Consider the following 57,312-nt stretch of genomic DNA (forward strand, 5'->3'; position numbering starts at 1 on the left):
TGGCCCGGCACGTCGGCGACCTGGACGCCGCCGAGCGGTGGTTCGACCGCTGGAACACCGCGCCGCGCGACGACCTCTCCGACTGCGTCGGTTGCGACCCCACCGGCAAGGCGCTCTGGCTGGCGGCCAGCGGTCGCGACGAGGAGGCGATCGCGCTCGCCGAGCCGGTGCTCGCGGGCCGGCTCTCCTGCACGGAGCAGCCGCAGGCGATCTACACGACACTGCTGCTGCCGTACCTGCGCACCGGCCGGGCGGATGCGGCCCGCGACGCGCACCGCCGGTCGTACCGGCTGCACCGCACCCACCTGGCCGACCTCGGCGACATCGCGCAGCACGTCACGTTCTGCGCGCTGACCGGCAACGACGTGCTGGGCCTGGAGATCGTCGAGCGGCATCTCGACTGGCTCGACCGCTCGCCGACCCCGTTCGCGACGATGACCTTCGCCGCCTCGGCCGCCCTGGTGCTGGGCCGGCTCGCCGGCCGGCCGGGGTTGACCGTGGCCGGCCGCCCGGTCGGCGCGGTGGCGGAGGAGCTGACGGCCCGGGCGCTCGACCTGGCGGCCCGGTTCGACGCCCGCAACGGCACCGACCACCAGTCGCGGCTGGTCCGGGAAACGCTCACCGCGGCACCCATCGGCGACGGCGTCCGGCTGGCCGCCGCCGGATCCCGGTTCGCGCCGGCCCGCCCGGTCACCGAGCCGGTGGCCGGCCGTCCGGTGCCGGCGGACCCGGTGCCGGCCACCGACGGCCCCGACGAGCTGCTCGACCTCGCCGACGCCGCGTTCCGGGAGCGCCGCGAGGAGGCGGCGTTCGCGGCGTGGGCCGCGTTCGACGACCGCTACGGCGCCGCGGAGCTGACCGACCTGCAACGCGCCCGCCGGGCCGACGGCGCCGGCAGCCGGGCGGCGGACGACGAGGACCACGCCGGGGCCGAGGCGGCCTGGCAGCTCGCCGACCGGCTCTACGCGGCCGCGGGCGACGAGGTGCGCCGGCAGGTGGTGCGTGGCCGGCTCGGGATGGGCCTGCTCCGGCAGGGCCGGGTCGACGCGGGCCGCGCGCTGATCGAGGAGTCCACCGCACACCTGGTCGCGCACGCCGGCCCCGACCGGCTGGCCCGGGCCTACCTGCGGCTGGCGTACGCGGAGGCGGCCGGGGGCCTGCTGCCCGAGTCCGTGGCCACCGGCCGGACCGCGGAGCAGCATGCCGACGCGGCCGGCGACCCGTCGGTGCGCGGCCAGATCCTCGCGCTGCGGGCACAGACGCTCGGCCGGCTCGGCGAGGTCGCCGAGGCCGAAGCGGCGGCCGCCGCCAGCCGAGAGCAGTTCCGTCCCGCCGGCCCACCCGACGAGCTGGCACACGCCTGCCTGCTGCACGGCGTCACGCTCCGCCAGCTCGGGCGCTTCGACGAGGCGCTGGCCGCGTTCGACGAGGGCGTCGAGGTGCCCTGCGGCGCCGCCATGCGCCGGCTGGTCGGGCGGCAGCGGGCCGGCCTGCTGGCCAACTCGGCGCGCGCCGCGGAGGCCATCGCCCCGCTGGTCGAGGAGATCGCCGCGCTGACCGCCGGCGGCGACCGGGACGCCGTGCCGCAGACGCGGTACGAGCTCGCCATCGCCTACCTGAACGCCGGCCGCGCGCTGGACGCGGCCGAGGTGGCCGAGGAGGCGCTGGCGGCGTTCGAGGCGGCGGCCGACGAGCAGGCGCTGGCCGTCCGTGACCTGCTGGTGGCGGTCTACGAGGAGCTGGCCGAGCACGAGTCGGTGATCGCACAGCTGTCGGCGATGATCGACGCGATCGCCGGCCGCGACGAACCCGAGGCGCTGGCCCGGGCCACCGAGCGGCTGGCCGAGACGCTCGACCGGCTCGACCGGGACGCGACCGCGGCCACCCGGTTCGCCGAGGCGGCGGCCGCGTGGTCCGCCGCCGGCCGGCCCATCGACGGGCTGCGGGCCGCGCGCCGGCACGCCACCTCGTTGCTCTGGGCCGGGCAGCCGGAGGCGGCGCTGGCGGCGTTGGCCGAGGCCGACGCGGCCGCGGTGCTGCTGCCCGACGAGCCGCACGCGGTCTGGGAACGGTCGATGCTCGACTACGACGCGGCTCGGCTGCTCGACCGCACGCAGCGGTCCGACCGCGCCGACGAGGCGATCGCCCGGGCCGCCCGGGCCGGCGACGGCTTCCGGTCGCTCGGCGCCGGCGCCCAGGTCGGGTTCGCCGGCCTGCTGCACGGCGACCTGCTGCGCCGGGCGGGCCGGTCCGGCGAGGCCGCACAGGTGCTCGCCGCGGCGCTGGCGTCGGTGCCCGACGACGAGCCGGCGCTGCGCGGGCAGTTGGAGAGCGCGCTGGCCTCCGTACACGATGACCGGTTTTGATCTGCCTTGTTCGGGGAATCCCGATCGCATGCGAACCGCTGACGACACGCCCGCCATCGCCGAGGTCTCCCCGGGCATGGAAGTACGCGACGCGACCGGCGTGCCCATCGGGGCCGTCGGCGCCGTGCAACAGCCGGACACCGAGGTGCGGCCCGAGCTGCCCGCGGGGCCGGCCGAGCTCTACATGGCCACCGGCTACCTGCTCGTCGACGGCGGTGAGCAGTTCGAGAACGACGTGTACGTCAGCGGCGAGCAGATCGACCACGTCACCGGCACCGGCGACGGCGCCCTCGTGGTCCTCAATGTGAGCTGGACCGAGTTGGACCGCGCCGTCGACTGATTCCTTCCTCAGGAGCGGTACCGTGGCGCCATGATCGAGCCGCAGGCGGTGCTCGCGCCGCTCAGCCGGGCCGCGCTCGTCCTCGTGGTGACCATCCACGACGGCGACGACGCCGCCTCCCGCACCCGCGACCTGTGCGGCGACCTGTCGGGTCTCGTCCGCTCCGTCGGCTTCCGCGACCTCGACGCGCAGCTGTCCTGTGTGGTCGGTTTCGGCGCGGACGCCTGGGGCCGCATCTTCGACACGCCGCGACCGGCCCGGCTGCACCGCCTGCCGGCCATCAAGGGCGAGCGGCACGAGGCGCCGTCGACGCCGGGCGACGTGGTGTTCCACATCCGGGCCGGCCGGCCGGACCTGTGCTTCGAGCTGGCCACCCAGATCCTGACCCGGCTCGACGGAGCGGCCGTCGCCGTCGACGAGACCCAGGGCTTCCGGTTCTTCGACTTCCGCGACCTGCTCGGCTTCGTCGACGGCACCGAGAACCCGACCGGCGACGCGTCGGCCGAGGCGGCGCTGATCGGCGCCGACGACCCCGACTTCGCCGGCGGCAGCTATCTCGTGGTCCAGAAATATCTGCACGACCTCGACGCCTGGAACAAGCTGCCGGTCGAGGCGCAGAACCGGGTGATCGGCCGCGACAAGCTGTCCAACGTGGAGCTGCCCGACGAGGTCACGCCGTCGTCGGCGCACCGGATCCTCACCACGATCAAGGACGACGAGGGCAACGAAATCAAGATCATGCGGGACAACATGCCGTTCGGGAGCCCGGCGGCGGGGGAGTTCGGCACCTATTTCATCGGGTACGCGGCCAGCCCTACCGTGATCGAGCAGATGCTGCGCAACATGTTCATCGGCAACCCGACGGGCAACTACGACCGCATCCTCGACTTCTCCCGCGCCGTGACCGGCAGCCTCTTCTTCGTGCCGTCGCTGACGATGCTGGACACGCTGGGTGACTGAGCTGGCCGAGGCGCCTGGACCGACGGTCGGCGCAGAACCAGTGAGGCTTTGAGGCCTCACGTATTCGGGTGATGCGGGCTCAGGTCCCTCCTCGGCAGCGTTGATCCGTCGCTTCCGAGAGGACGGGGGTCCGCGATGCCGTACGTGACCGTGGGTCAGGAGAACACCGAGCCGATCCAGCTCTACTACGAGGACCATGGCGAGGGCACGCCGGTCGTGCTCATCCACGGCTACCCGCTGAGCGGGCAGTCCTGGGAGAAGATCTACTGGCCGCTGCGGGGCCGGCACCGCATCATCACCTACGACCGCCGCGGGTTCGGCAAGTCGTCGCAGCCGGGCGGCGGCTACGACTACGACACGTTCACCTCGGACTTCAACATTCTGATGGAGACGCTGGACCTGAAGGACGCGGTGCTGATCGGCCACTCCATGGGCACCGGCGAGATCACCCGCTACCTGGGCCAGTACGGCTCGGACCGGGTCCAGAAGGGTGTGCTGCTCAGCCCGCTGGCGCCGATGCTGCTCAAGACCGACGACAACCCCGAGGGTGTCGACGGGTCGGTCTTCGACGGCATCAAGGAGTTGTGCGCCAAGGACCGGCTGGTCTGGATCAAACAGTTCTTCGACCTGTTCTTCAACGTCAAGGACACCATGGGCAACCGGCTGTCCCAGGAGGCCTGGAACGCGCACTGGAACGTCGGGATCACCGCGTCGCCGATCGGCACGTACGAGTGCGTCGACTCGTGGTTGACCGACTTCCGCGAGGACGTCGGCAAGATCGACGTGCCGATGCTGGTCGTGCAGGGCACGGCCGACCAGGTGCTGCCCTTCGCGTCCACCGGCAAGCGGCTGCCGCCGCTGGTCAAGGACCTCAAGCTGGTGCCGATCGAGGGCGCCCCGCACAGCATCCCGTGGACACACGCGCAGGAGTGCAACGCGGCGATCAAGGAATTCATGAACGAATAGACACAAAAGAAACCTGTGCGTCGGATGTGAAGATCGGGCATACGGCGGTTGCGCACTGTTACGGTACGAATGCAGTCAGTCACCGGACGAAGGGCTGCGGCGCGCGCGCTACCCGGTAACACCATCGAACGAACGGGGTTTCGCAATGTCTCTGCTTGGCCTGATTGGTGGCGCACTCGGTGGCGTGGTCAACATCGTCGGCGGTCTCCTGACCGGCATCGGCGGCATCCTCTTCTGACGCGACAGGGGGTGCCTGGACCGCACGGGTCCAGGCACCCCTGCCGCGTGGTGCGTCACCTCACCAGGTCGAGTTGCTCCCGCCTAACGCGAGCAGCACCTGGTCGTACTGGTTCCCGTCGTTGTCGTCCGTGTAGCAGACCGCGATCTCGCCCCACGCTGAGACCGCGAGGCCGAGTTGGTCCTGCCGCCCGGTCGTGGTGCCGCTGTAGGTCTGCGCCGGCAGCCGGCCCGCGGTCGTCCCGTCCCGGTTGAAGCCGCGGGCCCAGACGTCGACACCCGCGGCGGTCCACCCGACCACCGCGTTCGCCTGGTCGTCGATGCCCACCGCCGGTGCCGCCGCGCCGGCGGCGTTGGTCACCTCGACGTCGCCGTGCCGCGGGTCGCCGGCCGCGGTGAACGACCGCTCCCAGATGCCGGGCGTAGCCGTGTGGTCGGACTGCCATGCCACCACGAAGTCGCCGGTGAAGTTGGCCGCGACCGCCGGCCGCACCTGCTGGCCGCCGCCGTTGAGGTTGGCCGCCCGCCGGGACAGCGTGACCGCGCCGTTCGCCTTGGCCAGCCGGACCAGGCCGATCTGGTAAAAGCCGTTGCCGTCGCTGTCCTCGTCCCACACGATCGTCGCGTCGCCGGACGCCGACACCGCGATGTCGGGCCGGTGGTGCGCCCCGGTCGACTGGCTGGCCACGACCTCGTACGCCTTGGTCGCGACGTTGGTGTAGCCGGCCGCCCTGATCGTCGTGAGGCTGCCCTGGACGTCCTCCCAGACCACCGAGAACGCGACCGCCGACGGGCTGCTCGGCGTGCCGTCCGGGTCGACCGCCACCTTCGGGGTGAGCTGCTGGCCGGCCGTGTCCGCGTTCACCCGACCCTGGCCGAGGATCGTGCCGGCCGGTGAGATCACCCGGTAGACGACGTTGAACACGCCGTTGCCGTCGGGCTCGTCGTTCCAGACGACCACCGCGTTGCCCTTGTCGTCGAGGCCGACGTCCGGGTTGACGTGCTTCCACGGCACGCCCGCGGTGCCACCGGCGGAAAGCTTCTTCTCGTACGCGGACGTGCCGTTGCGGAACAGCCGCACGTAGATCTCGGAGTTGGTGTTGTCACCGGGGTTCGACTCGGCGCGGTCGTCCTCCCAGACCACGGCGACGTCGCCGTTCCGGTTGGTGGCGACCGCGGCGGTGTCCTGGTCGCCGGTGGCGACGCTGTTGGCGGTGGAGACGGTGACGCCGGCGGGCACGGCGAGCAGCGCCGCCAGGATGGGCAGAAGCAACGTCAGCTCCTAGAGGGCCTGGAGGCCTGGGCGGCCGTCGAGGATGGCGAACGAGCGGGTGGTGGTGACGGGGGCGCCGTGCTCGGTGACGGTGGCGACGGCACGGAAGTCGGCCCGGATCTGCGTACGCGAGATCGTGGTCCGGGTGTAGCCCCGGCGGTCCTGGTGGAAGCGCAGGTGCGGGTTCGTGCCCACGTTCGGGACCGTGGTCGTGCCGCTGCCGTTGCCGCCCGAGGTGATCGACGTGCAGACCAGCTCGGTGCCGATCGTCGCCGAGTTGGGGTTGGCGTAGTCCGCCTTGAGGTCGTTGGCCCACGCGCGGTGCACGTCACCGGTGAGCACGACGGGGTTGCGGACGCCGCGCTGCTGCCAGCCGGCCTGGATCCGCGACCGGGACGCCCGGTAGCCGTCCCAGGCGTCCATGCTGGCCGCGCCGGTCGAGGTGAACTGGCGGGCGAAGAACACCTGCTGGCCGATCACGTCCCAGGTGCCCAGCTTCTGGCCGAGGCCGTCGAGCAGCCACGCCTCCTGCGCGGCGCCGGTGATGCTGCGGCTGGCCAGGTCGGCGTCGGCGCAGACCTTGCTGCCGTCGCCGCACGCCTGGTCGTCGCGGAACTGCCGGGTGTCGAGCATGTGGAACGTGGCGAGCTGACCCCAGCGGACGCGGCGGTAGAGCTGGATGCTGTTGCCGTTGTTCGCCGAGCTCGGGCGCAGCGGCATGTTCTCGTAGTAGGCCTTGTAGGCGGCGCTGCGCCGGGCGGTCCACTGTGCGGCGGTCAGCGCCGGCGTGTTGTTCTCCCGGACGGTGCCGGCGTAGTTGTTCTCCACCTCGTGGTCGTCGGGCACGACCAGCCACGGCGCGGCCTGGTGGGCGGCCTGCAGGTCCGGGTCCGACTTGTAGAGCGCGTAGCGGCGCCGGTAGTCGGCGAGGCTGACGATCTCGGCGCCGACGTGCTGGCGGACACCGCTGCCCGCGCCGCCCTCGTAGATGTAGTCGCCGAGGTGCAGCACGAGGTCGGGCCGGTCCTCGGCCATCCGCCGGTACGCGGTGTAGTAGCCGCTCTCGTAGTGCGCGCAGGACGCGAACGCCATCGTGAAGTCGCGGCCGAACGTGCTGGTCGCGGGCGCGGTGCGGGTGCGGCCGACCGGGGAGAGGTGGCCCTGCGCGCGGAACCGGTAGTAGTAGTCGGCGTCCGGCGCGAGGCCGCCGGCGACCACGTGCACGGAGTGGGCGTCGGCGTAACGGGCGGTGACCGTACCCTGTGCGACCAGCGTGGCGAAGGTGTCCGTCGTGGACACTTGCCAGTCGACGGTCACGTCGGCGTTGGCCATGCCGCCCTGGCCGTCGGCGTTGAGCGGGGTGGGCGCCAGGCGGGTCCACAGGACCACGCTGTCGGCGGCGGGTTCGCCGCTGGCGACGCCGAGCTTGAAGGGGTACGGGAGCGCCGCGAGGGCGCCGGACAGGGGGACGATCGTCGTGCCCACAGTGGCCAGTCCACCGAGGACGAAGATGCGTCGGCTGAGCCTCGTCATGGCCAGCACATTGACGGCGTTAGATGAATGGAAGATGATCTCCGAGGGTCCTGCCGGCTGGCCATGAGGTGACCGCCACCTGTGCAATCGGTGCCGCGCGGGCGCACGGCGTACGCTGTCGGGATGCGCACGGCCGACGCACCGGCCGCCCGGCCTACCGCGACCGGGCGCCACCTGTGCTGGGCCTACGCCGATCGGGACGAGTTCCTCGGGCAGGCCCGCGACTTCCTCGCCGAGGGTCGCGCCTCCGGGGCGGCGGTCCGGTTGGTCGGCGACGGCCTGCCCGACGTCGAAGGGGTGCCGGCCGAGCCGGTGTCCGACGTCTACGGGGTGGTCGACCCGGCCGCGACCGTTTCCTACTGGGCCGCGGCGCTCGCGGACGCGCTGGCAGCCGGTCACACCGGGCTGCGGGTGGTGGGCGAGGTGACCCCGTTGGTCCGGTCCGCGGCGCAGATCGCGGCCTTCGCGGCTTACGAGCACCAGGTCGACCGGTTGATGGCCCGGCATCCGCTGTCGGGGATGTGCGCCTACGACCGGCGCCGGGTCGACCCGGCCGCGCTGAGCGACCTGGCCAGCCTGCACGCCGTGCACAACCTGCCGGGGGTGTCGTTCCGGCTGCATGCCGTGGCCGGCTCGGGTGACCTGGCGATCTCCGGAGAGCTCGACGTCACCGGCATGGCGGCGCTGGCCCGGTTGCTCGACCGGGTGGCGCCGACGGTGGTCGACGGCGAGCTGGTCGTCGACGCCCGCGGCCTCGACTTCGTCGACCATCGGTCGCTGATGCAGCTCGCCTCGTACGCGCGGGGGCGGGGCGCCACGGCGGTCCTGCGCACGCCCTTGCCGGCGGCCGCGCGACTGGTCGAGCTGTTGCGCGTGCCCGGGCTGCGGGTGGAGGCGCGATGACCCGCACCGGCGCCGCGGCCGGCCACGTCGGCTACTTCCACGAGGCGGTCTGCTACGACAGCGACGACGAGTTGCTCGCCGTCGCGCTGCCGTTCCTGGTCGGCGGGGTCGACTCCAAGGAGCCGACGGTCGTCGCCCTGGGGCCGGAGAAGGCGGATCTGGTGCGGCGCGCCCTGCCTTTCGCGGCCGCGGCCGCGGTGACCTTCCTGACCGGTGGCAGCGTGTACGCCCGGCCGGCGGGGGCCATCCGGGCCTATCGCGAGCTGCTCGCGGGGCATGTCGCCGACGGTGCCGGGCAGATCCGCATCGTGGGTGAGATACCACGGCCGTCGCTGGGGGCCACGTGGCACTGGTGGGCCCGCTACGAGTCGGCGATCAACCACGCGTTCGACGAGTTTCCCCTGTGGAGTCTGTGCGCCTACGACACCCGGGTCGCGCCGTCGGCGGTGATTTCCGACGTCCTGCGTACGCACCCGCGGTCGCTGCATGCGGACGGGCGGCACGAGCCGAGTGCGACGTTCGCCCAACCGTCGTCGTTCCTGACCGCGTGGCCGCCGGTCGCCGTCGACCCGTTGGAGGCCGGGCCGCCGCTGATCACGCTGGTCGACCCGACGGCGGCCGGGGCGCGGCACGCGGTGCGGCTCGTCGATCCCGGGTTGCCCGGCGACGACACCGAGGAGCTGGTGATCGCGGTCAGCGAGGTGGTGACCAACGCGCTGCGGCACGGTCGTCCGCCGGTGCGGGTGCGCTACTGGGCCGGGTCCGACCGGATCGTGGTGTCGGTGACCGACGGCGGGCCGGGGCCGAGCGATCCCTACGCGGGGCTGCTGCCGTCGCGGGACTCGACGACCGGTGGGCTGGGGCTGTGGATCACCCATCAGTCGTGCAACTACGTGACGTTCTCGCGCGACGAGTCGGGCTTCACGCTGCGGTTGACGGCGGGCAACCCGAACTGAGCCACTGTACTGTCAACTTGGGTTGACGGTTCTGGCCGGTGTCAACTACGGTTGACGCCATGGTTGACGTCGTTGTCGTCGGTGCCGGGCCGGTCGGGTTGATGGTCGCGTTCGAGCTGGCCCGGCTCGGCGTCCAGCCCGTGGTGTTGGAGGCGTTGCCGGCGCCGAGCCTGGAGCCCAAGGCCAACGGGATCGTCGGGTGTGCGGTGCCGCTGCTGCATTCGCGGGGGTCGTACGCCCCGTTGGGCGGGCGGGGTCGTGTTCCGCGGCCGGCGCCGCGGTTCATGTACGGGGGATTCCCGCTCGACCTGCGGCGGTTGCCGGACAACCCGGTGTACGTGTTGCCGGTGCCGCAGCGGCGGCTCGAAGCGGTGCTGGCGGCGTCGGCGGGGGTGCCCGTGCGGCGGGGGCACACGGTTTCCGGGATCGCACCGGACGCTTCCGGTGTGACGGTTTCGGTCGAGGGGCCGTCGGGTGCGTACTCGCTGCGGTGCGCGTATCTCGTCGGTTGCGACGGCGCGCATTCGCTCGTCCGGAAGGCGGCCGGGATCGGGTTTCCCGGTGTGTCGGACGACGGCGTGGTCAGCCGGAGCGCGCATGTCGTGCTGCCGCGGCGTGCGCTGACGCGGTTCACCGGCCGGCTGCGGGGGCCCGGCGGCCCGTACCGGCCGTATCTGTTCCACCGGACCCCGCACGGGGTGTTCTCGTTCGCGCGGTTCGGCAGCGGGCCGCACCTGTTGACCACCCTGGAGTGGGGCGGCTCGGTGGACGAGACGGTGCCGATGCGGGTGGGTGAGCTGCGGTCGAGCCTGCGGCGGGTGCTGGGGGTCGAGGTCGCGTTCGGCGCGCCGCCGGCGGCCGGCGGTCCGTACGTGCTGCGGCGGTCGACCGCCCGGCAGAACCGGGTGGCGTCGTCCTACGCGGCCGGTCGGGTGCTGCTCGCCGGGGACGCGGCGCATGTGGTCGCCGGGTTCGGTGGGCCGCTGCTCAACCTGGGTCTGCTGGACGCGGTCGACCTCGCCGCCCGGCTTCGGCGCGGTGACGTGTCGGGTTACGACGCGGCACGGCGGCCGTTCGCGGAGCGGGTGCTCGCGTCGTCGGCGGAGCAGTCGGCCCTGCTCGCGCCGGGTCCGGAGGTGGACGCGGCCCGGTCGCTGTTCGCGGCGTCCCTGCGCACCGAGGCCGGCCTGCGCCGGGTGGCCGACACGATCGCGGGCGGCTGAGGTTTTCTGTCGTACCCCTCGGGCACGATTCGTGGGCAGCCATGAAGAGGGAGACGATGATGATCGGAAAGCTCAAGACGGTGGTCCTGGACGCGGCCGACATCGCCGGCCTGTCGCGGTTCTACCAGGCGCTGGCGGGTTGGAAAGAGGTGTGGGCCGACGAGGAGTGGGTCACGCTGGAGACCCCCGACGGCTGGCGGATCGCCCTGCAGTCGGCGCCGGACCACCAGCCGCCAGAGTGGCCGGGCCAGTCGCGCCCGCAGCAAGCCCACCTCGACCTGCGGGTTCCCGACCTTGAGGCGGCCCTGACCCACGCCACGTCGCTGGGCGGCACACTGCTGCGCCGCAACGAGACGTGGCTGACGGTCGCCGACCTGGCCGGCCACCCCTTCGACCTGTGCCTGAAGGCGGACGACCCCAACACCACGGTGATGGGCGTGATGCTCGACTGCCCGGACGTCAAGACCCTGAGCCGCTTCTACGCGGAGCTGCTCGGCAAGCCGATCACCTACGAGGCCGACGGCATGGCCATGCTCGGCGACTACGGCGCCCAGCCGGTGACGTTCCAGCAGGTGGCCGACTATGTGGCCCCGCAGTGGCCGGATCCGGCCTTCCCGCAGCAGATCCACCTCGACCTCATGGTCGACGACCTCGACGCCGGCGAGCGGGCGGCGGTCGCCGCGGGCGCCACCCGCCTGCCCGCGGGGTCAGACACCTTCCGCGTCTTCACCGACCCGGCGGGCAAGCCCTTCTGTCTGACGATCTCTTCATAGAGAAATCCGGTGCGGGTTGTCGGATCGGGCCGCGCGCGTTCGTGGGAGGGGTGAAGGGTCGCCCATTCGGGCGCCAGCCGGACGAGCCAGCGAAGGACCACGATCATGAAGCTCAGGACCGTCACCATGGTCACCGTCGACGGAGTGATGCAGGGCCTCGGCGGGGCCGACGAGGACCGCCGGGGCGGGTTCGAGCGCGGCGGATGGGTCGCGCCGATGTTCGACGCCGAGGGAGGGAGCTACCTCAACGAGGTCTACCGGAGCGCCGAGGCGTTCCTGTTCGGCCGGCACACGTATGACATCTTCGCCGCGTCCTGGGGGACCTGGGCCGACCCGGGCGACAACCCGATCTGGACGGCGTTGAACACGCGGCCGAAATACGTCGCGTCGACCACGCTCACCGCGCCGCGGTGGTCCGACACGACGGTCCTCTCCGGTGACCTCGCGGCCGCGATCGGCGACCTGAAGGCCGAGGGCACGGGTGAGCTGCAGGTGCACGGCAGCGGCAACCTGGTCCGTTGGCTGCTCGACCACGGGCTGGTCGACGAGATCACCCTGCTCGTCTGCCCCGTGGTGCTCGGCCAGGGCACGCGGTTGTTCGCCGACGCCGGGCCGGACGTGGCGCTCGACCTGATCGAGTCGCGGACCACACCCAAGGGGGTCACGATCCAGAGCTTCCGGCCCACGGGCCGCCCACGCTACGAGACGGCCTCGGCCGACCCGACCGCGTGAGCCGGCCGACGATGGGAGCTGGAGGGATGACCAGCGCGCTGCGTGACCTGCTGGAGCGGCACGTCGCGGGTGGCGCGGTCCCGGGCGTCGTCGCGAGCCTCGGCGCGAGCCTTGGTACCGGCCTAGGCGCGGGCCCCGGCGCTCTCCCGGGCAACGGCGTCGGCACGGCCCTCGGCGCGGCGGAGCCCGAGATCGTCGCCGTCGGGCGCGTGTCGGTCGGCGGCGCGCCAATGCGCGCCGACGCGATCATGCGGGTGCGGTCGATGACCAAGGCGGTCACCGCGGTCGCGGCCCTGCGCCTGGTGGCGGCCGGCAGCCTGGGGCTCGACGAGCCGGTGGAGCGGTGGTTGCCCGAGTTGGCGGACCGGCGGGTGCTGAAGAGCCCGACCGCCGACCTGGGCGACACGTCACCCGCCGTTCGGGCGATCACGCCGCGGCACCTGCTGAGCTGCACGTCCGGCTACGGCATGATCGTGGCCGAGTCCCCGCTGCAGCGGGCGATGGCCGACGCCGAGATCGCCGTCGACGTCGAGCCCCGGACGCTCGCTTCCGACGATTGGCTCGCCCGGCTGGCGGCGCTGCCGTTGGCTTTCGAGCCGGGCGAAGAGTGGCGCTACCACCACTCCTTCGGCATCCTGGGCATCCTGATCGCCCGGGTGGTCGGCCGGCCGCTGCACGATCACCTGACCGACGACCTGCTCGTTCCTTTGGGTCTGCACGACACCGGGCTGTGGGTCCCGCCGGGCAGCGTCGACCGGCTGGTGGCCGCCTACCGACAAACCGACGCGGGTCTGGTCGAGATCGAGCCGGCCGCGGGCGGCTCCTTCGCCGGGCGACCACCGTTCGACGTGAGCCACGCGGAGCTCGTCTCGACGGCCGGCGACTACACCCGCTTCGCCCGGATGCTGGCCGACGGCGGCCGCTTCGAGGGGCGCCGGATCCTGTCGGAGGAGCACCTCCGCCTGATGACGACCGACCAGGTGCCGGCCGCGGCCAAGACACCCGACAGCTTCTTCCCGGGCTTCTGGGACAGCACGGGCTGGGGCTTCGGCCTCGGCGTCGACACGGCGGGCGAGCACGTGGGCCGCTGCGGCTGGTCGGGCGGCCTGGGCACCAACTTCTTCGTCGACCCGGACGGCACCGTCGGCGTCCTACTGACCCAGGTGGAGATCGGCGCCTGGACCCAGCCCCTGCTCGCGGAGTTCCACGCCCTGCCCGCAGCGGCGTGAGCCTCGCAGGAGACTGCCGCCGACGCCCTCGATCGGCGACGGCCGGCCCACCGGTCGCCGAGCTCCAGCCCGTTCTGACCGTGGCGGGTTGATGTCGGTCACCGGTGGCGGCCGGGCGTTCGTGGGACGGGGCGGCATGGCGGATGTGCTCGGCGTCGAGGCCGGGTGCCGATGTCGGCTGCCGAGGTCCGGCCTTCAGCAAAGCCAACCCTGGCCGACCGGGCCCGACAGCCTGCGGCGGGCGGACGTGGCGCGTCTGGTTACCGTGATCCGGCCCGTTCTGGCCGTGCGGGGCTGATGTCGGTCAGTGGTGGTGGCCGGGCGTTCGGGGGATGGGGGCGGCGTGTCGGATGTGCTCGGCGTCCAGGCGGGCGCTGATGTCGGCTGCCGAGCCCGGCCGTCCGTAGTACCAGCCTTGGCCGACCGGGCAGCCCAGGTCGGCGAGCACCTGGTGGACCCGCGCGTCCTCGACCCCCTCGGCGACCACGCGCATCTCCAGCGTCTCCGCCATCTCGATCACGGACCGGAGCAGCGCGCGGTCGACGCGTCGGTCGGCGACCTGGCTGACCAGGCTCTTGTCGACCTTCAGCTCGGTGAGTGGCAGGCGGCGCAGGTGCTGCAGGGACGAGAAGCCCGAGCCGAAGTCGTCCACGGCGAGGCCTATGCCGGCGTCGGTGATGCGGGCGACCGCACGGTCGACCTGCTCGCCCTCGGAGATCAGCTCACCTTCGGTGACCTCCACCGTGAGCTGGCCGCGGGCGAGCCCAGCGGCGCCGACCGTCCGCAGGAGATGTTCGACGAAGGCGTCTCCGGACAGGTCGCGCACGCTGATGTTGACCGCTGCCGCGATGGGCCGGCCTTCCTCGTTCCATCGCCGGAGCTGTGCGGTGACCTCCTCGACCGCGCGTTGGGTGATGCGGCCCATCAGCGCCGTCGGTTCGGCGACCTCCACGATCGTGCCGGTGTCGACCGCGCCTCGCTGTGGATGCCGCCAGCGCAGCAGGGCCTCGACGCTCGCCAGGTCGCCGGTGGCCACGTCGACCTGGGGTTGGTAGGCGAAGGTGATCGTGCCGCCCTCGGGGCGGTTGTCCAGCGCCGCGTTCAGGTCGCGCAGGATTGCCAGCCGGCTCGCCCGGTCGCTGACCGGCATCGGAGCGAAGACCTCGGCCGGGCGGCCGGCGCCGGCCGCCGTGCTGGCCGCGGCGTCCGCGTGCCGCAGCAGGGTGGTGAGGTCGTCGCCGTGCTCGGGCGCGAGGGCGACGCCGACGGTGCCCCGGATGTCGAACGGCACGCCCGCCACGACCGCCGGGCGGCCCAACGACGCGACCGTCTCCCGGGCGACCCGGACCGCGGTGTCCGCGTCGTGCCGGCCCGGGAGGACGATGCCGAACTCGTTGCCCTCGACGCGGCCGACCGCGTCGTCGGTGCCCACCGCGGCTTGCAACCGTCTGGCGACCTCGATGACGAGCTGGTCGCCGACCCGCCGGCCGTACGACTCCCGGACGTCCCGCAGGCGGCTGCCCTGGAACAGCAGAAAGGCGAACTCGGTCGGATCGGACTTGGCCTCGTCGCGACCCAACAGGCGGGTGACCACGTCCTCCAGGCCGCGTCGGCTCAGCACGCGGGTCAACGTGTCCCGGCGCAGCGCGCGGGTCTGGCGCTCGAGGAGGTACGCCAGTTCGACCATCCCCACGACCGGCAGCAGGAGGACGGCGAACGCCCAGCCGCGCGGTTCGGCGACCACCACGGTGCTGACCAGGAACAGTGAAGCGCTGGCCAGTATGTTGAGGCCGAGACCCCTGGTGAAGGTGGTGCGCCACGGTCGACCCGTGGCGAGCCGGTCCGCCAGCAGCAGGATGCCGTAGCTGACCAACAGCGCGGCGCCGATCGCGAGCACCACCGCCCCAGCGGTCGAGCCGTCGAAGCCCTCAGGGCGCCGCAGGGTCCCGACGCCGGTGGCCCACAGCACGGCATCGGCCGCGGCCAGCCCGCCGGTGTTGCGCACCAAAACGAGCGCCGTTTCGCGGCGCGACAGGCGGGCCCGCAGGCAGCCGAGCAGGTTGGCGATCGCCTGCACGACCAGGGCGGGACCAAGCCCCCAAACGAGCAGGATCCCGAAACAGAAGCAAATCGAGAGGAAGACGGTGCTGCCCTTGTGCCGCCGATCCCAGCCCGCGATGGGCCGCACGTCGGCCAGGACCGCGACGGCGGCGAGGATCCAGAACCCGTCCTGCAGCACGTCCACCGCCTCCCAACGTCGTCGGGTAGCTGCTCAACGGTACGTCTCCGACCCCGCGTGATCACCAAAATCCGGCCGGGGACGGGATACCCATCCATGGCAGACTCTGGCCGTGACGCCCGTCGATCGCCTGCTGACCGAGCTGCGCGCCCTGCCCGCCGAGGACCGTCATCCGGTCTCGCTGCTGCGCAGCTTCTACGAGTTGGGCGAGGTCAGCGAGCCGCCCGCGGTCGAGCCGCCGGAATGGCTGGGGCGGGCGGTCGCCGAGGGGGTGACGCGCGTCGCGGCAGGCTGGCCGATGAACGCATTGTTCGGTGCCGTGCGGATGCTGGAAAGGCTGGGCCTGGCCAAGCTCGACCACGACGACACGTACGTCCTCGCGATGGTGTCGTGCCTGGGTGACCGGTGGGACGGTGCGGTGCGCACCGAGGCGCTGCGACGCGACCCCGAGCTGCGCGAGCTGGTGTGGCGGGTGTTCGAGGTCGAGGGCGGCGGCGAGGTCAGTCTGGCCAATGTGGACAAGTTCAGCGAGCACGACGCCACGTGGGCACAGACCTTCCAGGTGCTCGTCGCCGACGGCACCCTGGCTCGCGACCGGGTGCTCCGGAGTTGTCTCCAGGCTCTGGGCCGGGACTTCAGCGCCTACCGGGCGGGCTGGTTCGCGCAGTTGTACCGGAGCCTCGACCCGTCGACGGCCGAGCGCGTCGCGCATCAGCCGTTGTTGCTCCACCTGCTGCGGTCGGCGGTGCCCACGACGGTGTCGTTCGCCGTCGCACAACTCGCGTTCGTCGCGAAGGCGGGTGCGCTCGACGACGACGGATACACGGCGGAGGCCGCCGCGGCGGTCGTCGCCCCGGCGAAGTCGACCGCCGTCAGCGCGATAAGCCTTGCCGCGGCAGTGGCGACCCGCCGGCCCGACCTCGCACCGGCGGTCGCGGAGGCGGTGGGTGCCGGGCTCGGACACGCGCACCGGGACGTCCAGTCCCGAGCGCTGGCGGTCTTGCGGTCGTCGGGCGCGCGAGACATCGTCGCGGCGCGGCTCGACGAGTTGGAGCCCAGCGTGCACCGCACCGCGTCGGACTGGCTCGGTGTGCCCATGGCACGCCCGCTGGCCGAAGACCCCGAAGAGCCGACGCCGACAGTGGCGGCGGACGCGACGGTGGCCGAGTTGGGCGCGCGGCTGCTCGCCGGTCACCTCGACGCCCTGGACGTGGAGCGCTTCCTCGCGGCCCTCGCGGTCGGCGACCACGCCGGGCTCGACGCCCTGCGGAAACAGGCGGCCCGGGTGCTCGCCGACACGCGCTGGGACCGATCGTTGCGGCGGCACATCGCCGCCCTCATCGTGGGTGGACCGAAACGGGCGAGCACGGGACCGGGCACGTTCCTCGCCCGCCGGCTCGGCGAGGTGGCCGCCCGGCGGCCCGCCGCACCGTTGCTGGCCACACCGACCGACTCCCGCGGTTGGCTGGACCCGTCGGTCTTCGCCGACCGGCTCGCCGCCAACCCGGAGCCGCGGATGTTCGACCTGGTGGCCGCGCTGTTGCGGCTCGCACCCGACGGTCACGCCGAAGCGCTGCGGTCGGCCGGCACGTTGCCGGGCGAGCCGGGCGCGGTCGCCCGTTACGCCCTCGGGGGCGCGCCCGCCGAGACAACGACCGCGGCGTGGTGGGTCGCGGCCGCGCGGTCCCGCAAGCCGTTGACCGACGACCCGCATCTGGTCGCCGCCGGTTTGGACCGGGCAGGCCAGGGCCGAGCAGCCGAGTACCGGCTGCGCCTGGGAAAAACCGCGTACGACTCCGTCCTGGAGGTGGATCCGGCCGGCGCTCGTGAACGGGCCGACCAGCCGACGGTCGTCGGCCCGTCGAGCGTCTGGCCTGGCCTGGACGCCGACTGGATCCCGTGGCATGCCGCGATCTGGCCACACGACGCGGAACCATTCTTCGCGGTACGCGCCGCGGAGGTCCTGACGGCATCGTCGCCGCACCCGGACGTCACGTACGGAACGTCGGCGATCCTCGACACGCTCGTGACGCATCCGGGCCGGCTGGGCCCGATGGCGGCGACGACCCTGGCGGCCGGGCTGTCGGCTGCCGAGGTGCGCCACCGGGTGCTGGCCGCGGAGGCGTGTGCCCGCCTCGTGCCCGCGGGGCGCATCACGGCGGAGGACCTCGCGGGCGCGATGGCGCACCTGGCCGGGCACTGCACCGCCACCCGCTGGGCCGCGACCCTGCGCGACGCGGCGCGGACCGGCCCGGCGGCCTCCGCGGCGGTCGTCGAGGTGTTGGACCACCTGCTGCCCCGGCTCGCCGCGAACCATCCCGGGCTGCACGCCCTCCTCGAGACCCGGCACGAGGAGGCCGTCCGGCTGGGGCGAGGCGCCGTCGGCGACCCAATGCTGACCTGGCTGCGCACCGTCACCGGCGGCTCCAAGGCGGCTCGTCTCGCCCGGCTCGTCCTGGCCGAGGCGGCGCACGGAAGCGGGCAGCCGTGAACGACGGCGACTATGCGTACAGCTATCTTCGGGAATCGACCATCACGGCCGAATCCGGGCGCTCGTCGGTTCGGCTCGCGACCTCTGGCGGCCCCGCGTCGCATCCGTACTTCTTCGACGGCTTCGTCGAACGCGCCGACGTGGTCGCGACCGCCCTTCTCGCCGTCGCCCGGGTCGCCCGCACCCGCTTCTACACGCCACCCGGGATGCTGGCAGCGGTGTTGCGCGCCGCCGACCCGGTCGTCACCAGCGACGGGCACCTGTTGCGGTTCGAGGGCTTCTCGGCCTGCTGCGGCGTCCACTGCCGGCTCGACCTGCTGCCCGACGGCCTCGACCGGCCGCCGGCGGACACCGGCACCACCAATGTGGACTTCAACCCGCCGATGCGTGACGCGCTCGCGAGGGTGGGCGGTGCTGACCCGGTGCACCTCGCGGTCGGCACCGACGAGGTCCGGGTCACGACGCTGGACACGTCGGTGGTCGAGCGTCGTGTTCCGCTGCCGGAGCGGTGGGTCAAAGGCTTCGGCGACGTGCAGGCGGCAACAGCCGCCATGAGCGTCCGGTTCGAAACGTCCGCGGTCGCACTGCGCCGTTTCCTCCAGGCGCTGCCGCCCACCCCGCAACGCGGTGTGCTCTACGCCGTCCCGGCCGCCGGTGGGCTGCGGCTCGCCTCCCGACCGTCCACCGGCGCCGTGCCGATCTCGGCCGTGGAACGGCTGCGGGTCCTCGACCCGTTGCTGCGCCATGCGCAAGCCGTGCACGTGTACGCGAAGGACTCCGGGGGAGAAGCAGCCAGCGCCTGGCAGATCGACCTAGCGCAGGCCCGGATCACCGTGACAGTGAGCCCCGCCGCCAGTCGCGGCTTCTCCGGCGAGGGCGGGCTGCTGGAGGATCTCGCCGACGGCGATGCCACCACGGACGCCGACCTCGTCTCGGCAAGAATGGCGTACGACCCGGCCATCGACGTCCCGGCGCTGGCGCGGGACACCGGCCTGGCGGAGCACCGCGTGCGAAGAGCGCTGACCCACCTCGCGGCCGCCGGCCGGGTCGGCTTCGACTTCGAAACGGGCTCGTACTTCCACCGCGAACTGCCGTACCGCCCCGAGACGACGAACGCCCGACATCCCCGCCTCCGCGACGCCGGGGCTCTGGTGGCGGGCGGCCACGTGGTCCTCGCCCCAGGGGAGGCCGTCGTCCGAAGCGGACCCACGACCTACGTCGTCCGCTCGACGCCGGACGGCGACCGATGCACCTGCGCGTGGTTCGGCGCACACGGCACGAGCCGCGGACCCTGCAAACACGCCCTCGCCGTCCGGATAGCCCGGCAGAAAGCTAGGCCGTGAGCGCGACGGCGATCAGCCGCACGGCCGCGGTCAGGGCCGCGCGGGGGTTGTCGCGCCAGTCCGGTGTCGGTGGCGTCAGGGCCGTCGAGCGGGGGTAGCGGTCGGCCAGGTCCGGGATGTGGGTCCGGATCGCGGTGGCGCGGGCCAGCCATTCGTCGACACCCCGTTGCGACATCCGCTGGTACGCCGCCGTGGTGGCCGCGGTCGCGCGGACCGTCGCGTACAGCATGGTGATGGTCGTCGTCCGGCGGTCGTCCGGCACCTGCCACGTCGCCAGGATCGCGGCCAGGCGCTCGAGCCAGTCCTGCTCGTTGGGCCCCTGGCTGGCCTCCGACCACGGCCGTTCCGTCAGCCACGGGTGGGCCACGTAGACGTCGAACAGCGCGCCCGACCAGGCCAACAGGGACTCGGCCAGGGAACCTGCCGGGTCCGTCCAGGACGGCATCGCGCTGGCCTGGTCCTGCATCAGGGCCAGGAGGTGCTCCTTGGTGCCCACGTACGGGTAGAGGGCCATCGCGGTTTTGCCCAGCCGCGCCGCGATCGCGCGGGTGGAGACCGCGGGCAGGCCGTCGGCGTCGGCCAGCGCGATGCCGACCCGGAGGATCTCGTCGAGGTCTAGCTGCTGGGCCGGGCCTCGGCGCGGGGTGGGCAGCGCGGTGCCCCGATGGCGCCAGAGCCGGCGCACGTGTGCATCGATGTCGTCGGTCATAGTCCTTACAGTGTATAGTGTTTTTATGACTGCCGCACGCATGCACGACGACACGACGATCGAGGTGGCCGTCCGCGGTGCCGGACCGGCCGTTCTGCTGTCCGTCGACACGACGCCGATCGAGGGTGAGGCCGCCGACCAGCTGCGGGCCTGGGGCGCCGACCCGGCGCTGGGCCACAACCTCGCCACCGGTCTCGCCGAGGCGGGCTTCCGGGTCGTCACCGCCGACTACGAGGGCCACCTGGCCGACCACCCCAAGCCCGACACCCTGACCCCGGACGCCGTCGCGGCCGACCTGCTCGCGATCGCCGCCGCGGGCGGTGCGGACCGCTTCGCCTACTACGGCTACTCCTGGCTCGCCCTCGCGGGCCTGCAGCTCGCGCTGCGCACCGACCGGCTCACCGCCCTCGCGATGGGCGGCTACCCGCCGCTCGGCGGCCCTTACGACGCGATGCTCTCGGTCACCCGCACCGCGCACGAGATGGCGGTGGCCAACCAGGGCAAGGTCTTCGCACCCGCGGAGCCCGGCGACTGGGACTCGGCCGAGGTCACCAGGACACCGGACCAGACGCGGCAGTACGTGACCCTCTACGAGTCCCTGCGCGGCTTCGACGAACGCGCGGCGCTGCCCCGGCTGACGATCCCACGCCTCGCCTTCGCCGGCGCCGACGACAACATCACTTATGGTCCGAAGTGGAACGACGCACACGTCGCGATCGGTGAGCCGCTCGCCCGCCACCGCGCCGAGCTGGAAGCCGCGGGCTGGGCGGTCACGGTCCTCCCGAGCGCCGACCACATGAGCGCCATGCGCGCGGAGGTCGTCTTGCCGCTGCTGACCCCGTGGCTGACCGAAGCCGTCAGGTCAAGCGCAGGCCGGCTTTCCGGCTGACGGCCGCGCGGAAGTGGGGGCACGTCGTCCAGTCGTCGGCCGGGCAGCGGGCCGCGTGGTCGAGCATCTCCCGCGCCGCCGCCAAGGTGCGGATCTGGGCGTCGACCGCCTCCCGGTGCGCCCAGAACGCCGCCCGGCGTTCCGGGCCGGCCGCGACCAGCAGATCGCGGATGTCCGCCAGCGCGAGGCCCGCGTCCTTGGCCAGCAGGACAGCGGCCACGCGTTCCACATCGGCCGGCCCGTAGGACCGCCGCCCAGCAGAGTTCCTTGCCGGCGTTAGCAGGCCCATCTCCTCCCAGTGCCGCAGCACGTGCGTGGCCAGCCCGAACCGGGCGGCCAGGTCGCCGATCGCGATGGTTGACTTCAGGTCGACCTGAACTCGCATGCTCCCATCATGACGATCGCACCCGGCTTCCTCGCCGCCCTCGACCGGTTCGAGACGCTGCCCGACGCGCGGCGGCTCCGCGAACACAGCTACGACCTGCTGGAGCTGAAGCCCGGCGACGAGGTGGTCGACGTCGGCTGCGGCACCGGCCGCGCGGTGGCCGAACTGGCCGAGCGTGGCGCGGTCGCGACGGGGGTCGACAACAACCCGGCGATGGTCGAGGTCGCCCGGCAGCGGCACACCCGCTGCCGCTTCCAGGTCGGCGACGCGCTGGAGCTGCCGTTCGCGGACGGCCAGCTCGCCGGCTACCGCTCCGACAAGGTCCTGCACGACCTCACCGACCCGGCCGCAGCCCTGGCCGAGGCCGGCCGCGTCCTCAAGAGCCGCGCGCGCGCAGTCGTGATCGACATCGACTGGGACGCGATCATCATCGCCGGCGACGACCCCGCGACGACGAGGAATGTCGTTCACGCCCGCACCGACAAGCTGAACGCCGGCTTCGCCGCCCGCCAGGCGCCAGAGCTGCTCCGCGCACAAGGCTTCACCGACGTCGGTACGACCGCACACCACGAGGTGATCACCACCCCGAACCTCGGCGAGCTGTTCCTAGGCCGGATCGCGGGCGACGCCACCGCGTGGCTCGACGACCAACGGACCCGGGCGCGCACCGGCGACCTCCTGCTCGTGGTGCCGATCCTGGTCACGACGGCGCGCGCCCCGGGTTGAACAAAACGTCAGCGCCGCGCGCGGACCGCCGCGGCCAACTCCTCCAGCAGCGTCGCGGTCGTCGACCAGTCGATGCACGCGTCGGTCACCGACTGGCCGCGCACCATCGACGACCCACCCAGGTCCTGCCGCCCCGCGACCAGGAAGCTCTCCATCATCACGCCGGCGATGCCGCGCTCACCGGCGGCCAGGCGCGCGGCGATGTCGCGTACGACACCGGGCTGTCGATTGTGGTCCTTGGCGCTGTTGCCGTGACTGGCGTCGATCATCAGCCGCTGCGGCAGCCCGGCCGCACCGAGCTTGCCCAGCGCGTCCGAGACATGCGCCGCGGAGTAGTTCGGCCCGCTCGCACCGCCGCGCAGCATCAGGTGGCAGTCCGGGTTGCCGGTCGTGGTGACCAGGGCGGCGATCCCGTCCAGGTTGATGCCCATGAAAACGTGGCTGGCCGCCGCGGCCCGGATCCCGTCGACCGCGTCGCCGATGTCGCCCGAGGTCGAGTTCTTGATCCCGATCGGCATCGACAGGCCGCTGCAGAGCTGCCGGTGGGTCTGGCTGGCCGCGGTCCGCGCGCCGATCGAACCCCAGCTCACGATGTCGGCGATGAACTGCGGCGTGATCGGGTCGAGGAACTCGCAGCCGACCGGCAGGCCCAGCGCGGAGACGTCGAGCAGGAGTTGGCGGGCGAGCCGCAGGCCGCGGTTGACGTCGAAGCCGCCGGACAGCTCCGGGTCGTTGATCAGGCCCTTCCAGCCGACGGTCGTGCGGGGCTTCTCGAAGTACGTGCGCATCACCACCCGCAGCTCGCCCGAGACCTGTTCGGCGACGGCCGCCAACCGCTGCGCGTACTCCATGGCCGCGTCCGTGTCGTGGATCGAGCAGGGCCCGACGATCACCAGCAGGCGGTCGTCGCGCCCGTCCAGGATGTCGACGACCTCGGCCCGCCCGCGGCTGACCACGTCGGCGACCCCGGGGTTGACCGGGAACTCGTGGCGGAGCAGCGCGGGAGAGATCAACGGACTCATCCGGGCGATGCGGGCGTCGTCGAGCGCCGCGGCGGTGATAGACATGGCGTCCTCTCATGGGCGAGCCGCCCTCGGACGCGTGCCGAGCCGGCTCAGTGATCCGGCTCGGGGGTGAAGGTCAGCGCAGCGGTACGCCCGCCGACCCCATCCGGGCCGGAGGTGTAAACCAATACTGGCGCTGCACGGAAGCGACACTAGCAGACGGCGCGCCCCGGCCCACCGCCCGGAGCACGCCGCCCACGTCACACCTGGAAGGGGTTGCCGAAGTAGCCGACCAGGGTCAGGTCCTTCGGCGGGGAGGTCGATGCGCTCTTGGCCCGCCCCACCTCGATCCGCAGGTATCTGGGCTCCAGGTCGTAGCAGCCGTGCGGATCGTCGAAGCAGAAGTTCTCCAGCCCCACGTTGATCGCCAACGCTTCGTCCTGGCCGTTGCAGCTCGTCCGCGAATGCATCTTGTACGACCAGGCGCCGGTCCAGTACGACGTGTCGTAGGCGCCCATGATCCAGACGCGGGCGCAGTAGCCGTCGGTGGACATGTCCTTGAGCAGGAACGGCACCTGCGCGTAACCGTTCAGGTGCCAGGTGATCTCCGAGCCCGAGATCCGTGCCCTGGACACACCGCCGACCACGTGCACGACGTCCGGGACATCCGCCCGCTCGGTCTCGTCGGCGTGCGCCGGGCTGGGCATCGCCACCGTCACCAGCCCTGACATCAGCGCGGCCAGGACGAGCAGCGCTCGCCAGCGTCTTGCCTGTCGCATTTCGTACCCCCGTGCGTAGCGGTCATGTGCCGGCCAGGCTGGCACCCCGCGACGCTCGCGATCCAGGTGTTTCGGCTCTGGCCGAAGGTTGCGTGATCCCGCAACAGCGGTTCGCACCACGGCGGCACGCACTTACCGTCGTCGCTGCGACGGGGGGGACGGATGCTGAGGATCCACTTCACAGGCGACGACATCGCGCGGACGCGCATCGCGTCGGCGGCCGACCCGCTCTGGGAGCTCGTGCTCGCCATGCACATGCTCCGCGGCCAGCGCGGAGACCTGCTGTTCGCCGGCTGGCGGCGCGGAGCCCTGGCCGCCCTCGACCGCGCCGGCCTGTCCGGGCGGCTCGGGCTGCTATCGGCGCTGACACCGACGCTCGGCTACTTCCCCGACTTCCTCACTCCGGCCGCCGCCACCCGGGGGCTGGACCACGGGCTGGAAGCGATCCGTGCGACGCCGGTCCCGGTGCTGGCCCGCGACCTGCGCCGGCTGCCGACCACGGCGGCCGTCGCGCCGGTCGTCCGCGGCTTGGCCCGCGGTGACGTGGACCTGCTGGTCGGGCTCACGGCGACCATGCACGCGGTGCACCGCGCGGCGATCGCGCCGCACCAGCCGGTGGTGGAGGCGGCGGTGCGCCGGGACCGGGCCATCCGCGTGACGGCGCTGGCCGACGGCGGGGTCGAGGGCATGCTGTCGAGCCTGCGCCCGCGCATGGCCTGGTCGGCCGGTGAGCTGCGGGTTCCGGGGCACCGGGATCAGGAGATCGCGCTCGGCGGGCGCGGACTGCTGCTCGTACCCTCCTATTTCTGTCTCCACCATCCGATGACGCTCTTCGATCCGGCGTTGCCGCCGGTGCTGGTCTATCCGGTCGACCGCACGGCGGCCGTCGCACCGGCGGCGGGACGGCGCCTGGCCCCGCTGCTCGGCCAGACCCGGGCCGCGATCCTCGAGGCGATGGACGCCGGCCGCAGCACCACCGACCTGGCCCGCCTCGTCGGCGTCTCGCCGGCCTCCGCGAGCGAGCACAACACGGTCCTGCGCGACGCCGGCCTGATCACCAGCCACCGCGACCGCAACCGGGTCGTCCACCAGCTGACTCCGCTGGGGCGCGCGGTGCTCGCCGGCAACACGGCGCGTCCGGACTCGCCCTCCTTGGGGGCTTACATCTGATTTGTCCGTTTAGGACGTACTCTCTTCCCCGAACGAGCGACCTTCGGGGAAGGAATGAGCATGGTGAGGTCGGCTACCGACGCGCGTGACACCGTCGTCACGGGCATGGGCTTCTGTCTGCCGGGTCTGGGCCGGGCGGCGATCACGACCGAGGACGTCTGGGAGATCGCCTCCAACGGGATGACGGCGATCACGTCCCGGGACGACGGGGTCTTCTACGGTTCGGTCGAATTGGCACCGGAGAAGTTCTCCGAGTACTTCCCCGAGATCCCCGGGATCTTCGCGGCGCACTTCACCGACACGCACCGGTTCGGGCTGATGTCGTTCCTCGAGGCGTGCACCGACGCGAAGCTCGACGTGCGGGCCGGCGCGCTGACCGAGGCCGGCATCCTGGTCGGCCGCGGCGGCGTCGACACCAACATCGCGGGCTACCTCAAGGTGCTCGACACCGAGATCAGCGACCTCAACATCATCGAGGCGACCTCGCTGTTCATCGAGAGCTCGATCGCGGTCACCTCCTCGGACGTGGCGCTGGCCCAGTCGGCCTTCGCGCGCACCACCGGCCCCTGCTACACCGCCAACGCCGGCTGCTCCTCGTCGTCCGTGCAGATCAACAACGCCCGGATGCTGATCAACAGCGGCGCGTCCGACGTGGTCGCGGTGACCGGCGTCGACAACTTCTACTACCCGCTGCTCAGGAAGGTCTTCGACCTGGTCCGCATGGTTCAGGACGCCGACGAGCGGCCGACCAACGCGCTGCCCGACGAGCCGATCGAGTTCGACCGGCTGATGCGGCCGTACGACCGGCGCCAGGGTTGCGTCAACTACGGCGAGGGCTCGGTGAGCCTGATCCTGGAGAGCCGTGAGCACGCCGAGCGGCGCGGTGCGGCGATCTACGGCCAGGTGCTCGGCCAGGCGGTCACCCGCGACGGCCTGCCGCACCCGCTGGCCAGCGACCAGACCGGCGGCGGCCTCGTCGCGGCGGTCCGGCAGGCGCTCGGCGGCCGGCCGATCGAGCAGGTCCGGTACGTGCACGGCGGCAGCGACGGCGGCATGGCGATGCAGGAGGCCGAGGCGATCCGCGCGCTCTTCGGCGACCGGGCCGGCGACCTGCTGATGACCTCGCAGGAGGGCTGCTTCGGCCACAACGGCGCGCCGACCGGCGCCCTGGGCGTCGCGCTGACCCTGCTGATGATGCGCAACCGCACGGTCTGCCCGACCGCCAACTGCGAGGAGCCGCTCGACTTCCTGCCGTTCAACCCGCTGCCCGGCTACGAAAGCGTGCCGCTGGCCTTCGACCACGCCCTGAGCTTCACCTACCAGCTGGGCGGCGTGCAGAGCGCGATCCTGCTCGGCAGCCCCGACGCCCTCTGATTCTGCACAGCCCCGAGAGGACAGCAGTGGAACACGAGCACATCGCGATCGTCGGGATCGGCTGCCGGTTGCCCGGCGACGTCGACTCGCCGGCCGCCCTGTGGCGGCTCCTCGCCGACGGTCGCGATGCCGTCGGACCCTTCCCGGCCGACCGGCCTTCACCGGGTGCGGGTGCACCCGGCGACGGCGGCTGGCTGGCCGACGTGACCGGCTTCGACGCCGACTTCTTCGGCGTCTCCCGCCGTGAGGCCGATGTGCTCGACCCGCAGCACAGGCTCATGCTCGAGGTGGTCTGGGAGGCGTTCGAACACGCCGGCCTGCCGCCGGACCGGTTGGCCGGCGAGCCGACCGGCGTGTTCCTCGGCCTCAGCTACGACGAGTACATGCAGCGCCTCGCCGGCCAACCCGAGGAGCTGGCCGGCGGCATCCTGACCAACGGGCACTGTGTGGCCGCCGGGCGGATCTCGTACCTCCTCGGTCTGCACGGCCCGGCGGTCAGTGTCGACACCGCCTGCTCGTCCGGGCTCGTCGCCGTGCACCAGGCCGCGCAGGCGCTGCGCGAGCGGGAGTGCGACGTCGCTGTCGCGGGTGCGGTCAACCTGATCGTCGACGAGCGCACGACCCGCGAGTTCACCCGGTTCGGCATGCTCTCGCCGACCGGGCGGTGCCGCGCCTTCGACACGCACGCGGACGGCTTCGTCCGCTCCGAGGGCGCCGGCGCCGTCGTGCTCAAGCGGCTTGGCGACGCGCTCCGCGACGGGGACCGGATTCTTGCCGTGGTACGCGGCTCGGCCGTCAACCAGGACGGCCGCTCCGACGGCCTGTCGGCGCCCTCCGCCGAAGCGCAGGAGGCGGTCTACCGGGCGGCGCTGGTCCGGGCCGGCCTCGACGCGAGCCAGGTCGGCTATGTCGAGGCGCACGGCACCGGCACGCGGCTCGGCGACCCGACCGAGCTGGCCAGCCTGACCCGGGTGTACGGCGGACAGGGCCGGGCGGTCGCGATCGGCTCGATCAAGAGCAACATCGGGCACCTCGAGCCGGCTGCCGGCATCGCGGGCCTGATCAAGACCGTGCTGGCCCTGGACTACGGCGTGATCCCGGGCAACCTGCACTTCACCGGCTGGACGCCGGGCACCGACCCGTCGGCTGCGGGGCTGTTCGTGCCGACCGGCACCACCCGCTGGCCCGACGGCGCCGCGGTGCGGCGGGCGGCGGTCTCGTCGTTCGGCTTCTCCGGCACCAACGCGCACGTCGTGCTGGAGGAGGCGCCGAACCTGCCGTCGCCGTCCGCCACGCCGCGGTCCACCGGCGAGCCCGAGGTCGTGGTGATCCCCGCCGGCTCGCGCGATGCGCTGCCGGCCGCCGCCGCCCGGGTGGCGGACTGGCTCGACGGCGACGGGCGGGACGTGCCGCTGCGCGACGTCGCGCACACGTTCGCGCTGCGCCGGGGTGCCGGCCGCGGGCGGCTCGGCGTCGTCGCGACCGACACGGAGGACCTCTCCGACCGGCTCCGGGCGTACGCGGCCGGCCGGGTCGACCCGCTCGTGGTCGACGGCGAGGTGCCGGGCGTGGCCCGCGGCGCGGTCTGGGTGTTCTCCGGCCAGGGTTCGCAGTGGGCCGGCATGGGCCAGGAACTGCTCGCCACCGAGCCGGCCTTCGCGGCCAGCCTGACCCGCACCGACGCGCTGGTCTCCTCCGAGGCCGGCTTCTCCGTGCTCGACGTGGTGCGCTCCGGCCAGCCGGTGTCGGGCTGCGGCTTCGTGCAGCCGGTGCTGTTCGCTGTCCAGGTCGCGCTCGCCGACCTCTGGCGCTCGTACGGCGTGGCCCCGGCGGGCGTGCTCGGCCACTCGATGGGCGAGGTGGCCGCCGCGGTCGTGGCCGGCGCGCTGTCGCTGGCCGACGGCGCCGCCGTGATCTGCCGCCGCTCGGCGCTGCTCGAACGGATCGCCGGCGCGGGCGCCATGGCCAGCGTCGCGCTCGGCCGCGCCCAGGTCGAGGCCGACATCGCCGCGGCCGGCGCGGGTGCCGAGGTCTCCGTCGCGGTGGTCGCGGCGCCGTCCAGCACCGTGATCGCCGGCGACGACGAGTGGGTCCGGCTGCTGGTCGACGCCTGGGACGCCGAGGGCGTCTCGGCCCGGCTGGTCGCGGTCGACGTCGCGTCGCACTCGCCGCAGGTCGACCCGCTGTTGGAGGACCTGGACGCGGCGCTGAAGGACCTGCGCCCGCGCGACCCGGCGGTGCGCTTCTACTCGACGGTGCTGGACCCGCGTTCGGAGCAGCCGGCGTTCGACGCCGACTACTGGTGCCGCAACCTGCGGCAGCCGGTGCGCTTCGCGGCCGCGGTCGAGGCGGCGGCGGCCGACCGGCACGGCGTGTTCCTCGAGGTGTCGCCGCATCCGGTGGTGACCGCGGCGGTCCGGGAGAGCCTGCACCCGGACGCGGTGGTGGTCGGCACGCTGCGGCGCGAGGAGCCGGAGCTGGCCACGTTCCGCACGTCGATGGCCGCCCTGCACTGCGCGGGCGTGCCGGTCGCCTGGTCGGTCCTCTACGGCGACGCCGAGCTGGCCGACCCGCCGACGATCGCGTACGACCGGCGCCGGCACTGGGTCGACCTTGCCCCGGTCTCGCCCGCGCCGCTCGTGGTCGGGCTGCCGGGCGTGCACACCGAGGTCGCCGGCGATCCCGTGCGGCACACCTGGGTCGGCGACGCCGGCACGGACGCGCTGCCGTTCCTGGCCGACCACCGGGTGCACGACGAGCCGGTGCTGCCCGGCGCGGCGTTCCACGCGCTGGCCCTCAGCGCGGCGTGCGCGGTGTTCGGTGCGCCGGCGGACCAGGTGGTGGTCGAGGACCTGGCGTTCCGGGAGCTGCTCCGGCTCTCGGCGCGCACCGAGGTCAGCACGACGGTGACGATGATCGGGCCCGACCGGGCCGAGTGCGAGGTGTACGCCCGCGACGACGCGGGTGCCTGGGTGCGGCACGCGACCGCGTTGCTCCGCGCTGGTTCGGGGGACTCCACTGTGGAGGATGTCGCGTGTGATGTTCCGGGCGACGCCGCCGAGCTCTACGCGGCGATGCGGTCCCGGGGGATCGCGCACGGTCCGGCGTTCGCGGGGCTGAGCGGGCTGACCCGCTCGGCCGACGGGACCGCGGCCCGGGCCCGGGTCACGCCGCCCGGTGCCGCGAGCGCCCTGGCGGCCCACCCGGTCCTGCTGGACATGTGCGCCCAGCTGCTGGTGGCCACCGTGCTCGACGCGCCCGGACACGGCCTCGTGCTGCCGGTCGGGATCGCCCGGGTGGCGGTGACCGGCGACCTGTCACTGGCCGCCTTCGCCTCGGCCCGACTGACCGCGGCGTCCGTGGACGGGTTCGAAGGCGACGTGGTGCTCCGGGACGGCGCGGGCGCGGCGGTGCTGACCGTGCGTGGCTTGCGCTGCGTCCGCCAGCAGGTGCCCGCCTCCGAAGCCGAGCTGCCCCAGTCGTGGCTGCTCGAGCCGCACTGGGTGCCGGCGACGCTGCCCGCCGCCGGGACGGTCGGGCGGGTGCTGCTGGTCGGCGAGGGCGGCGGTGCCGTCGAGCCGGTCGTGACGGCGCTGCGGGCCCGGGGGAGCGCGGTCGACGTGCTCGACGTGCCGCTCTCCGAGGCGGTGCCGGAGCTGCTCGGCGGCGTGCTGCCGGGCGTGGTGGCGCTGGTCTGCGGCGGCGCCGCCGCGGTCGGCGACACGGCGCTGGACCGGACCCGGCGGGCGGTCGCGGTCGCCCAGGCGCTCTGCGCCGAGCCCGTGCCGCCGCGGCTGGTGCTCGTCACCGGCGGGGCGTTGGACGAGGCGGCGTTGCGCGGTGTGGTCCGGGTGCTGGCCATCGAGCACCCCGAGCTGCGCACCACGGTGGTCGAGACCACCGACGCCGACCTGCTCGCCGCGGAGCTGCTCGCCGACGGCATGGACGACGAGGTCCGGCACGCCGGCGGGGAGCGCATGGTCGCCCGGCTGGCGCACGCGCCGGTCCCGGAATCGTCCACGGTGGACGTGCGGTGCGGCGTCGACGGTTTCGCGTTGCGGGCGGGCCGGCTCGGTGACCTCTCCGGGCTGGAGCTGGTCGCCGGCTACCGGCGCCGGCCCGGGCCGGGCGAGGTCGAGATCCAGGTGACCGCGGCCGGGGTCAACTTCCGCGACGTGCTCACCGTGCTCGGCCTGTTGCCCGGCGACGGGCACGACGTGCGCTACCGGATCGGCTTCGAGTGCGCGGGCGTGGTCAGCGCGGTCGGCTCCGGAGTGTCGCTGGCCGTCGGTGAGTCGGTGCTCGCCGTCGACCTGCGTGGCGGTGCGTTCGGCTCGTTCCTGACCGTGCCGGCCACCGCCGTGGCCCGGATGCCCGGCGGGCTCGACCCGGTGGTCGCCGCCGGCCAGCTCACCTGCTACCTGACCGCCTGGTACGCACTGCGGCACGTGGCCGGGCTGCGTTCCGGCGAACGGGTGCTGGTGCACAGCGGCACGGGCGGCACCGGGCTCGCGGCGATCGCCGTGGCCCGCCGGCTCGGCGCGACCGTGCTGGCCACGGCCGGCACCGAGGAGAAGCGCGCCCGGCTGCGCGAGTTGGGCATCGCCACCGTGATGGACTCGCGGTCGCTGGACTTCGCCGCCGAGACCCGCGCCGCCACCGGCGGCGAGGGCGTGGACGTCGTGCTCAACTCGCTGGCCGGGCCGGCGATCAGGGCCGGGCTGTCGACGCTGCGGCCGTTCGGTCGGTTCGTCGAGCTCGGCGTGCGGGACATCATCGCGGACCGGGCTCTCGGGCTCGCCCCGCTGCGGCACAACATCACGTTCGTCACGGTGGACCTGATCGAGCTGCAGAACCGGCGGCCGGACGTGTTCGCGACCGTGCTGCGGGAGGTGCTCTCCGGGCTCGCCGACGGGTCGCTGCCGCCGCTGCCGGTCCGCGCGTACCCGCTGACCTCGGCGACCGATGCGTTCCGCACGATGGCCGCGGCCGCGCACCACGGCAAGCTGGTGTTGACTGTGCCCGGGTCCGGGACGCTGCCGGCCGCGCGCCCCGACGGGCCGCCGGTGCGCTCCGACGGCTCGTACATCATCACCGGCGGCCTGACCGGCGTCGGCCTCGCGGCGGCGTCCTGGCTGGCCGCGCGCGGTGCCGGCCATCTCGTGCTCAACGGGCGCCGGGCGCCGTCGCCGGAAGCGGCGGAGGCCATCGCGGAGCTGCGGGCCGGCGGCACGCGGGTCACGGTGATCCGGGGCGACATCGCTTCGCCCGGGACCGCGGAGGCGTTGGTGGAGGCGGCGACCGCGTACCGGCGGCCGCTCTGTGGTGTCCTGCACGCGGCGATGGTGCTCGCCGACGCGGCGCTGTTGACGGTCGCGGACGAGCAGTTCGACACGGTCTGGCGGCCGAAGGTGGGTGGCGCCCGCGCGCTGCACGCCGCGGTCGCGGGGCACCGGCTGGACTGGTTCGTGGTGTTCTCGTCGATGGCGTCGCTGATCGGCAATGCCGGGCAGACGGTGTACGCGTCGGCGAACGCGTGGCTCGACGGGTTCGCGTCGTGGCGTTCCGGTCAAGGGCTGCCGACGCTCGCGGTCAACTGGGGGCCGTGGGGTGAGACCGGTGCGGCGACGGACTTCGCGGCGCGGGGTTACACGACGATCGGCACCGCGGACGGGTTCTCCGCACTGTCCACTTTGCTGGCTCACGACCGGGTGCGTACCGGCGTGATTCCCGGACCGCCCGCGACGTGGGTGCCCGCGCCTGGGTCGCCGTTCTTCGCGTCGCTGGCCACGGGTCCGGCTTCGCCTGCGGTGGTTGACGCGTCGGCTTCCGACATCCGCGCCGACCTGGCGGCGACCCCGGCGGGCCTGGCCCGGCGGACGGCGCTGGAGGCGTGGGTGGGTGGTCACGTCCAGGCGGTGATGCGGCTCGGTGACCGGGCCCTGGACCCGCACACGCCGTTGCGGGCGCTGGGCTTCGACTCGCTGCTGGCGATGGAGTTGCGGGCGCGGCTGGAGACCGGTCTGGGCGTCAAGCTGGCGGGCAACTTCGTATGGCAGCACCCGACCCTGGCCGCGCTGGCCGAGGGCCTGGCCGGGCACATGGACCTGGCGCTGGAGTAGTTCTTTTGTACCGCTGGACTGCCGCGGCCGGGGCAACGATGCCCCGGCCGCGGTCTTTTGTTAATGGCGTTGCCGGGCCGGGGTTCCGCGCAATATCGTCGAGTCATCAGCGAGTGAGGAGGGTTCCGAGATGCGCAGCCGGCAAACACCCTTCCTATGCCCCGCGGGCCCGCGGCTTCGCTGACACGTTTAGCGCGATCGCCGCCGCCCACCCGCAACCGGGTCGGGCGGTTTCTTTTTTGCTTCTACAATGGAGAGACGATGAGCTTCACCCTGCTGCCGGGCACCCGCGCGCCGGTCCGGGTCTGGACCGACCCGGCGACGATCGAGGACCAGGCGGCCCAGCAGCTCCGCAACATCGGCACCCTGCCGTGGGTCGACGGCGTGGCCGTGATGCCGGACGTGCACTACGGCAAGGGCGCGACGGTCGGCTCGGTGATCGCGATGCGGCAGGCGCTCGCACCGGCGGCGGTCGGCGTCGACATCGGCTGCGGCATGTCCGCGGTGCGCACCAACCTCGTCGACGCGGACCTCCCGGACGACCTCGGCAAGCTGCGCCGGGCCATCGAGTCGACGATCCCGGTCGGCTTCAACGCACACGACGACCCGGTCAACCCGCACCGCGTCCACGGCCTGCCGACGGCGGGCTGGGACGCGTTCTGGGCCGGCTTCCGCACGCTGACGGCCGACGTCGGCGGGCTGGAGACGCGGGCGACGCGGCAGATGGGCTCGCTCGGCGGCGGCAACCACTTCATCGAGGTGTGCGTCGAGCAGGGCGGCCCGGAGGCCGGACGGGTCTGGCTGATGCTGCACTCGGGGTCGCGCAACATCGGCAAGGAGCTGGCGGAGCGGCACATCGCGGTCGCCCGCACGCTGCCGCACAACGCGAGCCTGCCCGACCGCGACCTGGCGGTGTTCGTCGCGGACACGCCGGAGATGGACGCCTACCGGCGTGACCTGACCTGGGCGCAGCAGTACGCGGCCCGCAACCGGGCGGTCATGCTCGCGCTGCTGTGCCGGGTGCTGCGGGAGGCGGTGCCGCAGGTCCGTTACGACGAGCCGATCTCGTGCCACCACAACTACGTGGCTGCCGAGACCTACGGGGGCGTGGAGCTGCTGGTGACCCGCAAGGGCGCGATCCGCGCGGGCCGCGGCGAGCTGGGCATCATCCCGGGTTCGATGGGCACGGGCTCCTACATCGTCCGCGGCCTGGGCAACGACGACGCCTACAACTCGGCGTCGCACGGCGCGGGCCGCCGGATGTCACGGGCGAAGGCGAAGAAGACGTTCACGGTGAAGGACCTGAAGGAGCAGACGACGGGCGTCGAGTGCCGCAAGGACGCGGGCGTGGTCGACGAGATCCCGGGCGCCTACAAGGACCTGGGCACGGTCATCGCCGAACAGGCGGACCTGGTCGAGGTCGTCGCCCACCTGAAGCAGGTGGTCTGCGTGAAGGGCTGAGCCGCCTCACACCGCCACGACAACGGCAGCGGACCCGGCTACGGCGGCAACCGCCGCGCCGGGTTCGCGCCAGCCGCCGCTCGCGAGCCCGGCTCCCCACGGCAGCGAGTAGGTCAGGGCGTACTGGCCGAGGCTGGTGATGTCGGCGTCGCTGCTCACGACGCCGAGAGTCAGCGGCAACGCGACCGCGAGGAGGGCGCCGCCGACCACGTAGCCGGGCCTGGCCGGTCGCCACGCTGTCGGCGTGCTCGAGGTGACGCAGGTCGCGATCGTTCCGAAGACGGCGACCCCGGCGGCGAACGTGACCACGGTGGCGAGGTTGTGCGAGGCCATGCCGAAGGCGCCGCTGGCGTTGAACCAGTCCCGCACCGCGACGAGACCATGCCCGGCCACCTGCGCGCCGAGGATCGCCGCCACGACGGCGGCCGGGCGCGTCTCCCGCGGCCGCATGATCATGATCAGGCCGGCGGCGGCGAGGCAGAGCACCAGCGGCCAGAAGGCCGCCTGGTAGTTCCAGGCGAGCCGGATCGAGCCGTCGGCCAACTGCTGCCGGCCCGGCACCGCCGCGCAGCCGGCGGCGCCGAGCGCGCACAGCGCGACCAGCGCGCCCGCCGCCTGCTGTCGTTGGTGTTGTTCGTGTCGCTCCGTCAGGACCGGCTGGGCGTGCATGCCGGGATCAACGAGTGACCTCGGAAGGGGTGCCGGCGGTCCACGAGGTGAGGATGCGTAGGGCCTCGTCCGAGGGGCTGCCCGGTTCGGCGGTGAGCACCACGAGGCGTTGGTCGGGGTCGTCCGGGCTGGTCCAGGTGTCGCAGTCCAGGGTGAGCGGGCCGACCACCGGGTGGCGGTAGCGCTTGGTGCCGTGGCTGGCGGTCGAGACGATGCGGCCGGACCACCAGCGGCGGAACTCCGGGCTGCTCGCCGAGAGTTCGTCCACCAGTTCCCGCAGGCGCGGGTCGTCGGGGTCGCCGGCCGTCGCCATCCGCAGGGTCGCCGCGCCCACGCGGGCCGCCTCCTCCCAGTCGACGTGCAGGTCGCGCATCGCGGGGCTGTGGAAGACCAGGCGGATGTAGTTGCGCTCCTGCGGCGGCAGCTCCGCGAAATCCAGGTAGAGGGCGGCCGCGGCGGCGTTCCAGGCCAGGATGTCGTTGTGGCGGCCGAGCACCAGGGCGGGGCAGTGGCCGAGCTGGTCCAGCAGGCGCCGCACCGGTGGGCGTACCCGCTCCTGGGCCTGCTGGCGGCGCGGCGGTGGCGGCTTGCCGGCAAGCTCGTACAGGTAGCTGCGTTGGCCCTCGTCCAGACGCAGCGCGCGGGCCAGCGACTCGAGCACCGTCACCGACGCCGGGAGCCGGCCCTGCTCGATCCGCGTGTAGTAGTCGACGCTCATCGTGGCCAACCGGGCCACCTCGTCCCGGCGCAGCCCGGGCACCCGCCGCGGCGTCCCGTCGTCGGGGAGGCCCAGCATTCCGGGGGTCAGCTCGGCGCGGCGTGCCCGCAGGAACGCCCCAAGCTCCGTTCGGGTCGTGACCATCAACCCATTGTTGCTCGGCAGGCCGCCTGACCTGGGTGGGAAGGATTCTTCCCTTCCTGCGCCGTCCGGCGCGACGGACGCTCGGGGCATGCGAACCGATGTTTCCTTCCCGAGCAACGGCATCACGCTCGCCGGCCACCTCTACCCGGCCACCGGCGCGGGCCCGCGCCCCGCCATCGTGGTCGGCCACCCGGCGAGCGGCGTCAAGGAGCAGGCGGCCGCGGCCTACGCCGTGCGGCTCTCGGCGGCCGGTTTCGTCGTGCTCACGTTCGACGCCGCCTACCAGGGCGCGAGCGGCGGCGAGCCGCGCGGCCTGGAGGACCCCGCGCAGCGGACCGAGGACCTCAAGGCCGCCGTCTCGTTCCTGACCACCCGACCAGAGGTCGATCCCGACCGGATCGGCGCGCTCGGGATCTGCGCCTCCGGCGGCTATGTCATCCCGGCCGCGGCCGGCGACCACCGCGTCCGGGCCGTGGCCACGGTCAGCGCCGCGGACATCGGCCGGCAGTTCCGGGTCGGTGCGGACGGCGCGGCCGATCCCGCGATCATCGACGGTCTGCTCGACGCCGCTGCCGCCGCGCGCACCGCGGGCGACGACGCGCGGGCCTTCGACATCTTCCCGGCGGACGAGCAGCAGGCCCGGGCCGGGGGAGAGCACGTCTTCGAAGGGTGGGAGTACTACCGCACCGACCGGGCGCGGCATCCCCGGTCGGCGAAACAGTTCACGCTGTCGAGCATCGACCGGATCGTCACGTTCGACCCGTTCGGCTTTATCGGCCTCGTCGCTCCGCGCCCCCTCCTCATGATCGTCGGGACGCGCGCGGTCACGGCCTGGATGAGCCAGCTCGCGTACGAACGCGCCCGCGGCCCCAAGCGCCTGCACTGGGTCGAGGACGCGACGCACGTGAGCCTCTACGACCGCGACGTGCCCCAGGCGGCCGCCGAGTTGACCACCTTCTTCACGTCGACGTTGGCCGATCGCACAGACTCCAGGGCATGAGTTTCAGTACGGACGTGCGCGGCGCCTTCCGCCGGGGCGAGACCGACGCGGTGGTGGCGATGAGCGAGGCGGAGATCGCGCGGGCCCGCGCGGCCGGCGACCTCGCGGGTGAGGTGGAGGCCCGCTACAGCCTCGCCCGGGTCGCCATCCGCCACGGCGACCTGGCCGGCGGCGAGGCCCGCGCCCGGGAGGCGCTCGAGGTCGCGCTGCGCTCCGGCGACCGCGCGCTGGAGGAACGCCCCCGGCACGTGCTGGCCGGCGTGGCGCGGATGTCGGGCGACTACGTGCGGGCCCGCGAGCTCTATCGGGAGAGCATCGCCCTCAACGAGGCCCTCGGCCGCACCGAGGCCGTCGACTGGGAGCGGCACAACCTCGCGTTCTGCGAGCTGAAGCTCGGCAACCTGGCCGCCGCGCGGTACCTGTTCGCCGGCATCCGCGAGCGGATCTTCGCGGCGGGCTGGTCCGACTTCGTGCCGTACGCGTGTGTGGCCGGCGCCGCGCTCGCCTCCGCCGAGGGCGACCACGCGCGGGCGGCCCTGCTGGTCGGCGTCACGGACGCCGCGTTCGCCGCGATCGGCCAGGTGCCGGACCCCGACGACGCCGCCGACCTGGCCGACATCCGCTCGGCCGCGATCGGCGCGCTCGGACAGACGACCTTCGACGAGGCGTACGCCCAAGGCAGGCTCCTCGACCCCCGCACCGCCTTAGCCTGACGCCTCGCCGGGCGGCCGTGCACAGGCGAACATGACCAGCGCGGCGCCAAGGAGCATCGCGGCGACGGTGACGCCGGCCCCGACGTCCGGGCCGGCGGGTGCCGGCGTGACCATGACGGCGAGCTGCACGAATCCGTCATCGGCTGACACCGGGTCGGGGCGGCTGCGCCAGGCCAGGTCGGCTTGGGGCAGGGCGACGGCGAGCAACGCCGCCACGCCGGCCACTCCGGCGGGTCGGCGCAGTCCGGATCTCGGCGACCGTCCGATCGCGACACCGGCGGCCGCGCAGGCGGCGAACAGGCATCCGGCCACGGCTAGCTGACGCAGGAACTGGGACTGCCGCCATGCGGTGCTGGTGAGCAGGGCCACCAGGTCGGTGGGGTTCGGCGGCAGGTCGGCCGTGGGCCAGTGCTCGATGACGACCGCCGCGCTGAGCGCGAGCAGGCATCCGCCCAGCAGTAGGCGGGTTCTTGCGGCCGGGTGCACCGCCAACACCGCCAGCGTTCCCAGGCTGCCGGCCGCCGCGGCCTCGGAGGAACCGGCGAGCGCACCGGCCACCGCGATCGAAGCCGCACCGAGCAGTGCCGCCAACCAAGGCATCGGGACAGGCTAGTGGTTGCCGCCGGTCAGCCGTTGGTGGGTGCGGAAATCTTCTGGCGCTCCTCGGGTGACTCGACCGGTGGGTGGCCGGGTGAGACCGGGGCCGCGGCCGGCCGTTCGACAGGACCGAAGAAGCCCTTGACGGCCGGCCCGAGGGCGCCGAGACGGTTCATCTTCTTCGGGACGACCCACCCGGCGTACGCGTGATGGCCGTCGGGTTGGAACAGCGGCTGGTGCACCTCGACGAACCCGCCATCCGGTAGGCGGCGGATGATGCCGGTCTCGACGCCGTGAGCCAGCACCTCGCGGTCGTGCTGCTGCAGGCCCAGGCAGATCCGGTAGGTCACGTAGTAGGCGATCGGTGGTCCGATCAGCATGCCGATCCGGCCGGCCCAGGTGAGCGCGTTGAGGCTGACGTGGAACTTGTCGGCGATCACGTCGTTGCCACCGGAGAGAGTCAGCACGAGGAAGAAGGTGATGGCCATGGCGCCGAGTGCCGTCCGGGCCGGGACGTCACGCGGGCGCTGGAGCAGGTTGTGCGACAGGTTGTCGCCGCGCAGCCGGGCCTCCAGGAACGGATAGGCCATCGGCACCGTCGTGAGCAGCCCGGGCAGGACGACCGCGGGCCAGAACATGGGCGGGATGACGTAACCGTCGCCGAACGGGAGCGTGATCTCCCACGCCGGCATCAGGCGGATCGCGCCGTCGAGCATCATCACGTACCAGTCGGGCTGTGTCGCCGCGGACACGACCGCCGACTCGTACGGGCCGAACAGCCAGATGGGGTTGATCTGAAACAGCCCCGCCAGCAGCGCGATCACGCCCGCGACGATGACGAAGAACCCGGCTTGCTTGATCGCGTACCGGGGGAACATCCGCTCACCGACCACATTGGAGTTCGTGCGCCCGGGGCCCGGCCATTGGGTGTGCTTCTGCTTGAACACCAGGCCGACGTGGACCGCGATCAACGCCACCAGCAGGGCGGGGATCAACAGCACGTGCAGGATGAAGAATCGGCCGATGATCAGGTCGCCGGGGAACTCGCCGCCGAACAGCGACGACACCACCCACGTGCCGATCACCGGGATCGACAGCAGGATGCCCGAGGCGATCCGCAGGCCGGTGCCGGACAGCGCGTCGTCCGGGAGCGAGTAGCCCGTGAAGCCAGCCAGGAAGCCGATCCAGAACAGCAGCGAGCCGATGACCCAGTTGACCTCGCGGGGTTTGCGGAACGCGCCGGTGAAGAAGACCCGCAGCATGTGCACGACGATCGCGGCCATGAACAGCAGCGCCGCCCAGTGGTGCAACTGCCGCATGATCAGGCCGCCACGCACGTCGAACGAGAGGTCCAGCGACGACGCGTACGCCGCGGACATGTGCACGCCGCGCAGCGGTGCGTAGCTGCCGTCGTAGGCGACCTCCCGCATCGAGGGGTCGAAGAACAGCGTCAGGAACGTACCCGTCAGCAGCAGGACGATGAACGAGAACAAGGCGATCTCGCCCAGCAGAAACGACCAATGGTCAGGGAAGACCTTGTTGAGCACCGCGCGCAGCGGCGTCGCCACGCCAAGCCGGTCCTCGACCTCCCGGCCCGCCTTGGCCGGCAACGACGCTAGAGAGTTCGACCGACGCCGCATCGCTGACTCCGTCCCGACTACTACGCGCTGTCGTTGATGGAGCCGACTCTACTACAGGTTGTCGTTGATGGAACCTCCCTGTGGACGGTCAGAATGGTCTCGTGCGCGTGGTGACGGACGACGAGCGCCGAGCCCGGTTGGGTGTGCGGCACGCTCTCGCGGAATCGGCCAGGGTGAGCTCTCCGGAGGAAGCCGCCCGTGCGGTGGTGTGCCTACATGCGACGGAACCGCCGAGCGTGCACCTGTCCTGCTGGGCGCGGGTCGACGAGGTCGCCGTCGACGACGTCGAGCGGGCGCTCTACGACACGCGCTCGCTCGTCAGGCAGCTGTCGATGCGCGAGACGCTGTTCGTCTTTCCCCGCGAACTGGTGCCGGCGGTGTGGGGGAGCGCGGCCGCTCGAGTGGCGGCGGTCCACCGGAAACGACTCCTCAAAGATCTCGACCGATGGGGTACGGACGACGACAGGCACGGAGCCGACTGGCTCGAGGCCGTGGAAAAGGCGGTGCTGACCCGCCTCGCCGACGGCGTGCCGCGGTCGTCGAAGCAGATTCGCGAGGAGGTGCCCGAGGCCGGCGGCGTCATCGTCCAGGCTCCGGGGAAGTCCTGGGGAGGCCGGGTGGCGATCGCGCCGAAAGTCCTCACCCAGCTGAGCCTCGACGGCGCGGTGGCCCGCGCCGGCAACGCGGGTGCCTGGCACACGAGCCGTCCGACGTGGACGACGACCCAGGCGTGGTGGGGGGAGGTCGTGCCCGGCGCGCTCACGTCCCGGGAGGGCTACGCCGAGTTGGTGGGCCGGTGGCTGTGGTCCTACGGACCGGGCACCGTCGAGGACATCGCCTGGTGGCTCGGCGCCACCAAGTCGGTGGTCCGGGCGGCCCTCGACGACCTCGGCGCGCGGCAGGTGTCCCTTGAGGACGGGTCGGTCGGTTGGCTGCGCGCGGACGATCTCGACGAGGTGGCCGCTCCCGAGCCCTGGGTCGCGCTCCTGCCGCTGCTCGACCCGTCGGTGATGGGATGGCAGGCGCGAGCCTTCTACCTGGGCCCGCACGCACCCCAACTGTTCGACACCGCCGGCAACGCCGGGACCACCGTCTGGGTGGACGGGCGCGTGGTCGGTGCGTGGGTGCAGGACGCCGACGATGTGGTCCAGCTGCGCCTGCTCGACGAGGTCTCCCCGACGGTCCACGAGGCCTTGGCAGCCGAAGCGCTGCGACTCACCGAGTGGCTGGACGGCCAGCGGGTCTTCACCGTCTACCCGTCCCCGGCCATGGAGCCCGGCGCCCTTCGGTGAAGCGCCGGTCAGGTGTTCGTCGCCACCATGCGGTCGAGGACGAGGTCGCGGGCGGCGGTGACACCGACGGCGACCGCGCCGGTGAGGACGGCGTCGGAAGCCAGGGTGGAGACCTCGATCCGTGGGGGTTGCAGCGCCACGAGGTGGCGTAGGCGGTCCTGGACCGGGCCGATCAGCAGGTCGCCGCCCTGCACGCCGACGCCGCCGCCGAGGACGATGAGCTCCAGGTCGAGCACCGCGGTCACCGCGGCCAGGGCGTGCGCGACATGGTTGACCTCGACCTCCACCGCGCGCTCGGCGATCGGATCGCCGGACCTGGCGGCGTCGAAGACCTCCTTGGCGCTGGTCGCACCCGCCCAGCCCAGCCGCTGGGCTGCCGCGACGATGCCGTCGGCCGACGCCACCGTCTCGAACATTCCGCGGCGTGCGGCGGTCGGGTCCGCCTGCAGCGGGTCGCCCTCGCCGATCGGGAGGTAGGAGATCTCGCCGGCGCAGCCCCGCGCGCCGCGGTAGAGCTTGCCGTCGATCACGATGCCCATGCCGGTGCCGGTGCCGATCGACACGTAGGCGAAGTGCGCGACCCCGCGGCCCAGACCGTAGGTCGCCTCGCCGACCGCGGCCAGGTCGACGTCGTTCTCCACGAGGTACGGCGACGAGGACACCGTCGAGAACCGGTCGACGGCGCCGGGCTGCTCCCAGCCGGGCAGGTTGGGCGCGAGGTGCAGCGCACCGGTCTCCTTGTCGTGGATGCCGGGGGTACCGAAGACGGCGAGGGTGACGTCGGCGCGGCCGATCCCGACCTCGGCGGTCAGGCGGTCGGCCAGCCTGGTCAACTGGGCGAGCAGGTCCGTCGGGTTCCGGCTGCCGGACGGGTCGTCGACGCGGGTGACGATCGTTCCCGCCAGGTTGGCCAGGACCACCCGGACGAAGGCGCGTCCTATGTCGACGGCCAGCACCCAGCCCGCCTCCGGGCGCGCCTCGTAGAGCAGCGCGGAACGGCCCGCGGGTCCCGCGCGCAGGCCGACCTCCCGCACGAGCCCGGCGCGGCCGAGGTTGGCGAGGGCGACCGAGATCGTCGGCTTGGACAGGCCGGTGGCCTGGGCGAGCTCGGGCCGCGAGACCGGGCCGAGCCGGAAGATCTCTCCGAACACCGCCCGCTCGTTCATGACCCGCAACACGCTCGTCGTGCTCGCGGTCTGGTGAGTCGCCATCGGCTCACGGTCTCACAGGCGTTCGTAAAGGTCCAATACGAATTTCGTTAGAGACCTTGCCAAATGGCTGAGGCGAGGTGCATTCTGCTGGCCTGAACCTCCGACGAGAGGTACGTCATGAGACCTAAGTGGTTCCCTGTTGTCCTACTGGCGACGACGTTGCTGGCCGCGGGCTGCGGCAGCGGGTCGGACTCCGGCTCCGGCTCCGGCACGCAGGCCGGGGATGCGCCGACGATCGCGCTGTTCCTCCCCGAGTCCAAGACCACCCGTTACGAGGCGTTCGACCGGCCACTGTTCGAGGCCAAGGTCAGGGCGCTCTGCCCGACCTGCAAGCTGCTCTACAACAACGCCGACCAGGACGCCACCAAACAGCAGCAGCAGGTCGAGGCGGCCCTCGCGCAGGGCGTCGACGTGCTGGTGCTCGACGCCGTGGACGCCAAGGCGGCCGCCTCCCTCGTCAACCAGGCCAAGCAGAAGAAGGTCCCGGTCATCGCGTACGACCGGCTGATCTCCGACATCCCGTACGAGTACTACGTGTCCTTCAACAACGTCCGCGTCGGCGAGGCCCAGGGCCAGGCCCTGCTGGACGCCCTCAACGCCAAGGGGACCGCCGACAAGGGCAAGATCGTGATGATCAACGGAGCGCCGACGGACCCCAGCTCCGCGGACTACAAGACCGGCGCGCACAACATCCTCGACGGCAAGGTCCAGATCGGACGCGAGTTCGACACTCCGGACTGGAGCCCCGACAAAGCACAGCAGCAGATGGAGCAGGCCATCACGGCGCTCGGCCGGGACAACATCGTCGGCGTGCTCTCGGCCAACGACGGCATGGCCGGGGGCGCGATCGCCGCCATGAAGCGGGCCGGCTACACCACGCTGCCGCCGATCACCGGGCAGGACGCCGAGTTGGCCGCCGTGCAGCGGATCCTGACCGGCGAGCAGTACATGACCATCTATCTGGACATTCGCAGCGAGGCCGAGAAGTCCGCCGAGCTGGCGGTCGCGCTGAGCAAGGGCGAGCAAATGGCGGCGACCACCAAGGTCAACAACGGGGCCGCCGACATCCCGTCGTTCCTGCTGGACCCGATCGCGGTGACCGCTGACAAGGTCAAGGACACCATCGTGAAGGACGGCTTCTACAAGGCGAGCGAGATCTGCACGGGCGCCGTGGCCGCCGCCTGCGCCAAGGCGGGAATCCAGTAGATGTTCGCGGCGCGAGGTGTGTCAAAACGGTACGGTGCGGTGCGCGCGCTCGACGCGGTCGACCTGGACCTGAGCGCGGGCGAGGTCGTCGCCCTGGTCGGCGACAACGGTGCCGGCAAGTCCACCCTGATCAAGGTGATCTCCGGTGCGGTGACCGCCGACGAGGGACGGCTCGAGCGCGACGGGGTGGCCGTCCAGATCAACAACCCGCACCAGGCGAGAAGCCTCGGCATCTCCACCGTCTACCAGGACCTCGCGCTCTGCGAGAACCTCAACGTCATCGGCAACCTGTTCCTCGGCTCCGAACGGCGACGCTGGTCGCTGCTTTGCAAGATCGATATGGAACGGTCGGCGCGCGCACTGCTGTCCTCACTCGACGTCCGGATCCAGGACATCCAGGTGCCGGTGGCGATGCTCTCCGGCGGCCAGCGTCAGTCCGTCGCCATCGCCCGGGCGCTGGTGGGTGAGCCGTGGCTGGTCATCCTCGACGAGCCCACCGCCGCGCTCGGTGTCGAGCAGACCGCGCAGGTGCTGGACCTGATCCGGCGCCTGCGCGACCGCGGCCTGGCCGTACTCGTCATATCGCACAACCTCGCCGACGTCCGCGCCGTGAGCGACCGCACGGTCGTGCTGCGGTTGGGCCGCAACGCCGGCGAGTTCCGCACCGCCGACACCAGCCCGGAGGCGATCGTGGCCGCTATCACCGGAGCCGCAGCGTGACCACTTCAGCCAAGGCGATCCGCTGGCCAGCACGCCTCACGGACCGCGCGAGCAGGCCCGGCGGCGTCGGCAGCTGGCCGGTCGTGGGTGGACTGATCGCCATCGCGATCGTGTTCGGCTCGCTCAACGAGCAGTTCCTGTCCGCCGAGAACCTCACCAACCTCGCGCTGCAGCTCGCGGCGACCGGCACGATCTCGCTGGGCATCATCATGGTGCTCCTGCTCGGCGAGATCGACCTGTCCGCCGGGTCGGTCAGCGGCCTGTGCGCGGCGGTCCTCGCCATCGTGCACGTCCGACACGGCCAGTCCGCCCTGCTCGCGGTCGTCATCGCCCTCGCTCTTGGTGCGGTCATCGGCCTCGTGCACGGACTGATGTTCACGCAGCTGCGCATGCCGTCGTTCGTGGTGACGCTCGCCGGCCTGATCGGCTGGCAGGGCCTGCTGCTCTACGTGCTGGGCCGGGGCGGCACCATCAACCTCCCGTTCGACGGCGTGATCGCCCGCCTCAGCGACACCTGGCTCCCGCCGTGGGCGAGCTGGCTGATCGTCGTGCTCATCGTCGGCGTCACGGCGACCAGTGGCGTGCTCAACCGGCGGCTGCGCCGGCGCGCCGCCCTGCCGTTGCCGTCGCCGCACCGCCTGGTCCTGCGCATCGCCGGGCTCGCGGTGCTGCTCGGCGCCGTCGTGCTCGTGCTGAGCGCGGACCGCGGCGTACCCCTGCTGCTGGTGATCTTCGGGGCCCTGGTCGTCTCCCTCGACCTGGTGCTGCGCAACACCGTGTTCGGGCAGTGGATCTACGCGATCGGTGGCAACGCGGAGGCGGCCCGGCGGGCCGGCATCCCGGTCACCCGGCTGCGGATCGTCGCGTTCGTCCTCGCGTCGACGTTGGCGGCGTTCGGCGGCCTGCTCGCGGCCAGCCGGCTGGCCGCGGTCAACCAGAGCTCGGGGGGCAGCGACACCCTGCTGATGGCGATCGCCGCCGCGGTCATCGGCGGTGTCTCGCTGTTCGGCGGCCGTGGCCGCCCGTACGCCGCCCTGCTCGGCATCCTCGTGATCCAGTCGATCACCAACGGCATGCTGCTGCTCAATGTGGACTCCTCGATCCGCTTCATGGTGACCGCCGTCGTGCTCGCGGCTGCCGTGGCCATCGACTCGCTGTCCCGTCGGGGCAGTGAGCAGTGACGACCGCTCATGTGCTCGGCATCGACTTCGGCGGCACGAAGGTCGCGCTGGCCACCGCCGACAGGGAATGGTCGCCCACGGTCTCCTCGACCCGGATGAGGATCCCGACGACCGGCAGTGCTGAAGAGGTGGTGCGGCAGTCCCTGGCGGCCGCCCGCGGCCTGGTCGCCGCGCCGGCCGCCGTCGGAGTGTCCACATTCGGCATCGTCCGCGACGAGCGGATCCGGCTCGCGCCCAACGTGCCCGGCTGGGAAGGCATGGAGCTGCCGCGGCTGCTCCGGGACGAGTACGGCGACACCCCGGTCGTCATCGACAACGACGTCAACGCCGCCGCCGCGGCCGAGCTGCGCTGGGGTGCGCTGCGCGGCGTCGACGTCGGCATCTACCTCAACCTCGGCACGGGCCTCGCCGCGGCGCTGGTGGTCGACGGTCGGGTGGTACGCGGCGCGCACGGCGCCGCCGGCGAGATCGGCTACCTGCTCGACCCCGCCAGCGACAACTGCTACGCGGACGGTCAAGCGCCGCTGGAGGAACTGGTGTCCGGCAGTGCGTTGGCCAGCCAGGGATCGGCTCTGGCCGGCCGCCCGGTGGCCGCCGCCGAACTGTTCACGATGGTCGGCGACGCGCGGGTGGACGCGCTCATCGACGACGCGCTGCGGAGCCTGGCCCAGGCCGTGGCCAACCTGTGCATCACACTCGACCCGGCGCGAGTGGTCGTCGGCGGCGGGATGATGGGCGCCGCCCCGCGCATCCTGCCCCGCATCGCCGCCCTGTTGCCCCGCGCGGTCCCGTTCCCGCCACAACTGGTGCCGGCGACGTTCATCGACGACGCGCCCCTGCTGGGGGCACTCGCCCTGGCCGTCGAGGCGGTCGGCGTCAAGTAGATCTCCGCCCGATGAAGGAGGAACATGATCCAACTACATCGAAAGGTATCTATCTCAACTCCAGATCGGGTCACCCTCGAGGAGGTAGTCCCCCGATGAACCGCAGACTCGCCGTTGCGGCGGCCCTGCCCGTGCTCCTTGTCAGCTCCCTGCTCACCTCTGTCCCGGCGACACCCAGCAGCGCGGCGACGGCGTCCGCCAGCGTCGAGTCCACGATCGACCTCGCCGGGAACTGGCAGGTGCAGAGCAGCACGGCCACCCCCGACACCGGCGACCTCATCTCCCGGCGCGGCTACTCGCCGACCGGTTGGCTGCCGGTGCACACCAACGACGCCAACGCGGTCGGCAGCGTGGTCGCCGCGCAGCTGCAGAACATCCCGCCGGACGACCGTTGCGGCACCGACAACATCTTCTACTCCCAGAACCTGACCGCGTGCCAGGGACCGCAGCCCGACGCGCACGGCGTGCCGAACGACCAGTACAACGTGCCGTGGTGGTTCCGGACCGAGTTCAGGGCGCACCCGCTGCCCGGCGGCTCCGACCGCAACGTGCTGCTCGAGGTCCGCGGGATCATGGGCCAGGCCGACCTGTGGGTCAACGGCGTCCAGCTCGCCACCAAGGACGTCATCCAGGGCTCCGAGCCCGAGTACACCTTCGACATCACCGACCTGGTCAACGGCAACAGCCCGAACGCGCTCGCGTTCAAGATCTACCCCAACAACCCGGGTGAGATGCTGACCCAGGACTTCAACGACTGGACGCAGGCCGCACGCGACCAGAACACCGGCATCAAGTACCCGATCAGGCTGCACCAGTCCAACACGTTCCGGCTCGACGACGTGCACGTCAACCAGGCCAACGCGGCCGACCTGAGCAGCTCCGACCTGACGGTCGAGGGCACCGTGACGAACACGTCCGACCGGTCCCGGACCGCCGACGTCAACGCGACCATCACCGATCCGCAGGGCAAGCACCCGATCGAGCTGCACAAGAAGATCACTCTGAACCCCGGTGAGACGGTCGACGTCGCGTTCGACAAGAGCACCGACTCCGCGCTGCACCTGCGGCACCCGCAGCTGTGGTGGCCGTACCAGATGGGCGATCAGCCGCTCTACAACCTGTCGATGAACGTGGCGCAGAACAAGAAGGTGTCGGACGCGGCCACGAAGACGTTCGGGATCCGCACGATCGACTCGTGGCTCTCGTCGCCCGGCAGTCAGGCGTACGCCGGCTCGCGCTGGTTCTCCGTCAACGGCAAGCCGTTCGTCTTCCGCGGCGGCGGGATGATGGACCAGGACATGTTCCTGCGCTACTCCAAGGAGAACGTGGCGCACCAGATCCAGCTCATCAAGTCGATGGGCCTCAACGGGTTGCGGCTCGAGGGAGACGACCAGCCCGACGACTTCTACGAGCAGATGGACCGGGCGGGGCTGCTCATCTACGGCGGCTTCCTGTGCTGCAACTACTGGGAAGACGCCGCGCGGTGGACCGAGAAGGACCAGGAGACGAACTACCGCACCGCGGTCGCCCTCGGCCGCCAGCAACGCAACCACCCCAGCGTCGTCTTCTTCAGCTGGAGCGACAACGTCCCCTCCGCCAGCCAGGAGGCGGGCGTGCTGCGGGGCTTCGCCGAGACCGACTTCGACGTCCCGGTCATGGCCTCGGCCGAGTACAAGTCCACCCCGACCCTCGGACCCTCGGGGATGAAGGAAGGGCCGTACAACTGGTTCCCGCCGAGCTACGCGTACAGCTCGAACTGCCGCACCAGCTCGGGGAACGCTCCGTGCACCAGCGGCGCGTTCGTCAACCGCGGCGGTGCGTGGGCGTTCCAGACCGAGTCCAGCCCCGGATCGACCATCCCGACGCAGGACTCGCTCGACCGGTTCATGACGCCGGCCGACCAGACCGCGCTGGTCACGTCGCCGAACCTCGCGCAGTTCAACTCCGGGCGGGGCGAGCAGTCCAGCGGCACCAGCTACTCGAGCTTCCAGCACGTGGGCGTGCTCGCGACCGCGATCTGCCACCGGTACGGCACCTGGACGGCCGATCCCGTCACGTGCCCGACCAACCCGCCCGGTGCCACGAACCTTTACGGCGACAACCCGAGCGTCAGTGACTTCGTGCGCAAGGCGCAGGCCATCAACTACGAGACGGTGCGTGCGCAGTTCGAGGCGTACCTCGACCACTCGACCAGAGCGGACTCGCCCTCGACCGGGCTCGTCTACTGGATGATGAACAAGCCGATGCCGAGTCTACTGTGGAACCTCTACGGCTACGACTTCGACCAGGCCGGCACGTACTTCGGCGCCAAGAAGGCCAACGAGTCCCTGCACGTCTACTACGCCCACCCGGCGCCGGAAGCCGACCCGGGCAACCGCACGGTGGGTGTGTCCAACCTGACCGGTCAGACGCAGAGCGGGCTGTCGGTGCGGGCGCGGACCTACGACATGCGCGGCAACGTACTGACCACACAGAACGCGTCCGGCATCACCATGCCCAGCCAGGGCGTGATGAACCAGCTCCTGACCATCCCGAACCCGACGCTGCCGGACGTCGACGGCAAGCCGCAGCGGACCTACTTCCTGGAGCTGACCCTCAACCGGGGCTCGCAGGTGGTCGACCGCAACGTCTACTGGCTGTCGACGATCAACGACATTCCCACCTACACCGGCAACGCGTACCCGAACCTTTCGACGTACGGCGACCTTCGCAACCTGCAGAGCCCGGCCGACGACCCGGCCAACGGCCTGCTGCCCGCGACGACGATCCAGGCGAGCGCGGCCACGCACCGGCAGTCCGGTCTCTCCGACGGGCAGGACACCGCTACGGACGTCACGCTGACCAACACGTCCGACACCGTGGCGTTCATGGTGCGGGTCGACGTGCACCGGGGGAGCGGCTCGCAGGTCGGCGGCGGTGACAGCCAGGTCAGGCCGGCCAGCTACAGCGACAACTACGTGACGTTGTGGCCTGGGCAATCACAGACGATCACCCAGACGTACGCCGCGTCACAGCTGGGCCGGCAGGATCCGGTCGTGACCATCAGTGGTTTCAACGTCGAGACCACGACCATCGCCGGCAACTGCCGTTGCGTCGCCCAGATCGGTGCGGAGAACTTCGGAACCGCCAACGGGTACGCGGCCGCGGGTAACGCGACCCCCGGCCCGGCCAACAGCCCGGAGACCATGGCCGAGCTCAAGCAGCGTGTGACGGTCCAGTAATAGCCTGACGCGGGCGCCCCGCGGTCGCGGGGCGCCCGCGTCATCAGGCCGCGAAGCGGGAACGGCGCCGGCGTCCGATCAGGTAGGCCGCGCCACCGAGGAGCAGGAGCGCACCCCCGATGCCGGCGACGATCGCGGTGTCGGCACCGGTCACGGGCAGCCCGCCGCCTTCGCCGCCTTCGCCCGGAGCGCCCAGGCTGCCGGAGGAAGAAGGGGTCGGCGCGACGGTCGTGGGGGCGCTGGGCGTGGCGCTCGGTGTCGGTGTGGGCGCAGCCGCGCAGTCAAGCGCACGCGCGTCGTACAGGCCGTTGTTCAGGTAAGCCAGGTAGGCGTCGATGGCCTCGTCGTCGAGTGCCTCCTGCGCGGCGGCCGCCACGTTGGGACCGGCGCCCGTCAGCGTCCGGTTCACCGTGAGCCGCAGATCCACCGACCAGGCGTTCTGCAGGCCCGTCTTGAGGAATGCGCGCAGATCACCCGCGGCGCCCTTCAACCGCTCCTCGATGTTGTCAGGCAGAACGGGCAAGGAGTCCGCGTTTGCCGCTTCCAGGATCCGGTAGGCCAACAGGCGTATCTCCGCATCGGTAGCGGTATCCAAGTCGAGGGTGACAAGCTCGCGGATGTCCTGGTAGACCTTGCGCTCGACCGTCTGGCAGGCCTCGTTGAGGCCGGGCTCTGCGGTTTGAGCCGCCGCCGGTGCCGCCGGAATCAAAGGGCCAGCGTCATGACGACGCCGGCCGCTATCTTCCATCGCATATCGGTATTCCTCCCCGTTGTAGAAAAACACGGAGATACTACCGTCAGCGGGCGGTGAAGCAAGGTGGGCTCCATCCACAAAGGACGAAGCGGTCAACGGACGCGGAGATCCGCTGTGGCGGCGGACCCGGAGGCACTGTCCAGCAGGGTCTCCAGTGCCTGTGAATACGGCAGGTCCGCCGCCACCTGTCCGCGCATCGTCTCGACCGCGGCCGCGGCGTCCGGCGCGAGTTCCGGCTGGCCATCGGGCGACGGGCCGGACGGCGTCCAGCCGGTGCCGGGCTTCACAAGGCTCGTGGCACCGACGGCGACCCGCTCGGTCAGCTTCGCGTAGGCAAGGCCACGGCGGTCCAGGACCTCGTGGGCGCCGGCCATCTGCTCCGGCACCGGGATGCCGCGCAGCGCGATCTGATGGTCGAGCGACGCCGCGGCGAGCACCACGTGCGCGACCGACACCCGGTTCTGGCCCGTGCGTACGGCCTGCCGGCGGGCCTCCTCCTCCAGTGCCACGAGCACGCCCGCGGCCCAGCCATCGCTGCGGCGCATCAGCTTGTTGATCGGCGCCATGATCAAGCGCACTATGGCTGGTGTCGGCGCGAGCCCGACCATCTCCAGCGAGTCGCCGCCCGGCGTCCAGCTGTTCGTGGCGTAGTGCGGGTAGCCGGACTGGATGTCGGCCAGCACCAGGGCGCGGTCGAGCCCGGCATCCTCCAGCAGTTCGGCCGCCCGGGTGTGCGCGCCGGAAAGCAGGGCCACCACCAGCTCGCGGTCCCCGGTCCGGTCGAGGCCCGCCGCGGTGGAGCGGACCGCCGCGTCGGCGAGCGCCAGGGCGACGCCGTCGGTCCAGACCGGCCAGTTGGTGACCTGGCGGCGGATGAGCGAGTAGGACCGCTCGCGAACGGTGAGCTCGCGCAGCAGGGCCTCGGCGACGAAGACCGGCTGCGCGAGCCGGCGTTCCCCCTCGATCGGCGATCCGTCCCGCTGCCCGGCGCGCCGAGGCGCGCCGGGCTTCTCCAGGGTCCGCAGCACCGGACGCTTACCACCCAGCCGGCGAGAGACCTCGAGGAGCAAGTCGTCGGTGCCGACGTCGCCGGCCTCGTCAAGCACCGCCCGCTTGTACGCCGGCGCGAGGACCGCGAGCACCGTCCAGGACGAGTAGTCGACCGTCCCGCTTAGCTGGCCGCTCATCGAGTCAGGATAATGCCGCCGATGAGTCGTCTGCCCGGGTGCTGCCGACGGCTGGTTCCTTCCGGCGGGTCACCAGGTAGCCGAACGCCGCCGCGGTGAAGAACATGACGATGCCGTACACGGCGGCCGGGATCGCGATTCGGGTGTTGTCTAGCAGCGCCGGGCTGACCGCGATGGCGATGGCGAGTGTGCTGTTGTGAATGCCGATTTCCATCCCCGCGGCGATGGACTCCGGCTTGCCCATCCCGGCCAGGCGCGGTGCGCCGTACCCGATGGCCAGGCTGATCAGGTTGAAGATCAGGACGATGGCGCCGACGGCGAGGAAGTAGTCCGCGAGATTGGCGCGCTCGTTGAGGATGGCACCGGTGATGACCGCGACCAGCAGGACCACCGAGAGGATTTTGACCGGCTTCGCGAGGCGGTCGGCGAAGCCGGGGAACCGCGACCGGATCTGCATGCCGAGCGCGACCGGGACGAGCACGATGGCGAAGACCTGGAGCACCTTGTCGACCTGGAGGCCGACGGCCTGGCTGTCGGGCCGGAAGTAGCCGGTCGACAGGTTGACGACCACCGGCAGGGTCACGACCGCCAGGACCGAGTTGACGGCGGTCAGCGTCACGTTCACCGCGACGTGGCCGCCGAAGAGGTGACTGTAGAGGTTCGCGGTGGTGCCGCCGGGTGAGGCGGCGAGCAGCATCATGCCGACGGCCAACTCCGGCTCGAGGCCGAAGACGAGGACGAGCCCGAAGCAGAACGCGGGCAGGACGACGATCTGGCAGCCGAGGGCGATGAGCATGAGCACTGGGTACGTCGCGATGCGCCGGAAGTCCGCGATCGACAGCCCGAGCCCGAGGCCGAGCATGACGATCGCCAGCGCGACCGGAAGTCCCACGGTGGTCAGCCAGGAATCCATGCGGGGATTCTGGTCGGGATGTGAGCCACGCAACATCCACTGCGCGGTTGTTGTCGGTACCCCCGTGGATACTGCCCGGCATGGCGAGCTTCAAGGACCAGGACCTGACTGATGCCGAGTTCCGCGAGTGTGACCTGACCCGCGCTCGTCTGATCGGGGTGGTGATGCAGGACGCGGTGATCGACGGGCTGGTCACCAACCTGGTGGTCAACGGGGTCGAGGTGATGTCCTACGTCGAAGCCGAGCTTGACCGCCGGCATCCGGTGCGGCTGCTGCTGCGCTCAGCCGATCCGGCGGACCTGCTGGAGGCTGTCCGCCAGCTACGGGCCGGCTGGGCCGAGACGATCGAGCGGCTGCGAGCGATGCCCGGGGGTTCGGAGCACCAGCGCGTCGGCGGCGAATGGTCGGCGGTGGAGACCCAGCGCCATCTGGTGTTCGTCCACGACTCGTGGTTCCGCCGCTGCTGTCTGGGGTCGACCGAGCCGTTCACCGCGATCGGGCTGGCGACCGAGTTCGTCCCCGACCAGGAGGAGCAGGGCCTGGACCGAGCGGCGGCCCCCGGTCTCGACGAGGTGCTGTCCGTGCGCGACGTGCAGGGGGCAGAGCTGGAGCGTTGGCTGTCGACGGTGACGGCCGATCAACTCTCGGCGCCCGCGCCGGTGCCGGCGGGCCCGGGTTGGCCGCCTTACGCCAGGGGAAGGTCGGTGCTGGAGTGCGTCCAGGTGCTGCTCAACGAGGAGTGGGCACACCACGGTTTCTGCGTTCGTGACCTCGATCTACTGCCTGGTCCGCGCCAGACTTGAGGGATGGTTGTCCAGCTGAATCACACCATCGTGCGGGTCCGCGACAAGCAAGAGTCGGCCTCGTTCGTCGCCGAGATCCTGGGGTTGGCCGAGCCCAAGCCGTTCGGGCCGTTCCTGGTCGTCGAGGTCGACAACGAGGTTTCACTGGACTTCGCCGACGACCACGGGCCGGCAAACCCGCAGCATTACGCGTTCCTGGTGAGCGAGGCGGAGTTCGACCAGATCTTCGGCCGGATCCGCGCCCGGGGTCTGTCCTACTGGGCCGACCCGGGGCGGCGTCGCCCCAGCGAGATCAACACCAATGACGGCGGGCGCGGCGTCTACTGGGAAGAGCCCAGCGGGCACTTCCTCGAGATCATTACCCGCCCGTACGGCAGTGGGGGTTAGGGCGGCGTTCCTGCTCGGCGGCGTAAGCGGCGTTCAGGCGTTCGAATGGACCCGAGCCGTCGGGGTGCTTGGGCGGGGCGTCCAGGTGGCGCACCCGGAGGTCGTCCATGAGCTCCTCGACGAAGGCCGGCCCGGCGTCACGCATGATCCGCTGCCGGATCTGCAGCTCCTCGGTGCCCGGCCGCCAGTCGAGGCCCCAGTTGCCGAGCGCGTACAGGACCGGAAGGGTCTGGATGCCCGCCTCGGTGAGGCTGTAGCGGGCGCGCTGCCCGCGCGCCGCGGTGCCGCGGGTGAGGATCCCCGCCTCGACGAGCCGCACGAGGCGGTCGGCGAGGATGTTCGAGGCGATGCCCTCGATCGACCCGGTGAGCAGCGCCCGGAAGTAGCGGCGGTCGCCGAAGATGACGTCGCGGAGCACGAGCAGCGCCCATCGGTCTCCGAGCACCTCGACGGCCGCGTTGACCGGACACCCGGACCGTGGTTCCACGACTCCTCCTTGACAGGCTTCTGGCCCTCAATATAGTGGTTGCAGATCGCAACCACTAGTGAGGAGGGACCGATGGGCCGCTTCCTGTACTGGATGAACGTGTCCCTCGATTTGCGGATCGAGCAAGTTCCCGGTGACGACGGCGCCGGCGAGTGGCTGCGCATCGACGAGGAGCTGCACCGTGAGTTCAACGCGCGGGCGCGGGCGCTCGCGGGCATGGTCCAGGGCCGGGTCATCTACGAGACGATGGAGGAGTACTGGCCGCGGGCGCGCGAGGACGCGTCGCTGCCGGACGTCATGCGGGAGTACGGCGAGATCTGGACGTCCGCGCCCAAGGTGCTCGTCTCCCGCACCCGCCACAGCGCCGATCACGGCACCCGGATCATCGGCGGGGACGACGCGATCGAGCAGTTGGCCGCCCTCAAATCCGAGACCGACGGCACCCTCGGCGTAGGCGGCGCGGCGCTCGCCACACAGATCCTCCGGGCTGGCCTTCTGGACGAACTGCTGCTCTTCACCCACCCGGCGATCCTCGGCTTCGGCCGGCCGCTGTTCGACGACTGGGACATGCCGATCGAGCTGGACCTGCTGGAGCAGAAATCGTTCAAGCAGGGCGTCACGATGCACCACTACGCGATTCGAGAGGTGAACTGATGCTGCAGCAGGTCGCGGACGGCGTGCTGGTTCACGAGAGCGAGTTCCTCAAGACCAACACCACCGTCGTGCAAGGCCGCGCCGGTGTGTTGCTCGTCGACCCCGGGTTGCAGAAGCACGAACTGGCGTGCCTCGCGAACGACCTGTCCACATCGGACCGTGGTGATGTCGTGGCGGGCTTCTCGACCCATCCGCATTGGGATCACGTGCTCTGGCACGCGCAGCTCGGCGAAGCGCCCCGCTACGGCACGGCCCGCTGCGCGGCCGCTGTCCGGGAAGAGCTGTCCGACCCGAACGCGAAGGCCCATATCGTCGAACACCTGGCCGAGACGGAAATCGCCGGGCAGGTCCCGCTGGACCTCTACGGCCTCATCACCGCCCTGCCGGCCGAGACGGCACGGATTCCCTGGGACGGCCCCGGAGTCCAGATCATCGAGCATCAAGCCCACGCACCGGGCCACGCGGCGTTGCTCGTGGAGGAGCACGGGGTCCTCGTCGCCGGCGACATGCTCTCGGACGTCCTGATCCCGATGCTCGACCTGCACGGCGCCGCCGCCGACCCGATCGAGGACTACCTCGCGGCGCTGCACGGATTGGAGAGCGTGTCGGCCGACGTCGTGGTCCCGGGCCACGGGTCGGTCGGCGGGCCCGGTCAGTTGCAGGAACGGATCGAACGAGACCGCGCGTACGTGCTCGCCTTGCGCGACGGCCGCGACCCCGACGACCCACGCATCGGCCCCTCGGCCCAGCCCGGCTGGGAGTGGGTGACGGATCTGCACCACGGGCAGACCAAGCGCCTGGCCGCTGGACGTTAGGGCTTGTATCAAAGCCGGCCCGGCTCCGAGCTGGCTGGCTCCCGCGGCCGCCGTGCCGGGCTCCGGTGCGCTGCCCTCGCAGACCACGAGCTCGGGGCTGTTCCACCAGCGTCGATGAGCTGCCGAACGTCCGGTGCGGCGTGGTCGTGACCGCCGGCATCCGGCTCGACACTCCGGCGAGCTGGATCGCTTGGAGGTCAGTGAGGCGGCGATGGCCGTTTGGGTGGCATCGACGGTACTTCCAGGGTCGGGCCATCAGCTCCTCTAGTTGCTCCTGCCGAGCGTCGCGTCGACGTCCAGCAGCGGCACCGTGACGGGCGTCGAGATGCTGCGGGAGAGCATCTCCTTAGCCGCCCGCACGCGTGGCCCTCGGTCGAGAGTTCGTCACAGACCGGGGTCGTCCGGTCACTGAGATCGACGCCCGGCATCTACACGGTGGACAGTACGGTGGCGTACTCGAAGGACGGCCGATGGGTCGCGGCGACCTACGAGAAGCCCGTCGACAATGACGCGTCCGACGCGTACCCCCAAACAGTGGTCATCGATCTTCAGCACGGGTCGGTTGTCCGCCATCCGCACACGGTGCTTTCACCGCGCGGAGACGAGTCGTGGATCCCGTCGACTGCGGTGAGCTGCGCGCTGCGCAGCGATGCGTACGGCACGCGCATGCAGAGCATCGATCTGGAGATCGGCGAGCGGACTCCGCTGCTCGATGCGAGCATGCAGCCCGTCGCGCGACTCGGGCACCGGTTCGTCATCCAGCACCTACCAGCTCACATGACCGGAGATCAGCTTCACCTTGAGACGGTGACCAACCAGGGCACCGATCGACAGCCACTATGGGCCGTCACAGATCCAGCTACGCTTTTGAGCGTTGATCGTGCTGTGCCCGGTGTCCGCCGACGTATCACGGGGTGAGAGTCGCGGGATCGGAAGATCGGTTTACCTCCACGACATCATGGTGGCGATAGCCTGCGGGTAAGCGGCCAGCATGAAGCAAAGGTCGTAGCGGCCGTGCATCCTCGGATATCCCGTCAACACGCCGGTACGGCGATCCGCCGCCAACCGCAGCCGGTCACCTGCGGCTAGCCGGAACCACCGACGCACCGCCAGCGTAAGGATGAGATACACGCGGCCAGGATCAGCACGACCACGAACCGGACGGTCATCGAGATCGTCGTCGCGCCAAGCGAATACACAATGCCCGCTGCAAGGCCCGAAGCGGAAGCGCCGCCCGGTAGTCCTGCGCCACCTCGCGTTGGCGTGCCGGCGAGCTCCACGCAGGCTGGTCATCTACGAGTTGCGGCTTGATTCAGCGTCCTGCACATCCAAGGCTCGGCGCCGGCTCCAAGCCGGGGCGTGGGGTACAGCCCTGCACGGTCGGAGCCCGTGACGCGGCCCAACCTACGCCGGTTAGCCGGGCCCGTCTCATGCGCTCGGGTGCGCATTTCGAGGCGCCAAGGTGGGGCTCGGACCTGTGCTCGATTCCCGCCCATCCTGGTCCAAGCGAGCGGAGGGCCGGCTAGACAGGCGTAACGTGTCGCCGGGCACCTCATGGCGGCGCGGCAGCGCCGAGTCGAAGCGATGGATGGGATGGGATGGGATGTGGCTAGCCGCCGGCAGGATGTCGCGGCTGCTGGATCTTGGTTCCGGTCACAGGCCGACCGCGCGGCGGGTGTAGGCGAGGCAGGTTGACTCGACGGTCTTCCACGTGACGCCGAGTGCCGTAGGTGCGGCATCGGCACCACTGGTGTCGTGGCGGACCATGGCGTCGACGAGGGCCATCAGTTTCTTGCGGCCGTAGGTGTCGTCGATGCAGCGGGCACCGTAGTACGCCAGGCCGTAGCTGGTGCTGATCTCTTCGTCGTTGGCGTTCTCGCGTGGGTACACGGTCGACAGATCGCCGTCGTATCTCGATCTGCCCAGGTAGCGA

Annotated in this window: 48 protein-coding genes (1 of these 48 only partly in view); 31 read left to right on the forward strand and 17 right to left on the reverse strand. The window is 71.8% G+C overall.

All coding sequences use genetic code 11. The features are described 5' to 3' along the window. The 4 genes from Air01nite_RS28245 to Air01nite_RS28260 all read left to right on the forward strand — a co-directional run. Positions 1–2,366 (forward strand): hypothetical protein (locus Air01nite_RS28245; protein WP_203706363.1); only part of this gene is annotated, 2,366 nt, incomplete at its 5' end. 28 nt (positions 2,367–2,394) lie between these two features. Beyond that, entirely contained in the window at positions 2,395–2,706 is a 312-nt protein-coding gene (locus Air01nite_RS28250; RefSeq protein WP_239091021.1) for a hypothetical protein, read from the forward strand. A 30-nt stretch (positions 2,707–2,736) separates the two neighbouring features. After that, positions 2,737–3,666: a Dyp-type peroxidase gene (locus Air01nite_RS28255; protein WP_239091022.1), complete on the forward strand. Its 930-nt coding sequence runs from the start codon at positions 2,737–2,739 to the stop codon at positions 3,664–3,666. A 135-nt stretch (positions 3,667–3,801) separates the two neighbouring features. Further along, entirely contained in the window at positions 3,802–4,632 is an 831-nt protein-coding gene (locus Air01nite_RS28260) for an alpha/beta fold hydrolase (protein WP_203706364.1), read from the forward strand. A 298-nt stretch (positions 4,633–4,930) separates the two neighbouring features. On the opposite strand, the gene Air01nite_RS28265 is transcribed toward Air01nite_RS28260, so the two are convergent. Together Air01nite_RS28265 and Air01nite_RS28270 are read right to left on the reverse strand one after the other, a co-directional pair. After that, positions 4,931–6,142: a hypothetical protein gene (locus Air01nite_RS28265; protein WP_239091023.1), complete on the reverse strand. Its 1,212-nt coding sequence runs from the start codon at positions 6,140–6,142 to the stop codon at positions 4,931–4,933. A gap of 9 nt (positions 6,143–6,151) precedes the next feature. Then, positions 6,152–7,675: an alkaline phosphatase D family protein gene (locus tag Air01nite_RS28270; RefSeq protein ID WP_203706365.1), complete on the reverse strand. Its 1,524-nt coding sequence runs from the start codon at positions 7,673–7,675 to the stop codon at positions 6,152–6,154. A gap of 123 nt (positions 7,676–7,798) precedes the next feature. Between Air01nite_RS28270 and Air01nite_RS28275 the strand changes: the two genes are divergently transcribed. The 6 genes from Air01nite_RS28275 (at position 7,799) to Air01nite_RS28300 (ending at position 13,491) form a co-directional block, all read left to right on the forward strand. Next, positions 7,799–8,578 (forward strand): MEDS and STAS domain-containing protein, encoded by a 780-nt coding sequence (locus Air01nite_RS28275; protein ID WP_203706366.1) that lies wholly within the window; start codon positions 7,799–7,801, stop codon positions 8,576–8,578. After that, the gene (locus Air01nite_RS28280; protein ID WP_203706367.1) at positions 8,575–9,534 is read left to right on the forward strand and encodes an anti-sigma factor RsbA family regulatory protein; all 960 of its coding nucleotides are present in this window, start codon (positions 8,575–8,577) and stop codon (positions 9,532–9,534) included. Before Air01nite_RS28275 ends, Air01nite_RS28280 begins: the two co-directional genes overlap by 4 nt. Before the next feature lie 59 nt (positions 9,535–9,593). Then, complete coding sequence (locus Air01nite_RS28285; protein WP_203706368.1) at positions 9,594–10,757, forward strand: FAD-dependent monooxygenase; 1,164 nt, start codon at positions 9,594–9,596, stop codon at positions 10,755–10,757. Between the two features lie 41 nt (positions 10,758–10,798). Continuing rightward, complete coding sequence (locus Air01nite_RS28290; protein ID WP_239091024.1) at positions 10,799–11,530, forward strand: VOC family protein; 732 nt, start codon at positions 10,799–10,801, stop codon at positions 11,528–11,530. A gap of 105 nt (positions 11,531–11,635) precedes the next feature. After that, a complete protein-coding gene (locus tag Air01nite_RS28295) occupies positions 11,636–12,262 on the forward strand; it encodes a dihydrofolate reductase family protein (RefSeq protein ID WP_203706369.1) in 627 nt (208 codons plus the stop codon). 26 nt (positions 12,263–12,288) lie between these two features. Beyond that, on the forward strand, positions 12,289–13,491 hold the full coding sequence (locus tag Air01nite_RS28300; protein WP_203706370.1) for a serine hydrolase domain-containing protein: 1,203 nt from the start codon (positions 12,289–12,291) through the stop codon (positions 13,489–13,491). A 304-nt stretch (positions 13,492–13,795) separates the two neighbouring features. On the opposite strand, the gene Air01nite_RS28305 is transcribed toward Air01nite_RS28300, so the two are convergent. Beyond that, positions 13,796–15,736: a putative bifunctional diguanylate cyclase/phosphodiesterase gene (locus tag Air01nite_RS28305; protein ID WP_203706371.1), complete on the reverse strand. Its 1,941-nt coding sequence runs from the start codon at positions 15,734–15,736 to the stop codon at positions 13,796–13,798. A gap of 106 nt (positions 15,737–15,842) precedes the next feature. On the opposite strand from Air01nite_RS28305, the gene Air01nite_RS28310 reads away from it, so the two are divergent. Together Air01nite_RS28310 and Air01nite_RS28315 are read left to right on the forward strand one after the other, a co-directional pair. Next, a complete protein-coding gene (locus tag Air01nite_RS28310; protein ID WP_203706372.1) occupies positions 15,843–18,221 on the forward strand; it encodes a DUF6493 family protein in 2,379 nt (792 codons plus the stop codon). Further along, positions 18,218–19,564 carry an SWIM zinc finger family protein gene (locus Air01nite_RS28315; RefSeq protein WP_239091025.1) on the forward strand — a complete coding sequence of 449 codons (1,347 nt, stop codon included), beginning with the start codon at positions 18,218–18,220 and terminating at the stop codon, positions 19,562–19,564. The genes Air01nite_RS28310 and Air01nite_RS28315 overlap by 4 nt, the downstream gene beginning before the upstream one ends. On the opposite strand, the gene Air01nite_RS28320 is transcribed toward Air01nite_RS28315, so the two are convergent. Further along, positions 19,554–20,273, reverse strand: a complete 720-nt coding sequence (locus tag Air01nite_RS28320; protein WP_203706373.1) for a TetR/AcrR family transcriptional regulator — start codon at positions 20,271–20,273, stop codon at positions 19,554–19,556. The genes Air01nite_RS28315 and Air01nite_RS28320 overlap by 11 nt on opposite strands. A gap of 25 nt (positions 20,274–20,298) precedes the next feature. On the opposite strand from Air01nite_RS28320, the gene Air01nite_RS28325 reads away from it, so the two are divergent. Continuing rightward, positions 20,299–21,162 carry an alpha/beta fold hydrolase gene (locus tag Air01nite_RS28325; protein ID WP_203706374.1) on the forward strand — a complete coding sequence of 288 codons (864 nt, stop codon included), beginning with the start codon at positions 20,299–20,301 and terminating at the stop codon, positions 21,160–21,162. Here the strand turns inward: Air01nite_RS28325 and Air01nite_RS28330 are convergent. Then, the gene (locus Air01nite_RS28330) at positions 21,131–21,547 is read right to left on the reverse strand and encodes a MerR family transcriptional regulator (RefSeq protein ID WP_203706375.1); all 417 of its coding nucleotides are present in this window, start codon (positions 21,545–21,547) and stop codon (positions 21,131–21,133) included. The genes Air01nite_RS28325 and Air01nite_RS28330 overlap by 32 nt on opposite strands. Positions 21,548–21,556: 9 nt before the next feature. Here Air01nite_RS28330 and Air01nite_RS28335 point away from each other — a divergent pair, with 9 nt between their 5' ends. Continuing rightward, on the forward strand, positions 21,557–22,273 hold the full coding sequence (locus tag Air01nite_RS28335) for a methyltransferase domain-containing protein (protein WP_203706376.1): 717 nt from the start codon (positions 21,557–21,559) through the stop codon (positions 22,271–22,273). Positions 22,274–22,281: 8 nt separating this feature from the next. On the opposite strand, the gene Air01nite_RS28340 is transcribed toward Air01nite_RS28335, so the two are convergent. Further along, the gene (locus Air01nite_RS28340; RefSeq protein ID WP_203706377.1) at positions 22,282–23,340 is read right to left on the reverse strand and encodes a 3-deoxy-7-phosphoheptulonate synthase; all 1,059 of its coding nucleotides are present in this window, start codon (positions 23,338–23,340) and stop codon (positions 22,282–22,284) included. A 197-nt stretch (positions 23,341–23,537) separates the two neighbouring features. Continuing rightward, positions 23,538–24,056 (reverse strand): hypothetical protein, encoded by a 519-nt coding sequence (locus tag Air01nite_RS28345; RefSeq protein WP_203706378.1) that lies wholly within the window; start codon positions 24,054–24,056, stop codon positions 23,538–23,540. 162 nt (positions 24,057–24,218) lie between these two features. Here Air01nite_RS28345 and Air01nite_RS28350 point away from each other — a divergent pair, with 162 nt between their 5' ends. The 4 genes from Air01nite_RS28350 to Air01nite_RS28365 all read left to right on the forward strand — a co-directional run bounded on the left by Air01nite_RS28350 (position 24,219) and on the right by Air01nite_RS28365 (position 34,183). Continuing rightward, positions 24,219–25,226, forward strand: a complete 1,008-nt coding sequence (locus Air01nite_RS28350) for a helix-turn-helix domain-containing protein (protein WP_203706379.1) — start codon at positions 24,219–24,221, stop codon at positions 25,224–25,226. A 60-nt stretch (positions 25,227–25,286) separates the two neighbouring features. Further along, the gene (locus tag Air01nite_RS28355; RefSeq protein WP_203706380.1) at positions 25,287–26,600 is read left to right on the forward strand and encodes a beta-ketoacyl synthase N-terminal-like domain-containing protein; all 1,314 of its coding nucleotides are present in this window, start codon (positions 25,287–25,289) and stop codon (positions 26,598–26,600) included. 26 nt (positions 26,601–26,626) lie between these two features. Then, positions 26,627–32,722, forward strand: a complete 6,096-nt coding sequence (locus Air01nite_RS28360) for a type I polyketide synthase (RefSeq protein WP_203706381.1) — start codon at positions 26,627–26,629, stop codon at positions 32,720–32,722. Positions 32,723–32,983: 261 nt separating this feature from the next. Further along, positions 32,984–34,183 carry an RtcB family protein gene (locus tag Air01nite_RS28365; protein ID WP_203706382.1) on the forward strand — a complete coding sequence of 400 codons (1,200 nt, stop codon included), beginning with the start codon at positions 32,984–32,986 and terminating at the stop codon, positions 34,181–34,183. A gap of 6 nt (positions 34,184–34,189) precedes the next feature. Here the strand turns inward: Air01nite_RS28365 and Air01nite_RS28370 are convergent, their stop codons facing one another. Both Air01nite_RS28370 and Air01nite_RS28375 read right to left on the reverse strand, forming a co-directional pair. Further along, a complete protein-coding gene (locus Air01nite_RS28370) occupies positions 34,190–34,852 on the reverse strand; it encodes a hypothetical protein (RefSeq protein WP_203706383.1) in 663 nt (220 codons plus the stop codon). Between the two features lie 7 nt (positions 34,853–34,859). After that, entirely contained in the window at positions 34,860–35,714 is an 855-nt protein-coding gene (locus Air01nite_RS28375) for a helix-turn-helix domain-containing protein (protein ID WP_203706384.1), read from the reverse strand. Between the two features lie 88 nt (positions 35,715–35,802). On the opposite strand from Air01nite_RS28375, the gene Air01nite_RS28380 reads away from it, so the two are divergent. Both Air01nite_RS28380 and Air01nite_RS28385 read left to right on the forward strand, forming a co-directional pair. After that, entirely contained in the window at positions 35,803–36,714 is a 912-nt protein-coding gene (locus tag Air01nite_RS28380; RefSeq protein WP_203706385.1) for an alpha/beta hydrolase, read from the forward strand. Beyond that, positions 36,711–37,427 (forward strand): tetratricopeptide repeat protein, encoded by a 717-nt coding sequence (locus Air01nite_RS28385; RefSeq protein ID WP_203706386.1) that lies wholly within the window; start codon positions 36,711–36,713, stop codon positions 37,425–37,427. The genes Air01nite_RS28380 and Air01nite_RS28385 overlap by 4 nt, the downstream gene beginning before the upstream one ends. Here the strand turns inward: Air01nite_RS28385 and Air01nite_RS28390 are convergent. Both Air01nite_RS28390 and qcrB read right to left on the reverse strand, forming a co-directional pair. Beyond that, on the reverse strand, positions 37,419–38,027 hold the full coding sequence (locus Air01nite_RS28390; protein WP_203706387.1) for a hypothetical protein: 609 nt from the start codon (positions 38,025–38,027) through the stop codon (positions 37,419–37,421). The genes Air01nite_RS28385 and Air01nite_RS28390 overlap by 9 nt on opposite strands. 26 nt (positions 38,028–38,053) lie before the next feature. Next, a complete protein-coding gene (qcrB, locus tag Air01nite_RS28395; RefSeq protein WP_203706388.1) occupies positions 38,054–39,664 on the reverse strand; it encodes a cytochrome bc1 complex cytochrome b subunit in 1,611 nt (536 codons plus the stop codon). A gap of 101 nt (positions 39,665–39,765) precedes the next feature. Between qcrB and Air01nite_RS28400 the strand changes: the two genes are divergently transcribed. After that, the gene (locus Air01nite_RS28400; protein WP_239091026.1) at positions 39,766–40,956 is read left to right on the forward strand and encodes a winged helix DNA-binding domain-containing protein; all 1,191 of its coding nucleotides are present in this window, start codon (positions 39,766–39,768) and stop codon (positions 40,954–40,956) included. Between the two features lie 8 nt (positions 40,957–40,964). On the opposite strand, the gene Air01nite_RS28405 is transcribed toward Air01nite_RS28400, so the two are convergent. Then, the gene (locus Air01nite_RS28405) at positions 40,965–42,167 is read right to left on the reverse strand and encodes an ROK family transcriptional regulator (RefSeq protein ID WP_203706389.1); all 1,203 of its coding nucleotides are present in this window, start codon (positions 42,165–42,167) and stop codon (positions 40,965–40,967) included. A gap of 117 nt (positions 42,168–42,284) precedes the next feature. On the opposite strand from Air01nite_RS28405, the gene Air01nite_RS28410 reads away from it, so the two are divergent. The 5 genes from Air01nite_RS28410 (at position 42,285) to Air01nite_RS28430 (ending at position 49,379) form a co-directional block, all read left to right on the forward strand. Then, positions 42,285–43,373, forward strand: coding sequence for a sugar ABC transporter substrate-binding protein (locus tag Air01nite_RS28410; protein ID WP_203706390.1), 1,089 nt, complete (start codon positions 42,285–42,287; stop codon positions 43,371–43,373). 18 nt (positions 43,374–43,391) lie between these two features. Next, positions 43,392–44,093 carry an ATP-binding cassette domain-containing protein gene (locus Air01nite_RS28415; protein ID WP_239091027.1) on the forward strand — a complete coding sequence of 234 codons (702 nt, stop codon included), beginning with the start codon at positions 43,392–43,394 and terminating at the stop codon, positions 44,091–44,093. Next, the gene (locus Air01nite_RS28420) at positions 44,090–45,274 is read left to right on the forward strand and encodes a sugar ABC transporter permease (RefSeq protein WP_239091028.1); all 1,185 of its coding nucleotides are present in this window, start codon (positions 44,090–44,092) and stop codon (positions 45,272–45,274) included. Before Air01nite_RS28415 ends, Air01nite_RS28420 begins: the two co-directional genes overlap by 4 nt. Continuing rightward, the gene (locus tag Air01nite_RS28425) at positions 45,271–46,158 is read left to right on the forward strand and encodes an ROK family protein (protein ID WP_203706392.1); all 888 of its coding nucleotides are present in this window, start codon (positions 45,271–45,273) and stop codon (positions 46,156–46,158) included. Before Air01nite_RS28420 ends, Air01nite_RS28425 begins: the two co-directional genes overlap by 4 nt. 95 nt (positions 46,159–46,253) lie before the next feature. After that, the gene (locus Air01nite_RS28430) at positions 46,254–49,379 is read left to right on the forward strand and encodes a glycoside hydrolase family 2 protein (RefSeq protein WP_203706393.1); all 3,126 of its coding nucleotides are present in this window, start codon (positions 46,254–46,256) and stop codon (positions 49,377–49,379) included. A 43-nt stretch (positions 49,380–49,422) separates the two neighbouring features. Here Air01nite_RS28430 and Air01nite_RS28435 read toward each other — a convergent pair whose 3' ends face one another. From Air01nite_RS28435 to Air01nite_RS28445, 3 genes are all read right to left on the reverse strand, one after another. Then, complete coding sequence (locus Air01nite_RS28435) at positions 49,423–50,163, reverse strand: ALF repeat-containing protein (protein ID WP_308439988.1); 741 nt, start codon at positions 50,161–50,163, stop codon at positions 49,423–49,425. A 62-nt stretch (positions 50,164–50,225) separates the two neighbouring features. Further along, the gene (locus Air01nite_RS28440) at positions 50,226–51,320 is read right to left on the reverse strand and encodes a hypothetical protein (RefSeq protein ID WP_203706394.1); all 1,095 of its coding nucleotides are present in this window, start codon (positions 51,318–51,320) and stop codon (positions 50,226–50,228) included. Between the two features lie 4 nt (positions 51,321–51,324). Beyond that, positions 51,325–52,233, reverse strand: coding sequence for a bile acid:sodium symporter family protein (locus Air01nite_RS28445; RefSeq protein ID WP_203706395.1), 909 nt, complete (start codon positions 52,231–52,233; stop codon positions 51,325–51,327). 80 nt (positions 52,234–52,313) lie between these two features. Between Air01nite_RS28445 and Air01nite_RS28450 the strand changes: the two genes are divergently transcribed. Continuing rightward, positions 52,314–53,036 (forward strand): DinB family protein, encoded by a 723-nt coding sequence (locus Air01nite_RS28450; protein ID WP_203706396.1) that lies wholly within the window; start codon positions 52,314–52,316, stop codon positions 53,034–53,036. Between the two features lie 3 nt (positions 53,037–53,039). Next, the gene (locus tag Air01nite_RS28455; protein WP_203706397.1) at positions 53,040–53,423 is read left to right on the forward strand and encodes a VOC family protein; all 384 of its coding nucleotides are present in this window, start codon (positions 53,040–53,042) and stop codon (positions 53,421–53,423) included. On the opposite strand, the gene Air01nite_RS28460 is transcribed toward Air01nite_RS28455, so the two are convergent. Next, a complete protein-coding gene (locus Air01nite_RS28460; protein WP_203706398.1) occupies positions 53,395–53,910 on the reverse strand; it encodes a winged helix-turn-helix transcriptional regulator in 516 nt (171 codons plus the stop codon). The two genes, Air01nite_RS28455 and Air01nite_RS28460, sit on opposite strands and share 29 nt — an antisense overlap. 72 nt (positions 53,911–53,982) lie before the next feature. Here Air01nite_RS28460 and Air01nite_RS28465 point away from each other — a divergent pair, with 72 nt between their 5' ends. The 3 genes from Air01nite_RS28465 (at position 53,983) to Air01nite_RS28475 (ending at position 56,297) form a co-directional block, all read left to right on the forward strand. Further along, positions 53,983–54,564 carry a dihydrofolate reductase family protein gene (locus Air01nite_RS28465; protein WP_203706399.1) on the forward strand — a complete coding sequence of 194 codons (582 nt, stop codon included), beginning with the start codon at positions 53,983–53,985 and terminating at the stop codon, positions 54,562–54,564. Then, positions 54,564–55,379: an MBL fold metallo-hydrolase gene (locus Air01nite_RS28470; protein WP_203706400.1), complete on the forward strand. Its 816-nt coding sequence runs from the start codon at positions 54,564–54,566 to the stop codon at positions 55,377–55,379. Before Air01nite_RS28465 ends, Air01nite_RS28470 begins: the two co-directional genes overlap by 1 nt. 447 nt (positions 55,380–55,826) lie before the next feature. Then, a complete protein-coding gene (locus tag Air01nite_RS28475; protein WP_203706401.1) occupies positions 55,827–56,297 on the forward strand; it encodes a hypothetical protein in 471 nt (156 codons plus the stop codon). Positions 56,298–57,032: 735 nt separating this feature from the next. Here Air01nite_RS28475 and Air01nite_RS28480 read toward each other — a convergent pair. After that, positions 57,033–57,312, reverse strand: partial view of a hypothetical protein gene (locus Air01nite_RS28480; RefSeq protein WP_203706402.1) — the end only. The gene runs 974 nt beyond the window's last position; the window shows 280 of its 1,254 coding nt (coding positions 975–1,254); its start codon lies beyond the right edge, outside the window; the stop codon is at positions 57,033–57,035.

The organism is Asanoa iriomotensis, assembly GCF_016862515.1.
Classification (GTDB): Bacteria; Actinomycetota; Actinomycetes; order Mycobacteriales; family Micromonosporaceae; genus Asanoa; species Asanoa iriomotensis.

Excerpts from the sequence above, each read along its gene's own strand:
- Air01nite_RS28250 (WP_239091021.1), top strand. The coding sequence starts at position 2,395 with ATGCGAACCGCTGACGACACGCCCGCCATCGCCGAGGTCTCCCCGGGC.
- Air01nite_RS28255 (WP_239091022.1), top strand. The coding sequence starts at position 2,737 with ATGATCGAGCCGCAGGCGGTGCTCGCGCCGCTCAGCCGGGCCGCGCTC.
- Air01nite_RS28260 (WP_203706364.1), top strand. The coding sequence starts at position 3,802 with ATGCCGTACGTGACCGTGGGTCAGGAGAACACCGAGCCGATCCAGCTC.
- Air01nite_RS28270 (WP_203706365.1), bottom strand. The coding sequence starts at position 7,675 with ATGACGAGGCTCAGCCGACGCATCTTCGTCCTCGGTGGACTGGCCACT.
- Air01nite_RS28275 (WP_203706366.1), top strand. The coding sequence starts at position 7,799 with ATGCGCACGGCCGACGCACCGGCCGCCCGGCCTACCGCGACCGGGCGC.
- Air01nite_RS28280 (WP_203706367.1), top strand. The coding sequence starts at position 8,575 with ATGACCCGCACCGGCGCCGCGGCCGGCCACGTCGGCTACTTCCACGAG.
- Air01nite_RS28285 (WP_203706368.1), top strand. The coding sequence starts at position 9,594 with ATGGTTGACGTCGTTGTCGTCGGTGCCGGGCCGGTCGGGTTGATGGTC.
- Air01nite_RS28290 (WP_239091024.1), top strand. The coding sequence starts at position 10,799 with ATGAAGAGGGAGACGATGATGATCGGAAAGCTCAAGACGGTGGTCCTG.
- Air01nite_RS28295 (WP_203706369.1), top strand. The coding sequence starts at position 11,636 with ATGAAGCTCAGGACCGTCACCATGGTCACCGTCGACGGAGTGATGCAG.
- Air01nite_RS28300 (WP_203706370.1), top strand. The coding sequence starts at position 12,289 with ATGACCAGCGCGCTGCGTGACCTGCTGGAGCGGCACGTCGCGGGTGGC.
- Air01nite_RS28320 (WP_203706373.1), bottom strand. The coding sequence starts at position 20,273 with ATGACCGACGACATCGATGCACACGTGCGCCGGCTCTGGCGCCATCGG.
- Air01nite_RS28325 (WP_203706374.1), top strand. The coding sequence starts at position 20,299 with ATGACTGCCGCACGCATGCACGACGACACGACGATCGAGGTGGCCGTC.
- Air01nite_RS28330 (WP_203706375.1), bottom strand. The coding sequence starts at position 21,547 with ATGCGAGTTCAGGTCGACCTGAAGTCAACCATCGCGATCGGCGACCTG.
- Air01nite_RS28335 (WP_203706376.1), top strand. The coding sequence starts at position 21,557 with ATGACGATCGCACCCGGCTTCCTCGCCGCCCTCGACCGGTTCGAGACG.
- Air01nite_RS28340 (WP_203706377.1), bottom strand. The coding sequence starts at position 23,340 with ATGTCTATCACCGCCGCGGCGCTCGACGACGCCCGCATCGCCCGGATG.
- Air01nite_RS28345 (WP_203706378.1), bottom strand. The coding sequence starts at position 24,056 with ATGCGACAGGCAAGACGCTGGCGAGCGCTGCTCGTCCTGGCCGCGCTG.
- Air01nite_RS28350 (WP_203706379.1), top strand. The coding sequence starts at position 24,219 with ATGCTGAGGATCCACTTCACAGGCGACGACATCGCGCGGACGCGCATC.
- Air01nite_RS28355 (WP_203706380.1), top strand. The coding sequence starts at position 25,287 with ATGGTGAGGTCGGCTACCGACGCGCGTGACACCGTCGTCACGGGCATG.
- Air01nite_RS28365 (WP_203706382.1), top strand. The coding sequence starts at position 32,984 with ATGAGCTTCACCCTGCTGCCGGGCACCCGCGCGCCGGTCCGGGTCTGG.
- Air01nite_RS28370 (WP_203706383.1), bottom strand. The coding sequence starts at position 34,852 with ATGCACGCCCAGCCGGTCCTGACGGAGCGACACGAACAACACCAACGA.
- Air01nite_RS28375 (WP_203706384.1), bottom strand. The coding sequence starts at position 35,714 with ATGGTCACGACCCGAACGGAGCTTGGGGCGTTCCTGCGGGCACGCCGC.
- Air01nite_RS28380 (WP_203706385.1), top strand. The coding sequence starts at position 35,803 with ATGCGAACCGATGTTTCCTTCCCGAGCAACGGCATCACGCTCGCCGGC.
- Air01nite_RS28385 (WP_203706386.1), top strand. The coding sequence starts at position 36,711 with ATGAGTTTCAGTACGGACGTGCGCGGCGCCTTCCGCCGGGGCGAGACC.
- Air01nite_RS28390 (WP_203706387.1), bottom strand. The coding sequence starts at position 38,027 with ATGCCTTGGTTGGCGGCACTGCTCGGTGCGGCTTCGATCGCGGTGGCC.
- qcrB (WP_203706388.1), bottom strand. The coding sequence starts at position 39,664 with ATGCGGCGTCGGTCGAACTCTCTAGCGTCGTTGCCGGCCAAGGCGGGC.
- Air01nite_RS28405 (WP_203706389.1), bottom strand. The coding sequence starts at position 42,167 with ATGGCGACTCACCAGACCGCGAGCACGACGAGCGTGTTGCGGGTCATG.
- Air01nite_RS28410 (WP_203706390.1), top strand. The coding sequence starts at position 42,285 with ATGAGACCTAAGTGGTTCCCTGTTGTCCTACTGGCGACGACGTTGCTG.
- Air01nite_RS28430 (WP_203706393.1), top strand. The coding sequence starts at position 46,254 with ATGAACCGCAGACTCGCCGTTGCGGCGGCCCTGCCCGTGCTCCTTGTC.
- Air01nite_RS28440 (WP_203706394.1), bottom strand. The coding sequence starts at position 51,320 with ATGAGCGGCCAGCTAAGCGGGACGGTCGACTACTCGTCCTGGACGGTG.
- Air01nite_RS28445 (WP_203706395.1), bottom strand. The coding sequence starts at position 52,233 with ATGGATTCCTGGCTGACCACCGTGGGACTTCCGGTCGCGCTGGCGATC.
- Air01nite_RS28450 (WP_203706396.1), top strand. The coding sequence starts at position 52,314 with ATGGCGAGCTTCAAGGACCAGGACCTGACTGATGCCGAGTTCCGCGAG.
- Air01nite_RS28455 (WP_203706397.1), top strand. The coding sequence starts at position 53,040 with ATGGTTGTCCAGCTGAATCACACCATCGTGCGGGTCCGCGACAAGCAA.
- Air01nite_RS28465 (WP_203706399.1), top strand. The coding sequence starts at position 53,983 with ATGGGCCGCTTCCTGTACTGGATGAACGTGTCCCTCGATTTGCGGATC.
- Air01nite_RS28470 (WP_203706400.1), top strand. The coding sequence starts at position 54,564 with ATGCTGCAGCAGGTCGCGGACGGCGTGCTGGTTCACGAGAGCGAGTTC.